Here is a 55,017-nt window from a genome sequence, read left to right as displayed (position 1 = left end):
TGGGCGATGTTCTGCCACTACTCGTCGTTTTTCTGGTTTCTGGCGCCGATGATCGGCAACGTGATTGGTCCGCTGATCGTCTGGCAGGTGAAGAAGGACATGGATCCCTTCGTCGATCAGCAGGGCAAGGAAGCGCTGAATTTCCAGCTTACCTTCAGCATCGTGATGATGATCTGCGGCTTGCTGGCCTGGATCCTCATCGGCTTTCCGCTAATGGTGCTGGTGAGCGTAGTGGCGCTGGTGCTGGTGGTGATCGCCGGCATCCGTGCCAACGAGGGCAAGCCCTACCGCTATCCGTTCTGCTGGCGGCTGGTCAAGTAGGGCAACCGCTGAGCCTCAGAGGCTCAGCGTCCAGTCGTAGTCAACGATCAGCGGCGCGTGCTGGGAGAAGCGTGGCTGCCGTGGCAGGCGAGCAGTGCGCACGAAGCGGCGTAGACCGGATGTCAGTATCTGGTAGTCGAAACGCCAGCCGAGGTTGAGCATTTCGGCCTGCTCGGTGTCCGGCCACCAACTGAACAGATCGCCTTCGCGATTGACTTCGCGCAGGGCGTCGATATAGCCCATATTGCCGAAAATCTCGTCCAGCCAGGCGCGCTCGGGCGCCAGAAACCCTGGGTCCTGCTGACAATCGCGCCAGTTCTTCACGTCCAACTTCTGGTGGGCGACATACAGTGAGCCACAATAGATGTACTCGCGGCGCTTGCGGCGCTGCTTGTCCAGGTAGTGGGCGAAGTCGTCCATGAACTTGAGTTTGTGGTTCAGGTTGGCATCGCCGCCGTGGCCGGACGGCACCAACAGGCTGGCGATGCTGACCTTGTCGAAATCCGCCTGCAGGTAACGCCCGTAGCGATCCGCCGTCTCGAAGCCCAGTCCGGTGATGACGGCCTTCGGCTGCAGCCTGGAATAGAGCGCCACGCCTCCCTGCTCCGGAATCTCGGCATCGCAGGCATAGAGAAAGTAACCGTCCAGCTGGTAGGCCGGATCGTCGAGTTCCAAGGCAGAGGCGCGGGTATCTTGCAGGCAGATGACATCGGCATTCTGCGCTTGCAGCCAGCTGAGCAATCCCCGCTGTGCCGCCGCTTGAATGCCATTCACGTTGACGCTGATGATCCGCATAAATGGCCCCTAAAAACACGTGCGTGTATGATAACCCAAGCTCTTCGCAATTAGCTAAAACAGTGGTTTTCCGGGAAATTTCTTCATGCAGGCGTACCAGCGCGAGTTCATTCGCTTCGCCATCGAACGTGGTGTTCTGCGTTTCGGTGAGTTCACTCTCAAGTCGGGACGCATCAGCCCCTATTTTTTCAATGCCGGGTTGTTCAACAGCGGCAGCGCGTTGGCACAGCTCGGGCGGTTCTACGCCTCGGCGGTGACCGAGAGTGGCCTGGATTTCGACGTCATCTTCGGCCCGGCCTACAAGGGCATCCCGCTCGGCGCAGCCACCGCCATCGCGCTGGCCGAGCAGCATCAGCGCGACCTGCCTTGGTGCTTCAACCGCAAGGAAGCCAAGGATCATGGCGAGGGTGGCACGCTGGTCGGTGCGCCGCTGGCGGGGCGTGTGCTGATCGTCGATGACGTGATCACCGCCGGCACCGCGATCCGCGAAGTCATGCAGATCATCCAGGCGCAGAAAGCCGAGGCCGCCGGCGTACTCATCGCCTTGAATCGACAGGAAAGAGGGCAGGGCGAGCTGTCGGCGATTCAAGAAGTTGAACGTGATTATCGAATGCCGGTAATCAGTATTGTGTCCCTGGAGCAAGTGCTGGAATATCTCGCCGACGACGCTCAGCTGAAACAGCACCTGCCCGCGGTACAGGCTTATCGCGAGCAGTACGGAATCTGACCCAGGGTAGGTAATGCGCCATGCGTAAATCGGTAGCCGCTCGTACGTTGCTCCTGCTGGGAGTCATATGTCCGGTATTGGCCTCGGCTGCCGAGCTGTATCGCTATGTGGACGACCGCGGCGTGGTCGTACTCGATCGCCATGGCGTGCCGCCGCAACACATTTCGCGTGGATATCAGGTGCTCAACGAGCAAGGGCGAGTGGTCCGCGAGGTGCCGCCGGCACCGACCGCGGAGGAATTTGCCCGGTTGCAGGCACAGAAGGCCCGTGCTGCATCGGATGCGCAGCTGCTGCGTCTGTATGCCAGTGTCGAGGATGTGGAGCGGGCCGGAACGCGCAAGCTTTCCGAGCTCGATAGCGTGATGGGCTTGGCCCGCGGCAACCTGCAGTCGATACGCAACCAGCATGCGAGCTTGCGCAAGCAGGCGGCGAACCATGAGCGCGCCGGTCGCAAGGTTCCGGGCAACCTGTTGGCGCAGATCGAGAACCTTGAAAAGGAAGAGCAGAGTCTGCAGCGCGACCTCAAGCGTTTCGAAAAGGCGCGCGCTGATGCGGAAGTCAGCTTTGCCAGTGATCGCCAGCGGATTGCCGAACTGCTAGGGCAAAAGCAGTAAAACGCTGATCCCCGTTCCCTTGTTTCAAAATACTTGGCGTGGCTATTTGCTATGCCAATAGCTCGATGAGTAGCTTGCTTGCTATCACAAAAGACCGCTCTAGCTCAATAGTTTCAAGGTCGTGATGAGTTGCTTGGGGGCAGTCTGTACCGTGGCGCAAATTTTTCGGTATGGCTGACTAGCATGAATGGTAGGGACCTACGCAGTTATCGGGAGCTTCACAAGCCGAAGGGAAATTTCGCGACTCGCTCTGAATACCTTGAGCACGAACTGGAGATCATGGCGCCGAAGCGCTGGGGAATAAACCTGCCGTTTCGTGACTACCGTTTCGAGTACGAAGATTGGGTGCCGGCCATGGCGGCGACCATCGGCAAGATCGTCATGGTGGCGGCTGTTGTTGCGGCTTTCGCCGGCCCGATGGGGCTTTCCAACGAGTTCGTGATCGAGAACGCGCGCTACGAGATGCTGATCGCAGCACTGCTGTTTGTCGTGGTGTTCTCCGGTTTCCTCAATCCCACGGCCAACCTGGCCGGGACCCATGGCCCGCTGATTCCGTTGATTCCCCTGATCGTCGCATCGGGCGGGCATCCTATGGCGCTGGGGATCATGGTGGGTGTGCTCGGTTTCACCCTGGGTGTCTTCAAGGGCGGCAGTCTGTTGGCGCGTCTGACTAGTGATGGTGTTTGTGGCGGATTGCTGCTGTATCTGGGTTTCATCGGCATTACCTCGCAGATCAAGAAGCTGTTCGGTTGGGCCGACAGCTTCGACATGGGCTACATCGCGTTTATCGTTGTGTTCGCCACCATTGTGATGTACGCCTATCTAGAACATATCCGCATGCGCTGGCTGGCGATTCCGCTGGGTTCGGCGCTGGCGGCCGTGATCGCATTTGCATTGGGCGCTCCGTTCGAGTTCACCACCGAGCCGGGTGTGCCCAACCTGAATCCGATGTACTGGTGGGGCGAAACTACCGGCTGGCAGATCGGTCTGCCCGAGCTGCATCACTTCATTGCTGTCGCGCCATTTGCCGTGCTGGCGGTAGCCATGTGGTCGCCGGACTTCCTTGGGCATCGTGTGTTCCAGCAGCTGAACTATCCGCCGAAGGCGAAGAAGGTGCTGATGAACATCGATGACACCATGTGCGTTGCGGCGGCACGACAGATCGTCGGGACGTCGCTGGGTGGCGGTAACCTGGCCTCATCCTGGGGCACCTTCATGGTGCCGGCCGCCATCGCCAAGCGCCCGATTCCCGCCGGTGCATTGCTCACCGGCCTGCTCTGTGTGGTTGCGGCGCTTTGGGGTTACCCGATGGATCTGGCGATCTGGCCGCCGGTACTGAGCGTGGCGCTGATGGTCGGCGTGTTCCTGCCGCTGCTGGAAGCCGGTATGCAGATGACCCGTGAAGGCAAGACCTCGCAGTCGGCGGCCATCGTGATCTTTTCCTCGGCGCTGGTTAATCCGGTGTTCGGCTGGTCGCTGACCGTGCTGCTCGACAATCTCGGGCTGATCGGTGACAAGGAGCGTGGTCAGTCCCTGAGCCACCTGCATCGTTGGGTCATCCCGACGATCGTCTTCATCGTGCTCTGCGCCGTGATGCTGGGTATCGGCATGTTCCCGGGCATCCCGGCGATGCTCGAGTCGTTCCGTATCGATCTCTGATCGGCCGGCGGCACGGCATGAAAAAAGGGAGCCTAGGCTCCCTTTTCTTTTGCGTCTGCTTCAACCCTGGCTGTTGGTGATCAGTGTGCCGACGCCGACATCGGTGAAGATCTCCAGCAACACCGCGTTGGGCACGCGACCGTCGATGATGTGGGCGCTGTTGACGCCACCTTGCACCGCTTCCAGCGCGCAACGGATCTTCGGCAGCATGCCGCCGTAGATGGTGCCGTCGGCGATCAGTGCGTCGACCTGGGCCGTGGACAGGCCGGTCAGCACGCTGCCCTGCTTGTCCATCAGGCCGGCAATGTTGGTCAGCAGCATGAGCTTCTCGGCCTTCAGCGCCTCGGCCACCTTACCGGCGACCAGGTCGGCGTTGATATTGTAGGACTCACCGTTCTCGCCCACGCCAATCGGCGCGATCACTGGGATGAAGTTGCCCTGCACCAGCATTTCCAGCAGCTCGGCATTGACGCCGGTGACTTCGCCGACATGGCCAATGTCGATGATTTCCGGCTTGGTCATCTCCGGTGTCTGGCGGGTCGCCTTGAGCTTCTTGGCGCGGATCAGGCCGGCGTCCTTGCCGGTCAGGCCAATGGCGCTGCCGCCATGCTGGTTGATCAGGCTGACGATGCTCTTGTTTACCTGCCCGCCGAGAACCATCTCCACCACGTCCATGGTCTGGCTGTCGGTGACCCGCATGCCGTCGATGAAGTGGCTTTCGATGTTCAGCCGCTTGAGCAGGTCGCCGATCTGCGGACCGCCACCGTGCACCACCACCGGATTGATGCCGACCGCCTTCATCAGCACGATGTCGCGCGCGAAGCCGGTTTTCAGCTCCTCGCTTTCCATCGCGTTGCCGCCGTACTTGATGACCAGCGTCTTGCCGACGAACCGGCGGATGTAGGGCAGCGCCTCGGAAAGTACCTTGGCGAATTGGGTGGCAGCTTCACGGCTGAGGGTCATGCAGGGCTCCGCAAATCAGAACGGCAGTTTGAGATCGGGTGCAACGTTGAGCAGCTGTGCGCGGAAAACGTCCTGAATGCGGCTGAGTTCTTCCTCGCTGTCGGCCTCGAAGCGCAGCACCAGAACCGGTGTGGTGTTCGAGGCGCGGATCAGGCCCCAGCCCTTGGGATAGTCGACCCGTACACCGTCGAGGGTGATCAGGTTGGCTTCGCCCCACTGAGCGTCACGTTGCAGGGCGTCCATGATGGTGAATTTGCTTTCCTCTGTCACCGTGATGTTGATCTCCGGTGTCGAGATATCGCAGGGGAACGCGGCGAACACCTGCTCGGCGTCACGCTTGTCCTGGCTGAGGATTTCCAGCAGGCGCGCGGCGCTGTAGATGCCGTCGTCGAAGCCGAACCAGCGTTCCTTGAAGAAGATGTGCCCGCTCATTTCGCCAGCGAGCAGCGCGCCGGACTCCTTCATCTTCTTCTTGATCAGCGAATGGCCGGTCTTCCACATCACCGGCCGGCCGCCGTAACCGCTGATCAGCGGAGTGAGGCGACGGGTGCATTTGACGTCGAAGATGATGTCGGCGCCGGGATTGCGCGATACCACATCCTTGGCGAACAGCATCAGCAGGCGGTCGGCATAGATCATGGTGCCGACATTGGTCACCACGCCGACGCGGTCGCCGTCGCCGTCGAAAGCCAGACCGAGATCGGCCTTCTCCGACTTCACCTTGGCGATCAGGTCGACCAGGTTCTCGGGCTTGCCCGGGTCCGGATGGTGGTTGGGGAAGTTGCCGTCGACCTCGCAGTACAGCGGGACTACGGTGCAGCCCAGCGCTTCGATCATGCGCGGGGCGATGACGCCGGCGACGCCGTTGCCGCAGTCGACCACCACCTTCATCGGCTTGGCCATGGCGATGTCATTGCGAATCTGCTCGAAGTAGCGTTCCAGTACATCGACCTGCTCGACCTTGCCCACGCCGCTGGACAGGTCGTTGGTCTCGATGCGCTTGCGCAGGGTCTGGATCTGTTCGTTGGCCAGGGTGTCGCCAGCGATGACGATCTTGAAGCCGTTGTAGTCCGGCGGATTGTGGCTGCCGGTGAGCATCACGCCGGACTTGCCGGCGAGAATGTTGGCGGCGTAATAGAGTACCGGCGTCGGCACCATGCCGATATCGCTGACGTCGCAGCCGCTGTCGAGCAGACCTTGAATGAGATGCTGGACCAGTTCGGGACCGGACAGGCGCCCGTCGCGGCCAACCGAAACGTTGGGTTCACCCTTGGCGAGGCTCTCGGACCCGATGGCGCGGCCGACCCAGTAGGCGGTCTCGGTAGTCAGGCTGTCGCCGACAACGCCACGGATGTCGTAGGCGCGGAAGATACTGGCGGGCAAATTCGGGGCTTTGGCACTGCTCATTGCGGGTTCTCGCTCCTTGGTGTCGAGGCCGAAGATGTCCTGGTCCTCGTCGAGAATATCGATGTCGAGAATATCGGTGTCCGGCAAGCGCGGATCGACGTACTCGGTAGGTTTGGCGGGCCGAACGGCTGGAGCCGCGGCGGGTGCCTGAGTCGGAGCCGGTCCAGCTTGGCGGACAGGCAGTCGGGCCATGTTCCTGGCCAGTGCGTCGAGGACCGGCAGGCTCAAGGCCGGTATTTGGATGGTCTTGCCGGTGGAGAGTTCCTGTAGCAGGCGGCTCATCTGCAACACGTCTTCGCGCAGCCTGCGCTGCTGGCCGCCGAGCACCAGCTGCAGACCGATCAGCATGCCGGCAATCGCCATCAGGGCGGCCGCGAGCAGGAGCAGCGGCATGAGGGTCAGCTGATCGATGGCACCGGGCAGGTAGGCCAGCTTCCAGTTGGCGTTGCCACTGGCGAGGGTCAGTGCCGAAGCATTGTCGGCCGCGGTGCCGCGCTGCAGCAGCACCTGTTCGGGGGCGCCGGAGAACTGCTGGGTCAGCCGCAGCTGGCCGGCTTCGTCGGGCAGCGCCGGGAGTGTCGCGAACAGGTGCTGGAGATCGCTGACAAGCAGCAGCGTGCCGCGAATCGCCTGCTCACCCTCGGCGCGCAGCGGAATCGCACTGTAGAGCAGCCAGCGGTTGTCGACCTTGTAGGCTTCCGGAGCGGCCGGCTGGCCTGCTTCGACCCGCTGTAGCAGATCAAGCGCAGCGAAGTTCAGCGGGCCCGGGCGGCTGGTGTCCGGCACCACCCGGCCGCGTGGATTGAGGTGCGCGTCGACCACGCCGGGCAACTCCAGCAGGCGCTGTTCGGCTTCGCGTCTGAGCTCGGTGTCAGCACGGACGACGTCCACCAGGCGTTGCTGCTCCACCGCTGTCTGGGTATCGGCACGCAGCCGCCGCAGCGCCTGCTGCAATGCGCTTGCCTGGCTCTGGCTCCAGGCCTCGGCGAGTTGTGTCTGTTGCTGCTGCTGAGCGCCCTGCTGACCGAGCCAGATCAGCGCGGCGGCGGCGCCGAGCCCGATCAGGCTGGCTGCGAGGCCACCGAGCAATGGCTTGAGGGTGAAACCGCCGCGCTTGCTGCGGGTGTCGGTCGGGTTCAGAACGCCTGAATCCTTGGCGGTGCGCTTGAAGAGTGCCATGAAGCTCCTCGAATCATCCTGAAAGGTAAGCGGTGCGCGGTGACTCAGTGGCTGCCGGAGTGCCCGAAGCCGCCAGCGCCGCGGTCGCTGCTGTCGAAACTGTCGACCAGTTCGAAGCGGGCCTGTACCACCGGTACCAGCATCAGCTGCGCAATACGCTCGCCGACGGCGATGGTGAAGGCGCTCTGGCCGCGGTTCCAGCAGGACACCATCAGCTCGCCCTGGTAGTCCGAGTCGATCAGCCCGACCAGGTTGCCGAGCACGATACCGTGCTTATGGCCCAGGCCCGAACGCGGCAGGATCAGCGCCGCAAGTCCCGGGTCGCCGATGTGGATGGCAATGCCAGTGGGAATCAGCAGCGTCTGGCCCGGCTCGAGCACCGTGTCGCTCTGCAGCATGGCGCGCAGGTCGAGGCCGGCAGAGCCCGGTGTCGCATATTCGGGAAGGGGGAAGTCCTGGCCGAGGCGAGGGTCGAGAATCTTGGCTTGGAGTGCGTGCATGTCAGGACTCTTTGTAGCGGTCGGCGATGAAGGCCACCAGCGCGCGGGCGATATGTCCCTTGCTGGCCTGGCCGAAACGGGTTTCGTGTTGCTGGCGGTCGATCACGCTGACGGCGTTGTCTTCGCTGTTGAAGCCGATGCTGGGGTTGGCCACGTCATTGGCGACGATCAGATCGAGATTTTTGTCGCGCAGCTTGCGAGTGGCGTACTCCAGCAGATTCTCGGTTTCTGCGGCGAAACCGACGCAGAACGGACGGTCAGTGCGGCTGGCCAGCGTGGCGAGGATGTCCGGGTTGCGCACCATCTGCAGCAGCAGGCCGTCGCCGGTCGTGGGGTCTTTCTTCAGTTTGTGTGGTGCCACCACTTCCGGGCGGTAGTCGGCTACCGCCGCAGCGGCAACAAGAATGTCGCAGGGCATCGCCGCTTCGCACGCGGCGAGCATGTCGCGGGCGCTGACCACGTCGATGCGCTGCACGCGATCGGGCGTCGGCAGGAACACCGGGCCGGTCACCAGCGTCACTCGCGCACCGGCCTCGGCGGCCGCCTCGGCCAAGGCGAAGCCCATCTTGCCGGAGCTGTGGTTGGTGATGTAGCGAACCGGGTCGATGTTTTCCTGGGTTGGACCTGCAGTGATCAGCAGGTGCTTGCCCGTCAGCAGGCCGGTCGCGAAGCAGTCCGCGGCGGCCTGGGCGAGTTCGTCGGCCTCGAGCATGCGGCCCATGCCGACGTCGCCGCAGGCCTGGCTGCCGGAACCGGGGCCGAACAGACGAATGCCGCGTTCGAGCAGCAGTTCGCGATTGGCCTGTGTGGCGGGGTCGGCCCACATGGCCTGGTTCATGGCTGGTGCCAGGGCGACCGGGGCATTGGTCGCCAGCACCACGGTGGTCAGCAGATCATTGGCGACGCCTTGCGCCAGGCGGGCCATGAGGTCGGCGGTGGCCGGCGCGATCAACACCAGGTCGGCCCAGCGCGCCAGTTCGATGTGACCCATCGCCGCTTCGGCGGCGGGGTCGAGCAGATCCAGATGAACCGGGTGGCCGGAGAGCGCCTGCAGGGTAAGAGGCGTGATGAACTCACGTCCGCCCTGGGTCATAACAACCCGGACTTCGGCACCGTGGTCGCGCAGGCGACGGACCAGTTCGGCGCTCTTGTAAGCGGCAATACCGCCGCCGACGCCCAGGACGATGCGTTTACGATACAGCCGCTGCATAGGCCTGCCTTGTAATCTCGTAGGGACTCTCCGGAGTGAGAACCAGGTCAGAACACGCCCGATACCCCGGAAAAATGACGGGCTAAGATAGCACAGCGCCCACAGCGGAAAAGTGGGCTTGCTCGACAGGGAGAAGACATGAGCATACGTGACTGGCCGGCGGCGGAGCGGCCGCGGGAAAAGCTACTCGAACAGGGCGCTGCCGCGCTTTCCGATGCCGAATTGCTGGCGATATTCCTGCGCACCGGGGTCGCCGGCAAAAGCGCGGTGGATCTGGCCCGACACCTGCTCGCCGAGTTCGGCAGCCTGCGCGCGCTGCTGGAGGCGGAGCTTGATCAGTTCAGCGCGCACCTGGGTCTGGGACCGGCGAAATTTGCCCAGCTGCAGGCTGTGCTGGAGATGGCCCGCCGGCATCTGGCCGAGCGGCTGCGCCGCGATTCGGCACTGGAGTCGCCGCAGGCGGTGCGAGACTTCCTCAAGGCGCGGCTGCGGCATGAGCCGCACGAACTGTTCGGCTGCCTGTTTCTCGACTCCAAGCATCGCGTGCTGGCCTTCGAGGTGTTGTTCCACGGCACCATCGATGGCGCCAGCGTCTACCCGCGGCAAGTGGTTAAACGTGCCCTTGCGCAGAATGCGGCGGCGGTCATCCTCACGCACAACCATCCATCGGGCGTGGCCGAGCCGAGCCAGGCGGATCGTCAGCTGACCCTGAGGCTGAAAGAAGCGCTGGCGCTGATCGATGTGCGGGTGCTCGATCACTTCATCGTCGGTGACGGCGAGCCCCTGTCGATGGCCGAATACGGCTGGATGTGAGCGCTACGCCAGCAGCGGCACCAGCAGCAGTGGGCCGAGCACCAACAGCACGAAACGGCCGTTCCAACCGAAGGCGATGCGCCACGGCGATAATTGCGCGTGGCGCGCCAGCATCAGTGCCGAGGGGCCATAGGGCGACAGCAGCATGGCCAGCGAAAAGCCGATCAGCAGCGCCACTGCCGGCTGCATGATCGCCACGCCGTGTCCGGCCAGCTGCGCGAGCAGTGCGGCGCACAGGCTCAGGGAGATGATTGGCGCGACACCGAGCAGGGCCAGGGCGATGATCGCCAGCATGCCGGCACTGCCAAGACCGAACAGCGCCAGCGGCGTGCTGCTGAAGTGGCTGGCGAGTCGTTCGACCGGGATCAGCACTGCCGTAAGTCCGCCAAGCAGTGCCGAGCAGGCGAAGATAAAGGTTTCGTTGCGCATGCCGGCCAGGGTGTCGCGTACTTCGGCATAGGCGGTTGTCGGCGATCCACCCTGATACAGCAGCAGCCCGACCACCGCGAGCGGCACCAGCAGCATGGCGGCCTGGGTCGCCGACAGTGGGGTCAGGCTGGCCAGCAGCGCGATCAGCAGGATGCCGAGCAAGCTGCCGTACAGCAGGTTGCGCAGCCCCTTTGCCGACCCGGTAGGGCTCGAGTCACTTGCCGGGGCAGCGGTCTCCCGCAACTGCCGCAGACGATGGTTTTCCATCGGCCAGCCCACCAAAAGCAGGATTGCCCCGCAGACCAAGCCGAATGGCAGCAGGGCGCTCCAGCTCAGTCCCGGCAACTCGCGGGTGAGGATCGCCACCGCCACGCTGGTCGGTGCCAGCAAGGGCACCAGGGCGAAGCCGCGCAGGGCTGTCACCATCACGCCCCTGGCGCCCTCGCGGCGCTGGCTCGGGCTATGCGACTGCCGATCCAGATAACGTTCCAGTGAACCGCAGACCAGATTGAGCATGCCGAAACTCAGCACCGAGCTGATCGCAAAGGTGCTGAACAGGTAGCTTGGATAGAGGCTGGTACGGGGTAGCCGCAGTAAGAGCCGATGCAGCTCGCCGAGCTGCGGCATCCGCTTGACCGCGCAATGGGCAAGCCCGAGCGCGCCGATGAACGCGCCGTAGTAGGCCGCGGCGCCGAGCATCCGCTGGGTCTGCTGCCAGTCGGGGTCACGGAACAGTGCCCAGTAGGCGAACAGCCCCAGCGTGACCAGCCCGAGCCGGCGCGGATAGGGCATCAGCGAGCGCCAGTGCCAGGCGAAGAAAAGCACCAGCAGCGCACCACTGATCACGCTCGGCAACCGCAGGCGCGTTACCAGCGCGAATAGCTCGCAGACGAGCGCCAGCGGGAGCAGGGCAAGCATCGCTCAGGGCAGCTCGCTGCGCAGCTTGCCGCGCTTGTATACGCCTTCGCCGAAGGCCAGCAAGTGGTCCTTTTCGTCCAGCAGGTCGCAGCTGGCCATGAACACCTTGTGCCCCGCGGAGCGGCAGACAGCGACAGCACGGATGCGGCTGCCGGCTGGTGCCGGTGCGCTGAAGTTGACGTTCATCGACAACGTGGTCGCCACGCGACGCTGTTCCGGCTGTTCGACCCAGGTTCCGCAGAGGCCCATCGCCACGTCCAGCAGGGTTGCCGTGACGCCGCCGTGCAGGTTGCTGGCGTTGTTCAGGTGACGCGGCAACAACAGCAGTTCGACCACCGCGCGCTCCGGGCCGTACTCCTTGAGCTGGCAACCGAGGTCCTGGAAGAACCCGGTCAACGAGCTTTCGACCTGTTGCAGTGTGGCGGCTGGATAGGGCTGATCGGACATGAGCGAGCGGGTTCGGCGGCTGACTTGCGCTGGAGATTGGCAGTCTTTACGCTCATGGTCAATTCGATGGAATCTTGTTCCGCACTGCGGAATATCGCATTGCTCGTTAGGAGGTTTGCATGTTTGAGCGTATCGGCATCGTCGGCGCGGGCGCCATGGGCCGCGGGATCGCGCAGTTGTTCGCCAGCGCCGGCAAGCAGGTCTGGTTGCACGATGCACGCAGCGCGTCGATCAGCGAGGCGCTGCGCTTCAACCGCGAGCTGCTAGGACGCGGCGTGGCCAAGGGGCGGCTGAGCGTCGCCGAACTGGACGCCACGCTGGCCCGAATGCAGGCGGCGCCTGCGCTGGCCGATCTGTCCGGCTGCGATCTGGTGATCGAGGCGATTGTCGAGAATCTCGAGGCCAAGCAGGCGTTGTTCATCGAGCTGGAGTCCTTGCTCGCCGAGGACACGGTGCTGGCGACCAACACCTCATCGCTTTCCGTCACACGCATCGCTGCTGCCTGCCAGCACCCAGCGCGGGTGGCGGGTTTTCACTTCTTCAATCCGGTGCCGTTGATGAAGCTGGTGGAAGTGGTGCGCGGTGAGCGCAGCGATCCGCAGGTCATCGAGCGGCTGGTCAAACTGGCCGAAGAGGCTGGGCATTTTCCGGCAATCACGCCGGATACTCCCGGCTTTCTGGTCAACCACGCCGGTCGCGCCTACAGCACCGAGGCGCAGCGCATCCTTGCCGAGGGTATCGCCGATGCCGAGCAGATCGACCGCATCCTGCGCGACGGCCCGGGCTTTCGCATGGGGCCGTTCGAGCTGTTCGATCTCACCGGGCTGGATATTTCCCATGCGGTGATGGAGTCGGTGTATCAGCAGTTCTATCAGGACCCGCGCTATACACCGTCCTACCAGGCGGCGCAGCGGGTCGCCGCGGGGTTGCTCGGACGCAAGACCGGACAGGGTTACTACCGCTACGAGAACGGCCAGCAGATCCGCACGCCGGAGCCGCAATGGCGGCCGATAGTCGCCGAGCGCCCGTTCTGGCTGGACAGTCAGGATGCCGAGCTGCGTGGCCGGCTGGCGGCGTTGTTGTGCGGGGCTGGTACCCAGCTGGAAACCGGTGAGGCGCCGTCTGAGCGCGCCATCTGCCTGATCACCCCGCTGGGCGAGGATGCCAGCACGATGATCGCCAGGCTTGATCTGCCCGCCACCCGCAGTATCGCCTTCGACCTGTTCGCCGACTTCGATCGGCGCCGGGTACTGATGCGCCAACCGGCGCTCGACCCCGCGCTCGAAGCACAGGCGCAACAGGCCCTGAGTCACGATGGCGTGCCGGTGGAGGTGATCAACGACTCGCCCGGTTTCGTCAGTCAGCGGGTGGTGGCGAGCATCGTCAATCTCGGTTGCGAGATCGCGCAGAAGGGCATTGCCGACCCGCAGATACTCGACCGCGCAATCACCCTGGCGCTGGGCTATCCGAAAGGGCCGCTGGGCTTTGCCGAGCATTACGGTGCGGGACGAATTCTCGCCATCCTTGAGGCGATGCAGGGTTGCTATGGCGGCGAGGCACGTTATCGCCCCAGTCCCTGGCTGCGCCGGCGCGTGCGGTTGTGCCTGCCGCTGACCGCGCCTGATCGTCCGGTCGCCGGCTGACGACCGACGGTTACTCGAGATGAGGTGGATCGCTTCAGTTTGTGCGGCGGCGGCCGTTAAGACTGGGGTGAGCCTCCGATGACGGCACGTTGCTACTAAGGCACTACTGTTCTTTATTGGAGGGTATGCGTACAACGTCGGATCGATCCGACAAGAACAAGAGGCCGACCATGAGCCCCGCCAACCGCCACCCCAAGGCCGCCGTGTTCCATGCCGTGCTGATCATCGGTCTGCTGCTTGTGCATTACTGGCTGACACCGCCCCTGCTTGTGACCGGTGCGCTGCTGATGGTGGCGGCGCTTTGGCCCTGGTTCACCTCGTGGGGTGTGGTGGCCGGCGGCGCCCCGCCTGCCGACGGGGCGCCGCAGAGCTTCGCCGAGCTGACCAAGAATCTCTCGCGCAGTACCTGCCACAACGCCCTGTCTGCTGCCCAGGTCGCCTTCAGCGCCGAGCAGCTGGCCATCCGCTTGAAGTCGCAGCTGCAGGCTGTCAGCGAAATTGCCAATGGTGCCCAGGCTATCGCCGCCACCGAGCAGGACAGCGCGGAGCGGGCCCGCCACACACTGGATGCCGCGCAAGCGGTGCGCGAGCGCAGCGATACCGGGCAAGCCGAACTGCAGCGCGCCATCGAACGCATGCAGCAACTGAGTGCTCAGACCCACGCCAGCCGCGAGCTGATTGACGGGCTTTCGGCGCGGACGGAGGAAATCCGCCGCATTACCGACGTGATCCAGTCCATCGCCAGCCAGACCAACCTGCTGGCTCTCAACGCAGCCATCGAGGCCGCCCGTGCCGGTGAGGCCGGTCGCGGCTTTGCCGTGGTCGCCGACGAAGTACGCAGTCTGGCGGCGCGCACCTCCAGCGCTACCGAGGAGGTCGGTCGCATGGTGGCCGACATCCGCGAGCAAAGCGAAGCAGTGGTCAGCTATATCCAGCGCCAGGGCAACGAGCTGGACGCCGCCGCCGAGCAGATCGCCACCACCGGTGAGCAGCTCAGCGGCATCGCCGAACTGGCCGGCAGCGTCGAAAGCCAGGTCGAGCAGATCACCACCGGCACCGCCGACAACCATCAGCGTCTGACCGGGCAGTTCGTCGCCCTCGATCAGCTGCGTACCGATGCCCTGGAGAGCGAGGAGCAGACCCGCCAGCTCGAGCTGGCGGCGGAACGCCTGGTGGCCCAGGCCGAAAGCGCCAGCGAGCAACTGGCCGAGGTCCAGCTCGACGATTATCACCAGACCATGTTCGACCTGGCGCGTCAGGGGGCTGCGGCCATCAGCGCGCGTTTCGAGGCTGATATCCAGGCCGGACGCGTCAGTCTCGATGACCTGTTCGACCGCAATTACCGGGCGCAGGCCAATACCGATCCGGTGAAGTATCAGACCCGCTTCGACCGCTATGCTGACGAGGTCTTGCCGGCGATTCAGGAGCCGGTGCTGCAGAAGCATGCCGCATTGGTCTACGCCATCGCCACGACGCCGGAGGGCTACGTGCCGACCCACAACCGCGCGTTCAGCCAGCCGCCGGTGGGCAACCCGGAGATCGATCGGGTCAAGAGCCGTAGCAAGCGCCTGTTCAACGACCGCACCGGCGGGCGCTGCGGCAGTCATCAGCGCCGCCTGCTGTTGCAGACCTACAGTCGCGATACCGGCGAGCTGATGCACGACCTGTCCGTGCCGATCATGGTCGGTGGGCGTCACTGGGGTGGTCTGCGGCTGGGCTATCGCCCCGAGCAATAGCCCGGCAACCACCGATGTTGGCGCGATCGCCCTGTGTCCGGCGGCGCTCCAGTCGCTGCGACCGACTAAGCTTGGTGAGACGCGACTTCCGGAGATGCCGCCAATGAAGACCCTCACCGATCATTTGGCACAGTACGCGGCCTATCATCGCGATCCACGCAACCTCCTGACCCATTTCATCGGCATTCCGCTGATCGTGCTGGCGGTGGCGATCCTCCTGTCGCGGCCGGGCATCGAATGGGCCGGGTTGTGGCTAAGCCCGGCGGTACTGGTGTCGCTCGCCGCTGCGGTTTTCTACCTTCGTCTGGATCTGCGTTACGGCTTGCTGATGAGCGCCGTGCTGCTGCTCTGCGTATGGCTGGGCGCAGTTCTGGCCGGCACAACGATGGCGCTGTGGCTGGGCGTTGGCGCGGGATTGTTCGTGCTCGGCTGGATCATCCAGTTCATCGGGCACTACTTCGAGGGTCGCAAGCCGGCGTTCGTCGACGATCTCACCGGGCTGATCATCGGGCCTTTGTTCGTCGCTGCCGAGCTTGGTTTCATGCTCGGTCTGCGCGAGCCGCTGCGCCTCGCCATCGAGGCGCGGGTCGGTCCTGTGCGTCTGCGCGACTCAGCCGCCCACGGCTGAGTCAGGGCTTCGCCGCCATCCACTGATCGCTGAGGCTGCGCGCATGGCGGTCGACCATGATTGGCGCGAACGGCCGGCCTGAGGCGGTGGTGAAGTTGTTGCTGCCGCTGTTCATGTCTTCCAGCGCCACCTTGAGGAAATCCCAGCGGGTCTTGAGTTTGGCCAGCGCGGGATCGCGCTTGCCATCCAGTTCGGCCAGCTGAGCGTCGATCGCCGGCACCAGATGGCGCTCGTCCTGCCCGAGATAGGTGTCCGGCTGTTCGCGAGCGATCTCGAACGAGCCGATGTAGGCACGGCTGAGGTATTGAACGGCCAGGTATTCAACCTTGGCTGGCAGTTCGGCCTGAGCGTCCGCCCCTTGCTGAGCGCGAACGGCGGTGAGGAAGTCGCGCAGTGCCTTGCTCATCTCCAGCGGCCAGCCCCAGGGCATGTCGTCCTCTTCGTAGCCGAAGCCGGCGCCTTCGCGCAGCCGAGCCTGAAGCGCCTGGTGACTTTCGCGCAGGGCGCTGGTGGGATTGGCGACATTGAACAGGGCTGCATTCAGCGCGCGGATGTCGTCTTCCAGACGCAACAGGTGCGCCTTCTGAAAGCCTTCGCCGCGGTAGAGCAGCAGGCTGCTGGTCGCGCGATTGGCGTGGATCTGCAAGTTCTGCAGCGCAGAGCTGGTTTCGGGCGGGGCCGCCTCGGTAAAGCCGGGCAGCATTACGAGTATCAGTAATAGCCAGAAGCGAGTTAAACGGTCCATTGTCGTGCTCCTTTTTATTTTTATAGAAGCTATGCGTGCATGGCAGCAGCACGCTGGAGCCTAACGGACTGCTGGCCGAGTGGTATCACCCCAAAGAATGATTTGTGACGGCTTGTAGCCAAACGGACGACATCGTGCGGCAGCTTGTTGCGAACCTAGTGGCCTGTGCGGTGAGTTGGTTGAGGCAAGTTCGGCTGAACATGGCTCCGGGACAAGGCGCTGCGGCGGGTCATAGCGGGCCTATGGCAAGGAGCAGTAACGCGGTATTGGGCCATGGGTGCCGAAATGACCAACCGAACTTACCAAACAGGCCACTAAAGCATCTTCTCCAGGCCGATGACGTCGGCGAACCAGGCGTTGAAGCGTCGCCAGAGCCCGCCTGGCTCCTTTTCGATGGTGCGCAGACGGCCGCCATCCTCGGCGATCCACGTGAGCTGCTTGCGGCCGTCGCGCTCCACCAGGCGAACTTCGTAGCTCAGTGCCGGCGACATACCCTCCAGCGTGAGGCGGTGGACCTCGCGGGCCAGTTCGTGGCTTTCCACCAGAATCCCCACCTCGGTGTTCCACAGCACCGAGCGCGGATCGAGATTCAGCGAGCCGATGAAAACCTTCTGCTGGTCGAATACCGCTGCCTTGCTATGCAGGCTGGATTCCGACTCGCCGAGAAAACTGTAAGAGCCTTCCTGCTCCGGCTGCCGGCGCAGTTCGAACAGGCGCACGCCGAGTTCCAGCATGGCCTCGCGGTAGGGCGCATAGCCGCCATGCACGGCCGGCACGTCAGTGGCCTCCAGTGAGTTGGTGAGGATGCGCACGGTCACGCCCGCGCCGGTGCGATCCGCCAGGTAGTCAACGCCGCTATCGGTCGGCACGAAGTAGGCCGAAACCAGTGTCAGTTCGCTGCTCACGGCCTGCATGGTCGGTGCAAGTTGCGTGGTCAGCAGCAGCGATGCCGCCGGTACGCCTTCGGCGAGCAGTTTTTCCGGCGCGTCCCACATCGCCCTGCCCGGTGCCCAGACCAGTTCGTCCAGCCACTGCTGCAATTGCGGGCGCTGCTTGTACTGCATCAGGCGCTGGTACTGCTCGCTGTTTTCCTGTTTGGCCTGCTGCAGATAGTCGCTCAGCTGCTGGCGCGCCTTGTCCAGCTGGCGCGGTTTCGGTTGCCACCAGAGAAAATGCTGGATAGGCACGCTCAGCTGGTTGTTCCAGTAGCGGTCGAAACTCTTGCCGAGCTGCTCGGCGACCGGGCCGGCGCCAAGCAGATCAATGTCGGTGAAGTTCATCGCCTGGTCGGCCTCGAAGTACTCGTCGCCGAGGTTGCGTCCGCCGACGACGGCCAGGCTGCCATCGACCAGCATCAGCTTGTTGTGCATGCGTCGATGCTGCAGCGAAAGGTGCAATAGGCGTCCCATGGATCGGGTGATGGCGTTGCTGCGACCGAGGTGAAGCGGGTTGAAGACGCGGATCTGAATGTTGGGGTGCGCGGCCAGAGTACCGATGCGATAGTCCTCGCCATGGCTGGTGGTGTCATCCAGCAGCAGCCGCACGCGCACGCCGCGGTCGGCGGCTTGCAGCACTTCGTCGATCAGCGCACGTGTGGTGAGGCCGTCATGGACGATGTAGTACTGGATATCGAGGCTGACCTGCGCCGCGCGGATCATCTCGGTGCGTGCGGCGAAGGCTTCGGTGCTCTCCGGTAGCAGGCGAAAACCCGAGTGGCCGTACGCGTGCTCGGTGGCGAGCTGCTGGATGCGCCGGCCAAGCGGCGACGCGTCCGGTGCCACGGAATAGGACTCGGTTGGCGTGGGGTGGCTGGCACAACCGGCCAGCAGCAGTAGCAGCAGGAGCGTCAGGTAAGTGCGCAAGGTTTCTCCGGGTATGCATCCTTTCATTCATGCTTGGACGTTGCGCTTCGTCCGAAAATTCAGAATCGGTCCTTCAGTCGATACCAGAGCATGCCCAACGCCAGCAGTGGCGAGCGCAGTGCCGGTCCGCCGGGGAAGGTCGGATGCGGCACTTTGGCGAACAGATCGAAGCCGCTGCTTTGCTGGCCGGCAATGGCTTCGGCAAGCAGGCGACCGGCCAGGTGCGTGGCATTCAGCCCGTGGCCGGAATAGGCCTGGGCGTAGAACACGTTGGGATGTTCGGCCAGGCGACCGATCTGCGGCAGCCGGTTGGCGCCGATGCCGATCATCCCGCCCCACTGATAGTCGATGCCGATGCCGACCAGCTGCGGAAATACCTCGAGCATCTTCGGCTGCATATAGGCGGCGATGTCCTGTGGGTCACGGCCGGAATAGTGACAGGCGCCGCCGAACAGCAGACGGCCATCGGCGCTGAGACGGAAGTAATCGAGCGCCACGCGCTGATCGCAGACCGCCATGTTCTGCGGCAACAGCTCGCGGCAGAGCGGCTCAGGCAGGCGCTCGGTGGCGATGATGTAGCTGCCGGCCGGCAGCACCTTGCCGGCGAGCTTCGGTTGCAGGCCGTTGAGGTAGGCATTGCAGGCCAGCACCAGGTTGTCCGCGTGCACCACGCCCTGAGCCGTATGCACCTTGACCTGCGGGTCGTACTCGATGCGCTCGACTGCCGACTGCTCGAACAGCCGCACGCCCAGCGACTGCGCCGCCGCCGCCTCGCCGAGTGCCAGATTCAGCGGGTGCAGGTGGCCCGAGCCCATGTCCAGCAGGCCGCCGAGGTAACGCTGCGAGCCCACCACCGTGACCAGGTTGGGACGTGACACGCGCTGCAGTGGGTGCGGATAGCCGAGGCGCAGCAGGTCGGAATACTCCTCGTCGAAGCCTTTCAGATGCCGTGGCTTGGTCGCCAGGTCGCAATAGCCCCAGGTCAGGTCGCAGTCGATGGCGTAGCGCTCGATGCGCTGGCGGACGATATCGACGGCTTCGAAGCCCATGCGCTTGAGTTCATCGACGCCTTCTGCGCCAATGATCTTGCTGAACTGCTCGACGTCATGGCCGACGCCGCGGATCAATTGCCCGCCGTTGCGCCCGCTGGCGCCCCAGCCGATTTGGTGCGCTTCCAGCAGGATGACGCTGAGGCCCCGCTCGGCCAGTTCGATGGCTGTGTTGAGGCCGGAGAACCCACCGCCGACAACGCAGACGTCGGCCCGCTGTTCGCCCTGCAGCGGCTCGAAGGCCAGTTCGCGATTGACGCTTGCGGCATAGTAGGAGGGTGCATGTACGGCGCCGTTCGGCGCGGATGCGCGGTGATTCATCAAGGTGTCATGAGAGGTCTGCATGCGCCTAGGGTAGACCGGAGCGAGGCCGCGGAGCAAAGCCAGGCATGACCAGCGGTGCCTCGCAGGCTGCCCGACGAGGCCGCAGAACTGGCCGTCATCGGCTCTAGTCCGGGACTGGCAGGTCGAGGGATTCCTTGATCTCTTCCATCACGATATAGCTCTTCGATTCGCGCACGTGGGGCAGCTTCAGCAGGATGTCGCCGAGCAATTTTCGGTAGGAGGCCATCTCCGAAATCCGCGCCTTGACCAGGTAATCGAAGTCGCCGGACACCAGGTGGCATTCGAGCACGTGGGGCAGCTTGAGCACGGCGCGGCGGAACTCCTCGAAGATGTCGCCGGACTTGTACGCCAGGCTGATCTCGACGAATACCAGTAGCCCCGCCTTCAGATGCTGTGGGTTCAGCCGCGCCGAGTAGCCCATGATGATGCCTTCGCGCTCCAGGCGCCGGACGCGCTCGGTGCAGGGCGTGGTCGACAGGCCGACGCGCTCGCCCAGCTCGGTGAAGGGCAGGCGCCCTTCGGCTTGGAGGATGCGCAGGATGTGGCGGTCGATCTTGTCCAGTTCGCGACGTGTCTGGTGCCGGGTTCTCAAGGGATATACCCTCCAAATAAAGCGCCGATGGCGTGAATAATGGCCAAAGATAGCTTTTTATATGGTGAATAACACTGCTTGAGCATTTTTATACTCCGTTTCAATAGTGATCCGGAAAAGCCCGTTCGAGCGGGTGGGAGGCTGCAATGCGTGTACTGGTATTGGGTAGCGGCGTGGTCGGCACTGCCAGCGCCTATTATCTGGCGCGGGCCGGTTTCGAAGTGGTGGTGGTCGACCGGCAGCCGGCGGTGGCGATGGAGACCAGCTTCGCCAATGCCGGGCAGGTCTCGCCCGGCTATGCCTCGCCGTGGGCGGCACCTGGCGTCCCGCTGAAGGCGATGAAGTGGCTGTTGCAGCGCCATGCGCCGCTGGCGATCAAGCTTACCGGTGACGTCGACCAGTACCTGTGGATGTCGCAGATGCTGCGCAACTGCACGGCGGCCCGCTACGCGGTAAACAAGGAGCGCATGGTGCGCCTGTCCGAGTACAGCCGTGACTGCCTCGATGAGCTGCGCGCGGAAACCGGGATCGCCTATGAAGGTCGTCAGCTCGGCACCACGCAGCTGTTCCGCACCCAGGCGCAGCTTGATGCCGCCGCCAAGGACATCGCTGTGCTGCAGCGCTCCGGGGTGCCCTACGAGCTGCTCGATCGCGCCGGCATTGCACGGGTAGAGCCGGCTCTGGCGAAGGTTTCGCACAAGCTCAGCGGTGCGCTGCGGCTGCCCAATGACCAGACCGGCGACTGCCAGATGTTCACCTCGCGCCTGGCGGAAATGGCCGTGGCGCTGGGTGTCGAGTTCCGCTTCGAACAGAATATTCAACGCCTCGACTACGCCGGCGACCGGCTGGCCGGTGTGTGGATCGACGGCAAGCTGGAGACGGCCGATCGCTACGTGCTGGCGCTCGGCAGCTACAGCCCGCAGATGCTCAAACCGCTGGGGATTCGTGCACCGGTCTACCCGCTCAAGGGCTATTCGCTGACCGTACCGATCAGCGATCCGACGATGGCACCGCAGTCGACCGTGCTCGATGAAACCTACAAGGTCGCCATCACCCGCTTCGATCAGCGCATCCGTGTCGGTGGCATGGCGGAGATCGCCGGGCACGATCTGTCGCTCAACCCGCGCCGGCGGGAAACCCTGGAAATGGTGGTGGGCGACCTCTATCCGCAGGGCGGCGATCCGTCTGACGCGGTATTCTGGACCGGCCTGCGACCGGCCACGCCAGATGGAACACCGATCATCGGCGCGACACCCTATCGCAACCTGTTCCTCAATACCGGCCATGGCACCCTTGGTTGGACCATGGCGTGCGGCTCCGGCCGTGTGCTCGCTGACCTGCTGGCGTCCAAGCGTCCGCAGATCAGCACCGAGGGGCTGGATATCTTCCGTTACGGCAAGCACAAGGAGACCCGTAAACATGCCCATCCGGCGGCTGCACACTGAAACCCGCTATAGCGAAGCGGTGATCCACAACGGCGCGGTGTATCTCTCCGGGCAACTGGCCGATGACCTGACCGGTGATATCCGCGAGCAGACCCGCGAAACGCTGTCGAGCATCGAGCGCTTGCTGGACGAGGCGGGTACCAGCAAGACGCGCCTGCTTTCGGCAACCATTCACCTGAAGGACATCGCCGCCGATTACACCGGTATGAACGAGGTGTGGGATGCATGGATCACACCGGGCACGGCGCCGGCACGGACCACTGTTCAGGCCCTGATGTATTCGCCGGATGTGCGGGTCGAGATCACCGTCGTCGCTGCCATGCCGGATCTCGCCGGCCCGGTCCTCTGACTGTTTGGGAGAGCCGCGCGTGCCGGGCGACGGCTCGTCCAGAGCCAGTGTTGTAAATTCTGAACGCCATTGCCATGATAGCCCCCTCTTCGCATCGCTCTTGAAAGGGGGCTCCCGTATTGGACGTTGGCGTTCGACTGCAAACCATCCGCAAGCTCAAGGGTCTGTCCCAGCGTGAACTCGCCAAGCGTGCCGGCGTTACCAACAGCACCATTTCCATGATCGAAAAGAACAGCGTCAGCCCCTCGATCAGTTCGCTGAAGAAGGTGCTGAGTGGGATTCCCATGTCGCTGGTGGAGTTCTTTTCCCCCGACTTCGAGCAGGACAGCGACACCCAGGTGGTCTACAAGGCCGGCGAGTTGATCGATATATCCGACGGCGCGGTGAGCATGAAACTGGTGGGCAAGGCGCATCCGGGACGAGCCATCGCCTTTCTCGACGAGACCTATCCGCCGGGCTCCGACACCGGAATGGACATGCTCTCGCACCAGGGCGAGGAGGCGGGGATGCTGGTCGAAGGCCGTCTGGAGCTGACGGTGAACGGTCAGGTGTACGTGCTGGAGAGCGGCGATAGCTACTACTTCGAGAGCAGCAAGCCGCATCGTTTCCGTAATCCGTACGACGCGCCGGCACGGTTGATCAGCGCGACGACGCCGGCGAACTTTTAACCGCATCGGTCTTGATTCATCCGAAAGTTGCGATGCGACAAAGCGTCGCGGAGAAACGCCGGGCCTTTCGTATTGTTTCAGCCGGCATGGCTTGCCGTTATACTGACCGCCGCTCGCGATACCGTGGCCGCGGGCGTGTCTAGCCACAATGAGGGTGTAAGGTGAACCTGATTAAGAAGATCCTGGTAGCACAGACTGCCGTATTGGCCCTGTGGGCAATGAGCGCTCAGGCTGCGACCGACGAAGCAATCGCCGAGCGCCTCAAGCCGGTGGGCGAAGTATGTATTCAAGGTGAAGAGTGCGCAGCCGCTGGTGCCGGCGCTGCCGCAGCCGCCGGTGGTGCCGCCCGTAGCGGTTCCGACGTGTACGGCAAGTTCTGCACTGCCTGCCACGGCTCCGGCCTGCTGAATGCGCCGAAGACCGGTGACAGTGCAGCCTGGACGGCCCGTGCCGATGCTGCCGGTGGTCTGGACGGCCTGCTCAAGCACGCCATCAGCGGTATCAATGCCATGCCGCCGAAGGGCACCTGTGGCGACTGCTCCGATGACGAGCTGAAGGCCGCCATCCAGCACATGTCCGGCCTCTGATCGAGCGCCAGGCGTCACCAGCAAAGCCGCCTCCGGGCGGCTTTGTCGTTTCTGCGGTGAGCAAAGCAGGCAGCTCTCGAGTCGAATTCGATACGGCCTACCGGTCGGATTCCCGTGACGACAGAGGAGCCCCGCATGCCCAGTTCCGCACCACAACCCGAACAGCTGCACCTGGCCAGTGACGGGCGCACGCCCAACAGCCCGCATCCGGTGCTGATCTACCGCCAGCTGCCATTGGCCGGGACAAGCCCCGCGGAAGCCTTCGAGCGACTGTTCGACAGCCATCTGTGGCCGTCTGCCTGGCGTGGGACGGTTTACGACTACCATCACTACCATTCCACCGCCCACGAAGCGCTCGGCGTGGCCAGCGGCTGGGCGCGGGTCATGTTGGGTGGCGATAACGGTCAGGAGGTCGAGCTGAAGGCGGGCGACGCGCTGGTGCTACCGGCCGGGACGGGGCATTGCGCGCTCGAGGCCAGCACAGATTTTCAGGTGGTGGCGGGTTATCCGGTCGGCCAGCAGTACGACATGCAGCGGCCTGACGCGGCCACCCATGATCAGGCGCGTGAGCGAATTGCCCAAGTCGGCGTGCCCATCAGCGATCCGCTGGCAGGCACGCAGGGTGCGCTGGTGGCGCTATGGCGCGCAGAGGCGCCGCCGGCCGGTTGAGCCGGGTTCAGCTTTTGAGCTGCGCCCGGACTATGAACTGCACTCAGTCAATGAACTGAACCTGGCCATCAGCCAGCGAGGCGACACGGGCCAGGGACTCGACGCGGTAACCGGCTTCTTCCAGCTCCTGACGACCGGCCTGGAAGGCCTTTTCGATGACGATGCCAAGGCCGGCGATGCTCGCGCCGGCCTGGTTGATGATCGAGATCAGGCCCTTGGCGGCTTTGCCGTTGGCGAGGAAGTCGTCGATGATCAGCACGCGGTCGTTCGAGGACAGGTGCTGGGTGGACACGGCGATGGTGCTTTCCACCTGCTTGGTGAACGAATAGACCGTGGCGGTTAGCAGGTTGTCCTGCAGCGTCAGCGACTGGTGCTTGCGGGCGAAGATCACCGGCACGCCCAGCTCCAGGCCGGCCATGACGGCCGGCGCAATGCCGGAGGCTTCGATGGTGACGATCTTGGTGACGCCGGCATCGCGGAACAGACGGGCGAATTCCTGCCCGATGGCCTGCATCAGCACGGGATCGATCTGGTGGTTGAGGAACGCGTCGACCTTGAGTACCCGGTCGGAAAGCACGATGCCCTGACTGCGAATCTTATCTTTCAGCTGTTCCACGAACGCTACCTCAAGCGTGGGCGGCCGCGGCTTGCCTGACGCTTGGCGCCGGAGCGCTTCTGCCGTCACTGCGTTTCGCAGCCTGGAAAAGCCGCGCATTCTCGCTCAATTCGGCGTGCCGATCCAAGGCCGACGTTCAGCCCAGCGCTTCGATCGACAGGCGGCGAAAGCGCACCGCCTCGCCGTGGTGCTGCAGGACGATATGCCCGGCTGGCGCCTTGGCGAACAGCGGCTTGTCGGCGAATTTGCTGGACTCGATCAGCGTGTGCAGGGCCGGGTCGTCCAGGCGATAACTCAGCACCATACGATTGCCCAGCCAGTGCTCGACCGTGCCCTGGCGCACGACAAGCGCTGCGTGCATGAAGCTGCCGGGTTCGATCCGGGTTTCCTGTTCGGGCGCGAGCAGGCCATACAGGGCACCGTTGCGGGTGGTTGGTTCTTCGCCGTCGGGGTGAACGGCATCATCCAGCAGCTGCATTTCCGGCCCGCTGTGCCAGGCGAGGCCGGCGCTTTCGTCGACGCGGTAGAAGACCCCGGAATTGCCGCCCACCGGTAGGGCGAACTCGAACTGCAGGATGAAATCGCCATAGCGCTCGCGCGAGACCAGGTCGACCCGGGGGGCGCCGACAATGGCACACAGCTGTTCATCGTCGTCGCGGTACCAGCTTTCGTCGGGAAAGGTTGCGCCATGCCAGGCGTGCCATTGTGCTGCGTCGAGATTCATCAGCCGCTCCTCATCCGAACAGTTGCTGCTTGCGCCGCAACCAGCGATAGCCGTAGGGCCCGAGGCGAATCCTCAGCGGCGAACCTTCCGGCTGCCCGTAATCGCAGTCGGCGAGCACATCGACCATGTCCTGAAGGTCGTCCGCGGTGATCTCGACGGTGGTTTCCTTGTCGGCAAGATTGACCAGCATCAGCACCGTCGAGCCGTTGTCGTGGCGGATGGCAAAGACGGCGGGGTCGTTCACCTCGACCGTTGTGCGCTTGCCGATGCCGATCTCGCGCAGGCCTATGCGCGTGCGGATCATGTTGCCGGTGCGCGCCATCAGCGAGTCGCTGCGCAGGGTTTGTGCGAACACGTTGATCTTCTCGTACGAGAACGGGCCTTCGTCGATCACCGGTGCGGCCAGTTCACCTTTGGTGCAGGAAAAGCCGGCGTTGGGTTCGTTGGACCACTGCATGGGCGTGCGTACGGCCAGTCGCTCGGGGCGGTCGAGGTCATCGCCCATGCCGATTTCCTCGCCGTAGCGGATGATCGGCGTGCCGGGCAGCGAGAACAGCAACGCATGAGTGGCCGCGATGCGTCGCTCGTCGCCGTCGAGCATCGGCGCGAGCCGCCGGCGAATGCCGCGATCGTAGGCGCGCATGTTCTCGTCAGGGGCGAAGGTGTCCATCACTTCCTTGCGCTCATCCTCTTCCAGCCGGTCGAGGCTCAGCTCGTCGTGGTTGCGGATCCATAGCGCGTATTGCGAATGGCTGGGCGGCAGCGGCTGGCTGTTCAGTGCGCGCACCAGCGGCTCGGCCTGCTGCCGTGCCAGGGCCAGGAACAGGTGGTTGTTGGTCCAGAAATCCAGCAGCAGGGTGACGCGGTCCGCTTCGTCGCCGAAGTATTCGACGTATTTTTCCGGATCAGTGTCGATCTCGCCGAGCAGTACAGTCTCGGGCCGGCGCATGGTGACGAAGTCGCGCATGTGCTCGAGCAGCCAGTAGCCCTTCTCCAGTTCACCGCCGCCGGCCTGGCGCACCATGTGTACCGCGGCGTCGATGCGGAAACCGGAAACACCCAGACGCAGCCAGAACGACATGATCCGCTCGATCTCGTGGATGACCTTCGGGTTGGTCAGGTCAAGATCCGGCTCGTGCTTGTAGAACAGATGGCGGTAGTACTGGCCGGCTTCCTCGTCCCAGGTCCAGATGCTGTCCTCGACCGTCGGGAAGATCGGCTCCATGAAATCGTCCGGCTCGTCGGCCCAAATGTAGTAGTCGCGATAGGGCGACTCGCGGTCACGGCGCGCCTCCTGAAACCACTTGTGCTGGATGGACGTGTGCTGCACTACCAGCTCGATGATGACGTGCAGGCCCAGCTCTTCGGCCTTTTCCAGCAGCGCCACGATGTCGGCCAGATCACCGAAGCGTTTGTCCACCTGCAGATGGTCAGTGATGTCGTAGCCAGCGTCGTCGAATGGCGATTGATAGAACGGCATCAGCCATACGGCCGTGCAGCCGAGGCCGCGAATGTAGTCGAGGCGCTCGGTGATGCCGCGCAGATCGCCGCAGCCGTCTCCATTACTGTCACGAAACAGGGTGGGATCGATCTGATAGATCGCCGCGTTGCGGTACCAGAGTGGACGCATGCTCAGTTCTCCGTTGGGCGCAGCACGACGGCCTGCCCTGGGTTAAGGGTGCCGTTGTAGGGAGCGCCTTCACCGACGCCGTCACTGGCGATCTCGACCTGCCATTCTCCGGCCTGCGGGTGTGCGTGGGGCTGGTCGGAGAAGTTGATGCAGACCAGACGGCAGTTATCGCCGTGCTGCCTGCGATAGGCCAGTACCTCGGGGTGCGAGGCCAACTCTTCGAAATCGCCGTGGTGCAGCGCCGGGCTGGCTTTGCGCGCGGCGAGCAGGCGCTGGTAGAGCGCGAATATCGAATTCGCTGCGCCGGTCTGCCGTTCCGCAGCCAGTTCAGCGGCATCAGGCGGGAAGGGTAGCCAGGGTGTCGCGCCGTCCCAGCCATGGGGCGGCTCGGCCCGCCAGGGAATCGGGGCCCGGCAACCGTCACGGCCGCCCGGATCGGTTCGGGTTTCGGCGGTAATAACCGCGTCTTCCAGCCCCAATTCCTCACCCTGATAGATGAAAGGCGTACCGCGCAGCGTCAGCAGCATTACCGCAGCCGCCCGTGAGGCGCGCTCGGAGCCCTGATAACGGCTGCGCTGGCGCACGTTGTCGTGATTGGACAACACCCACGTCGGCCAGGCACCGGCCGGCTGCAGCCAGTGCTCGACCTCGCGGATGCAGGTACGAAATAGCACCGGGTCCCAGGGCGCATCCAGCGGGTTGAAGTTGAAGGCAAGATGCAACTCGTCGCCGGCGCCGTAGTACTGCAGCACCCGTTCGGTGGAGCGGATGTTCACCTCACCCACCAGCATGCGGTCGCCAGGATAGCTGTCGACCAGCTTGCGTAGGCCGCGCAGCACTTCGTGGCTGTAAGGCTGATCGTTGAAGTCGGACAGCGGTTGGCCAGCCTGGCAGCGCGGGTCGTCGGCAAAGCTCGGGTCCTTGCCGGTGCAGTGGATGACGTCGATGCGAAAGCCGTCCACGCCGCGGTCGAGCCAGAAGCGCAGCACGTCGTGCATCGCCTCGACCACCTCGGGGTTGCGCCAGTTGAGGTCCGGCTGCTTGGCCAGGAACAGGTGCAGGTAGTATTGCTGGGTGTGCTCGTCCCAGGTCCAGGCGCTGCCGGCGCCCAGCGCGGCGCGCCAGTTGTTCGGCTGGTCGCGCCAGACATACCAGTCGCGCTTGGGGTTGTCTCGCGAACTGCGCGACTCGACGAACCAGGGATGCTCATCCGAGGTGTGATTGGGCACGAAATCCAGCAGCACGCGGATATTGCGGGCATGGGCTTCGGCGATCAGCCGGTCGATATCGGCCAGCGAGCCGAACAGCGGATCGATATCGCAATAGTCGCTGATGTCGTAGCCGGCATCGGCCATGGGTGAGCGGAAGATCGGCGACAACCACAGCGCATCGACGCCCAGCTGTTGCAGATGATCGAGATGGCGCAGCACGCCATTGAGGTCACCGATGCCGTCTCCGTTGCCGTCGGCAAAGGATCGCGGGTAGATCTGATAAACGGTCGCGCCCTTCCACCACGGTGTCTGGGTTGTCTCGCTCATGCCTCACACCCCCTGATTCGTCTCAGGTCGCGGCCGATCCCGCACGGCCGCTCTGTCAGGTTTACGACTGGCCAACGGCACATGGGTTCGCCGGTTAATTGATCCTGGTCGGTCCGCGATGAACGCAAGGGTGGATACTCCGCCTAAGCTAACGACAGACTTTCAACCCCTCCGAGGAGATTTGCATGCTACGTATTGCCATCAACGGGTATGGACGTATCGGCCGCGCCGTCGTACGAGCGCTGTTCGAGCGTGGATTGCAGGATCGGGTACAGGTGGTCGCGATCAACGATCTCAGCGACCACAAGACGCTGGTGCATCTGACCCGATTCGATTCGACCTTCGGTCGTTTCCCCGAGCCGGTAGAGCTGCAAGGCGAATCGATGGTGGTGCGTGGCCAGGCGATCCGCCTGCTGGCCGAGCGGGATGCGACCAAGCTGCCGTGGAAGGAATTGGGCGTCGATGTGGTGCTCGAGTGCACCGGCAAGTTCAAGAAGCGCGCGCTGATCGAGCAGCACCTGCAGGCCGGGGCCGGTCGCGTATTCGCCTCGCACCCGCTCGATGGCGGCGACCTGACCGTGGTCTACGGCGTGAATCACCAGCTGCTGGGCGATCAGCGCGTCGTCTCCAATGCCTCCTGCACCACCAATTGCCTGGCGCCGCTGGCCAAGGTGCTGCACGAGGCGGTCGGCATCCGCCAGGGCCTGCTCAACACCGTGCACTCCTACACCAACGACCAGAACCTGCTGGACAAGGCGCACAGCGATCTCTACCGCGCGCGTGCCGCGGCGTTGTCGATGATTCCGTCCACCACCGGTGCGGCCAAGGCCATCGGCCTGGTGCTGCCTGAACTGGCCGGGCGTCTGGACGGCCTCTCGGTGCGGGTGCCGACGCCGAACGTCTCGCTGGTCGACCTGACCTTTATCGCCGAGAACGCGCCGGAAAGCGTCGAGGCAATCAACGACATCCTGCGTGCCGGGGCGCAGAAGCTGCCGGCCGGCGTCATGGAGTGCAATGAGGAAGCGCTGGTCTCCTGCGACTTCAACGGCTACCCGGCGTCCTGCGTTGCCGACCTCAGCCAGACCCGCGTGCAGGGCGAGCTGGTCAAGGTGATGGCCTGGTACGACAACGAGTGGGGCTTCTCCAACCGCATGCTCGATGTGCTACTGCATTGGGACGGCGCCAAGTCGGCCTGATGGGCGAAGCCTACCGGCCGGGCGCGGGGCTGGGGCTCTGGCAGCTGAGCCTCGCGCAGTTTCGCCATTCCGTGGCCGAGCGTGCGTTGCCCGGCTGCGGTGCGGTTACCGCAGTCACGGCTGACTTGGCCGTGGCGCTGATCGTCAAGGCGCTGCGGGTCAGCGCCGCGCACGACGATGCCTCCTGTAACGCGCTGCTGGTCGATGCCCGCTCGCTGCTGGGTCGTCCTGGCGCCTTTGCCGACGACGACGTGGCGGTCTTCTCCGAATATCTGAAGGAAGACGAGGGTCGAGCGCCCGAATTGTCGCGGCAGGCATGCGCGGTGCCGCTGGCGACGGCACACGCCTGCGTCGAGGCGCTGGGCATCGCCGAGCGTGCCTTGCCGATGGTCGAGCCGTGGCTGCGCTGTGATGTCGAGGCGGCGGTTTTGTTGCTGAGCGCCTGCGTCGATGCCGTGCTGCTCAATGTCGAGGCTGATATGGACGAGCTGGATGCCCAGGCGCGGGCCGATGTGCAGTCCGCCTGTGAGCGCCTTCGCCAGCAATCGACTCAGCTTCGCGATCGTCTGAACGCACGTTGATCCTGTTTTCCAATAAGCACATCCCTGACCCTGAGACGAAAGGTCTCGTTTCGGGTTGACGGCGGCTGCCTGCTCTACCTACTCTCCAGTGCATAGTGAGACATTGAGTCTCAAAATAAGAAGCTGCCAGCTCGTTAGGCAGTCCATTTTCGGAGAGTGCCCATGAGTCATCGCATCGTTCTGCCGCGCCTGATGGAAGTCGGCGCTGGCGCCAGCCAGCAACTCGCCCGCGTGTTGAAGGAGCTGGGCTGCAATCGCCCGCTGATCGTCACCGACCGCATGATGGTCGAGCTCGGCTACGTCGCGCGCATCGCCGGTCAGTTGGAAGAAGCCGGCATCGCCAGCCAGTGCTTCGCCGATACCCTGCCCGAACCGACCGCTGCTTCGATTCGAGCGGGCGTGGAAATGGTCCGTCAGGGCGACTTCGACTCCATCGTCGCCCTCGGTGGCGGCAGCCCGATCGATTCGGCCAAGGCCATCGGCATACTCGGCAAGTTTGGCGGCGAGATGCGCGACTACCGCTTCCCGCGTGACGTCAGCGAAGCCGGCCTGCCGCTGATCGCCATCCCCACCACTGCCGGCACCGGCTCGGAGGCGACGCGCTTCACCATCATCACCGACGAGACCAGCGACGAGAAAATGCTCTGCGCGGGCCTCGGCTTCATGCCCATCGCCGCGCTGATCGACTACGAGCTGACCCTCTCGCTGCCGCCGCGGGTCACCGCCGACACCGGCATCGACGCGTTGACCCACGCCATCGAGGCCTATGTCAGCCGCAAGGCCAGCCTCTACAGCGATGCCCAGGCGCTTGAAGCCATGCGTCTGCTGGCGCCGAACCTGCGCGCGGTCTTCAATGAGCCGGGCAACCGTGCCGCCCGCGAGGCGATGATGCTCGGCGCGACCCTGGCCGGGATCGCTTTCTCCAACGCCTCGGTGGCGCTGGTGCACGGCATGAGCCGGCCGATCGGTGCCTTCTTCCATGTGCCGCATGGGTTGTCCAACGCCATGCTGCTGCCGGCTATCACCGCCTTCTCGATTCCCGCCGCGCCGGAGCGCTACGCCGATTGCGCGCGGGCGATGGGCGTCGCCGCGCAGACCGACAGCGTCGAGGTGGCGAACGACAAGCTGCTCGCCGAGCTGCGCGCAATCAATCAGGAACTGAAAGTGCCGAGCCCGGAACAGTTCGGCATCGCCCGCGAACGCTTCTTCGAACTGCGCGAGACCATGGCGCGCCAGGCGCTGGCCTCCGGCTCGCCCGGCAACAACCCGCGCGTACCCACGGAAGCGGAAATCATCGACCTCTACGAAACCGTCTGGAACCAGGAGTGAGCCCCATGCAGACCCTCGGCAATCTGATCAACAACGAGGCCGTCGCCGGCCGCTCCGAGCGCCACGCCACCGTCTACAACCCGGCCACCGGCGAGCCGCGCCTGTACGTTTCGCTGTCCTCGGCAGACGAAACCCGCGAAGCGATTGCCGCCGCCCAGGCCGCCTTCGACGGCTGGTCGAAGACGCCGCCGCTGGTGCGCGCGCGGGTCATGTTTCGCTTCAAGGAACTGCTCGAAAAACGTCGTGACGACGTCGCCCGGCTGATCACCAGCGAGCACGGCAAGGTGTTTTCCGACGCCCAGGGCGAAGTCACCCGCGGGCTGGAAGTGGTCGAGTTTGCCTGTGGCATCCCGCATCTGCTCAAGGGCGAGTTCTCCTCCAATGTCGGTCGCGACATTGATTCCAACTCGCTGATGCAGCCGCTCGGGGTCTGCGCCGGGATCACCCCGTTCAACTTCCCGGCGATGGTGCCGCTGTGGATGCTGCCGGTGGCCATCGCCTGCGGTAACACCTTCGTGCTCAAGCCCTCGGAAAAGGACCCAAGCGCGACCATGTTGCTCGGCGAGCTGCTGGCCGAAGCCGGGCTGCCGGCCGGCGTGCTGAACATCGTCAACGGCGACAAGGAAGCCGTGGACGTGCTGCTCACCGACGAGCGCGTGCAGTCGGTCAGCTTCGTCGGCTCGACGCCGATCGCCGAATACATCTATGCCACCGCCTCGGCCCACGGCAAGCGCTGCCAGGCCCTGGGCGGAGCGAAGAACCACATGGTGGTGATGCCCGACGCCGATCCGCAGCAGGTGGTCAGCTCGCTGATCGGCGCTGCCTACGGCTCGGCCGGCGAGCGCTGCATGGCGATCTCCGTGGCGGTGTGCGTCGGTGACGAGGTGGCGGACAAGCTGGTCGGCATGCTGCAAGACGAGATCGGCCAGATGCGCACCGGCCCGGGCCTGGGCATCGAGCCCGAGCCGCACATGGGCCCGCTGGTGACCCGCGAGCACCAGCAGAAGGTCAGCGGCTATATCGATCTGGGCGTGGAAGAGGGCGCGGCGCTGGTCTGCGACGGTCGCGGCATCAAGGTCGAGGGCCATGAGAACGGCTTCTATGTCGGCCCGACGCTGTTCGACCGTGTCACGCCGAGCATGCGCATCTACCGTGAGGAAATCTTCGGTCCGGTGCTGGCTGTGGTGCGGGTGAAGAGCTTCGACGAGGCGCTGCAACTGATCAACGACCATGAATACGGCAATGGCACCTCGATCTTCACCCGCGACGGCGACACCGCGCGGCAGTTCGAGGAAAACGTCAAGGTCGGCATGGTCGGCGTCAACGTGCCGATCCCGGTGCCGATGGCCTTCCACTGCTTCGGCGGCTGGAAGCGCTCGGTGTTCGGCCCGCTGAACATGCACGGCCCGGATGGGGTGCGCTTCTTCACCCGCATGAAGACCGTGACCCGCCGCTGGCCCACCGGTATCCGCGCCGGTGCCGAGTTCGCCATGCCGACCATGAAGTAACCCGCGCGGCACCGTTGCACCGACGGTGCCGGTCGCTACACTCGTGCGCGCCCTGCGGGGCGCTCATCTCATTGAACGACAAGGCAGACGATGCGCAGCATTCCCCGCGAGAAAGGCTCCTCCATCACCCGCGTGCTGGAAATCATCGAGGCGGTTGCTGCGGCGAAGGAGCCGCTCAGCCCGACGGCCCTGGCCGAACGGCTGGACATTCCCAAGGCCAGCGCGCACCGGCTGGTGCAGACGCTGGAAAAGGAAGGCTTCCTGCAGTTCGGCCTGCGCGGTGGGCTGTTGCCGGGCGAGCGCCTGCACGTTGCGGCGCTGAACATCCTGCGCAGCAGCCGGCACAAGGCGCTGCGCCAGGCGATCCTGCGCCAGCTCTCCGAGGCCATCGGCGAGACCTGCGGGCTGGCGATCCCGGACGGGCTGGACATGCTCTATTTCGACCGGGTGCAGACCAACTGGCCGCTGCAGATCAACCTGCCGATCGGCAGCCACACGCCGCTCTGGTGCACCGCCAGCGGCAAGCTCTATCTGGCCTCGCTGCCGCCGGAGCAACTGGAGCGGGTGCTGCCGCGCCTGCCGCTACAACGGATGGCGCGCAACACCCTGACCGACCTCAGCGCGCTGCGTGACGATCTGGCGCGGGTGCGGGAAGAGCAGTTGGGCACCGACTGCGAGGAATTCATCGACGGCATGGTCGCCTGTGCGGTGCCGGTGCGTGATGCCGACGGCGAGCTGCTGGCCTGCCTGTTCAGCCACGCGCCGGTGATCCGCTGTTCGATGGCGCAGCTGCTGGCGTTCGTGCCGCGGCTGCGCGCGGCGGCGAGAGAGCTGGAAGCGGTGCTCGGCAGCGCGGCGGCGCTGGAGCCGCGCTGAGTCAGATCACGTAGAACAAAATGGCGATGAAGTGCAGCAGGCTGCCAACCATCACGAAGATGTGCCAGATGCCATGCCAGTGGCGGAAACGGTCGTCGAAGACGAAGAACACGATGCCCACCGTGTAGCAGATGCCGCCGGCCAGCAGCCAGGCGAAGCCGGCACCGCCGAGCGCCGCCAGCAGCGGCTTGACCGCCACCAGCACGATCCAGCCCATCACCGCGTAGATCACCAGTGACAGCACCCGCGCCTCGGAGCGCGGCTTGATCTCCTGCAGCATGCCGATCACCGCCAGGCCCCAGACGATGCCGAACAGCGTCCAGCCCCAGGGGCCGGCCAGAGTGACCAGACAGAATGGCGTGTAGCTGCCGGCGATCAGCAGATAGATCGACAGGTGATCGAGCTTGCGCATGACCACCTTCGCCCGCCCGCGCAGGCTGTGGTACAGCGTCGAGATGCTGTAGAGCAGGATCAGGCTGAGGCCGTAGATCGCTGCACTGACGATCTTCGCCAGCTCGCCGTCGAGCGCCGCCAGCACCAGCAGCCAGATGGCGCCCAGGCAGGCCAGCAGGGCGCCGACCAGGTGCGTCCAGGCATTGAAGCGTTCACCGTGGTACATCGAATCCCTCCAGAAACCGCGATCGGCCAAGCATGCCGCGGTTGGGTTACGGGATACAAACCGGCGTTGAACGCTCCTCGAACCCAGGCGCTGCGATCAGCGCTTGAGCATCGCCCGCATCGCCGCCAGGGCGTCGTTGCCGCGCGCGGCCTTGACCTCCACCGGCGCGTCTTCCTGGCCTTCCCAGACCAGGTCCTCCGGCGGTAGCTCGTCGAGGAAGCGGCTCGGCGTGCAGTCGATCACCTCGCCGTACTGCTTGCGCTTGGCGGCAAAGGTCAGCGCCAGGTTGCGCTTGGCACGGGTGATGCCGACATAGGCCAGGCGCCGCTCTTCCTCGATGGTGTCGGCCTCGATGCTGGAACGGTGCGGCAGGATTTCTTCCTCGAAGCCGATGATGTACACCGAGGGAAATTCCAGGCCCTTGGAGGCGTGCATGGTCATCATCTGCACTCCTTCGGCACCTTCTTCCTCTTCCTGCTGACGCTCGAGCATGTCGCGCAGCACCAGCTTGCCGATGGCGTCCTCGATGGTCATGTCGCCGTCTTCGTCCTTGTCCAGCGTGCTCTTCAGCGCGTCGACGAGGAACCAGACGTTGCCCATGCGCGCGTCGGCCACCTTGTCGCTGGAGGCGTTCTGCCTGAGCCAGTTCTCGTAGTCGATGTCCATCACCATGCTGCGGATGGCGGCGATCGGGTCGTTCTGCGCGCACTGCTGGCGCACGTTGTCCATCCAGTGCTTGAAGCGCGACAGACGCTCGGCGTAGCGGCTGTCCAGATGGGTGCCGAGGCCGATCTCGTCAGCGGCGGCGTACATGCTGATGCCGCGCTCGCTGGCGTAGTTGCCGAGCTTCTCCAGGGTGGTAGAGCCGATCTCGCGGCGCGGCACGTTGATCACCCGCAGGAAGGCGTTGTCGTCGTCCGGGTTGACCAGCAGGCGGAAGTAGCTCATCAGGTCCTTCACCTCCTGGCGGGCGAAGAAGCTGGTGCCGCCGGACAGGCGATAGGGAATCTGGTGGTGCTGCAGCTTCAGCTCCATCAGCTTGGCCTGGTAGTTGCCGCGGTAGAGGATGGCGAAGTCGCTGTAGGGGCGCTGAGTACGCAGGTGTTCGGTGAGGATTTCAAGCGCCACGCGCTCGCACTCGGCGTCCTCGTTGCGCGTGCGGATCACACGGATCTCGTCGCCGTGGCCCATCTCCGACCACAGCTGCTTCTCGAACACGTGCGGGTTGTTGGCGATGAGGATGTTGGCGCACTTGAGGATGCGGCTGGTGGAGCGGTAGTTCTGCTCCAGCATCACCACTTTCAGTGAGGGGTAGTCCTCCTTCAGCAGCATCAGGTTTTCCGGACGCGCGCCGCGCCAGGCGTAGATCGACTGGTCGTCGTCACCGACCACGGTGAACTGGTTGCGCATGCCGACCAGCAATTTGACCAGCAGGTACTGGCTGGCGTTGGTGTCCTGGTATTCGTCCACCAGCAGGTAGCGGATGCGGTTCTGCCATTTCTCCAGGATGTCGGCGTGCTCCTGGAAGAGTTTCACCGGCAGCAGGATCAGGTCGTTGAAGTCCACCGCGTTGTACGCCTTGAGCGTGCGCTGGTAGTGCAGATAGACGATGGCGGCGGTCTGCTCCTTCGGGTTGCGAGCGTTGGCCAGGGCCTCGTCGGGCAGGATCAGGTCGTTCTTCCAGCTGTCGATGTAATTCTTGATCTCATCAGCGCCGTCATCGCCGGAATACTCCTTCTGCATGATGTCGGTGAGCAGCGCCTTGATGTCGCCGTCATCGAAGATCGAGAAGCCGGGCTTGTAGCCCATCCGTGCGTATTCTTTGCGGATGATGTTCATGCCCAGGTTGTGGAAGGTGGACACGGTCAGGCCGCGTGCCTCGGCGCCCTTGAGCAGGCTGCCGACACGCTCCTTCATCTCGCGCGCGGCCTTGTTGGTGAAGGTCATGGCGACGATGTGGCGGGCCTGGATGCCGCAATGCTGCACCAGATAGGCGATCTTGCGGGTGATCACGCTGGTCTTGCCGGAGCCGGCACCGGCGAGCACCAGAAGTGGGCCGCCGACGTAGTTCACGGCTTCCTGCTGCCGAGGGTTGAGTCGGGACATGGTGTTCAGGTCATTCGAAGCGGGGGCGGGAGTTTAACAGGCTGCCGCGCCGATGCTGGCCCGTTGCAGGTTCAATAAATCACCGATCGTCGCAGTTGGGGCTTGGCTGATCGAAATAATGGATTAGTCTTGTGCGCGCTGCAGGAGGCAGGGCGTTTGCATAGGGCTGTGCGGGAAATCGGGGGTGTAGCGCCCGTCTTGCAAATCACCGAGTCCGGAGGCCGCTTGCCAGCGCCCGCTCAATCCATGCCGCTGTTGCTATTGGCTGATCGACCCGAATGGGCCGAGCGCCTGCGCGCCTGCCTGCAGGGCTCGCATAGCAAGGAACGGCTGATCATTGCGGCGGATTGGGACACGGCCAGTGCGTATCTGGAAACGCCCTGCCTGCTGCTGGCGACACCGGAATGCCAGGCGCTCGCCGAACGCTTCCCCTGGCCGCTGATCCTGCTGCTCGACGACGAACCGACGCAGATGCCGGAAGGCGCGGTCGACTGGCTGGTGGGCGACCAGCTCAGTGCCGAGGTGTTGCGCCGCTGCCTGCGCTATGTGCGCGAGCGCTGCAACCTGCAGGGAACCTTGCAAAGGCTGGCCGAGCAGGACCCGCATACCGGCATCGTCAACCGCCAGGGCTTCCAGGCGCTGCTGTTCGATGCCCTGGCCGAACATCAGGAACAGGACCTGGTGCTTGGCTATCTCGATCTCGACAACTTCCGCCACGTCAACGATGCCCTCGGCCACCAGGCCGGGGATCGCCTGATCCTGCAGGTGGTGGCGCGGCTCAAGGCGCAGCTGGAGGTCGGCGACATGCTGGCGCGGCTGGGCGGCGACGAATTCGCCCTGCTGCTCGATACCCGCGACGATCCGGAGCGCGCCGTGGCGGTCGCCGATCGCATCGTCGAAGCACTGGCGGAGCCTTACTGGGTGGAGGGCGAGAGCCTGATGCTGGGCTGCAGCGTCGGGCTGGCGCGTGCCAGCGAGGGGATCGACGCCGATCCGCTGCTCTGGCACGCGCAGATCGCCATGCGCCAGGCCAAGGCGGCCCAGGGCTGCACCTGGTGTTTCTACGATGAACAGGTCAGCCGCAGCGCGCGCAGCCTCGCCGATCAGGAAGGCGAGCTGCGTCGTGCGTTGCGGCGCGGTGAGCTGGAGCTGCACTACCAGCCGCGGCTGTGCCTGGAAAGCGGGCGCATCGTCGGACTGGAGGCACTGGTGCGCTGGCTGCACCCGGAAAGAGGGCTGCTGGGGCCGGATGCCTTCATTCCCATGGCTGAGGAGAGCGGCCTGATCGTGCCGCTCGGCTACTGGGTGATCGCCCGCGCGCTGCGCGATCTGCAAAGCCTGCATGAGGGCGGCGCGGATTCACTGCACATGGCGATCAACCTGTCGTTCCGCCAGTTTCAGGACAGTCAGTTGCTGCCGACCCTCAACCGGCTGATCGATGAGCGCGGCATCGACCCGCACTGGCTGGAATTCGAACTCACCGAAACCGCGGTGATGCGCCGCAGCGAGCAGGTGCAGAGCGCCATGCATGCGCTGGGCGAGCTCGGCGTGCGCTTTTCGCTGGACGATTTCGGCACCGGCTTCTCGTCGTTCGTGCACCTGTCCAGCCTGCCGATCACCCTGCTGAAGATCGACAAGAGCTTTGTCGCCGGCATGGCCGTGCGGCCCGGGAAGTCGCAGCTGGTGCAGGCGATGGTCGGCCTGGCGCACAACCTCGATCTGGATGTGGTGGCCGAGGGTGTCGAGACCACCGAGCAGCTCGAGCTGCTGCGCCAGTTCGGCGCGCAGCAGGTGCAGGGCTATCTGGTCAGCCAGCCGTTGCCGCTGGCCGAGCTGCTGCATTTCATGAGCGCCGAGCGACTGGCAGCCGGCCTGGCGCATTGATCGACCGCGTCCTGGCCGGCGCCAGGACGCAGCACGGGCTTCAGCGAACCATGTGCAGGAAGTGCATGTGCTTCTCGTACTGGCCGAGGATGTCACTGATGACGTCCTCGCGGCTCCAGCCCATCACGTCATAATCCTGGCCGCCTTCCTTGAGATGCACCTCGGCGCGGAAGTACTTGCGCTCCTCGCGCTCGTCGTCCTCGCTGGTGGCGACGAAACTCGGCATGGCGTAGGCCCGCGGGCGCACTTCGTAGATGAAGTCTGGCTCGCCTTCGTGGGTGATCTCGAAGCGCAAGCGACGATCATCACCTTCGCTGATGTCCACCGCATAGCCCTGCTTGCGCATTTCCTCGGCGATGTCCTCGTAGGCCGGACGCACCACTTCGGTGATGAAGCGCACCACATGGGCGCGTCGCGGGAACAGCATCAGCGTACGCAGGCGACGTTGCCAGCCACCGGCACTGCGCGGTGCGCTGGGCGAGGTGCTCAGGGCCTGGTAGCGCAGCCCCTGCTTCGTGGCATCCAGGCGCAGCGCCTTGAGCAGACCCCACATCGAACAGAGCAACGCGATGGTGAAGGGCAGGGCGCTGGCGATGGTCGCCGTCTGCAACGCGGTCAGGCCATCGGCGAGCAGCAGCGCGATGGCCACCCCGCCCATGGATGCGGCCCAGAAGATGCGCTGCCAGACCGGAGTGCCCTGCTGGCCGCCGGAGGCGAGCATGTCCACCACCAACGCGCCGGAGTCCGCCGAGGTGACGAAGAACACCACCACCATGATGATCGCGATCAGCGAGATGAAGCCCGAGAAGGGGAAGTGCTCGAGGAAGGCGAACAGGGCCAGCGAACTGTCCTGCTCGATGGCTTCACCAAGGCTGGAGACGTGTTCCCAGAGGATCATGTGGATCGCGGTGTCGCCGAACACGGTCATCCACAGCAGGGTGAATGCGGTCGGCACCAGCAGCACGCCGGTGACGAACTCGCGAATTGTCCGGCCCCGCGAGATGCGCGCGATGAACAGGCCGACGAAGGGCGACCAGGCCAGCCACCAGCCCCAGTAGAACAGCGTCCAGCCGCCGATCCAGTCGTTCGGCTCGTAGGCATAGAGATTGAAGGTCTTGTTGACGATGTCCGACAGGTAGCTACCGGTGTTCTGCACGAAAGTCTGCAGGATGAACACCGTCGGCCCCGCGATCAGCACCATCAGCAACAGCAGCGCCGCCAGCGTCAGGTTCAGCTCCGACAGCCGGCGCACGCCCTTGTCCAGGCCGGTGACCACCGAAATCGTCGCCAGCAGCGTGGTGGCGATGATCAGGCCGATCTGCACCGGCACGGATACCGGCAGGCCGTACAGGTGATTCAGCCCGGTGTTGATCTGGGTGACGCCGAGGCCCAGTGAGGTGGCGACCCCGAGCACCGTGCCGATGATGGCGAAGATGTCCACGGCATGCCCGATCGGCCCATAAATGCGCTCGCCGATCAGCGGGTAGAGCGCCGAACGCAGGGTGAGCGGCAGGCCGTGGCGGTAGGCGAAGTAGGCCAGGATCATCGCCACGATGGCGTAGATCGCCCAGGCATGCAGGCCCCAGTGGAAGAAGGTGATCTTCATCGCCTCATAGGCGGCCGCGCTGGTGCCGCCTTCGCCCACCGGAGGTGAGAGGAAGTGCATCACCGGCTCGGCGACGCCGAAGAACATCAGGCCGATGCCCATGCCGGCGGAGAACAGCATGGCGAACCAGGTCAGGGCGCTGTAATCCGGTTCGCTGTGATCCGGCCCGAGCTTGATGTCGCCGTAACGACTGAACGCCAGCAGCACCACCATGAGCAGGATGAGTGCAACGGCGAGGATGTAGAGCCAGCTGACGTTGGCGATGATCCAGGCCTGGGTATCGCCAAACAGCGTTTGCGCATGGCTCTGGAAAGCGACGCTGTAGATCACCAGCGCCAGGATGATGACCGCCGAGCCGTAGAAGACCGGGGCGTTGAGGTGGGACGACGAGGGCTGTTTTGCCTCCATGCTGCGCTCCTTCGGGTTGTTTCTGGGGAGTGGCCGCCTGTGGCGAAAGCCATCCAACTTAACACAGACCGCAAAGGATGCCCGTTGTCCGCCGCTGATCGATGCGCACCGAAGCCCGTGCTAGAGCAGGCTCAGCCTTGACTACCGGGCCGGTACTGCAGGGCTTCGGCGAGGTGCTGGCGGCTGATTCGCCCGGCCTGTTCCAGATCGGCGAGGGTGCGCGCCACCTTGAGCAGGCGGTGCGCGGCGCGCAGCGACAGCGCCAGGCGTTCGCAGGCGCGCTCCAGCCAGGCCTGATCCTCGGTGCCGAGCTGGCAATGGCTGCGCAATCCGGCGAGGTCGAGAAAGGCATTGGCGCAGCCCTGACGGGCGAGTTGCAGCTGCCGCGCCTGGGCTACCTGGGCGGCGAGCACGGCACTGCTCTGGCCCGTCTGCAGCGGCGCGTTGAGGGCCGTCGCCTCGCGCGCCACGGTCAAATGCAGGTCGATGCGGTCGAGCAGCGGGCCGGAGAGCTTGTTGCGATAGCGCTGGATCTGGTCCGGCGTGCAGCGGCAGCGCCCGTTGGGATCACCGAGGTAGCCACAGGGGCAGGGATTCATCGCCGCCACCAGCTGGAAACGCGCCGGAAAACGCACCTTGTCGCGGGCCCGAGCGATGACGATATGCCCCGACTCCAGTGGCTCACGCAAGACCTCGAGCACCTTGCGGTCGAATTCCGGCAGCTCGTCGAGAAACAGCACGCCCTGATGCGCCAGGGTGATCTCCCCCGGCTGCGGGCGACTGCCGCCACCGACCAGCGCCGGGCCGGATGCACTGTGATGGGGCTGCCGAAAGGGCCGTTGTGGCCAATGCTCAAGGGGGCTGTGACTGGCCACCGAATGGATGGCGGCGACTTCCAGGGCTTCCTGTTCGTCCAGCGGCGGCAAGAGACCGGGCAGGCGGCTGGCCAGCAGCGTCTTGCCGGTGCCCGGCGGGCCGGAAAACAGCAGGTTGTGCGCGCCCGCCGCGGCGATCAGCAACCCGCGCTTGGCGGCCTGCTGGCCTTGCACGTCGGCTAGGTCGGGGTAAGGCTGAATCTGTCGTAGCAGGCCCTGGGCCACATAGGGTTCGAGCGGCGTGATGCCGTTGAAGTGCGCAGCGACCTCGAGCAAGTGCTCGGCGGCATAGACGGTGAGCCCCGAGGCCAGGCTGGCTTCCTCGGCGTTGGCCCGTGGCACCAGCAGCGCGCGCCCTGCCGCTCGAGCGGCGAGGGCAGCCGGCAGGACTCCCTGGACCGGGCGCAAGGCGCCGGACAGTGCCAGTTCGCCGAGGCATTCCAGGTTGTCGAGCCGCTCGGCCGGCAGCTGACCGCTGGCGGCGAGGATGCCCAGGGCAATGGACAGGTCGAAGCGGCCGCCGTCCTTTGGCAGGTCGGCGGGGGCGAGGTTGAGGGTGATGCGTCGAGCGGGAAAATCGAAGCCGGAGGTGAGAATGGCGCTGCGCACGCGATCCTTGCTTTCCTTGACCGCGGTTTCCGGCAGGCCGACCAGGGTCAGTGCCGGCAGGCCGTTGGCCAGATGAGCTTCGACGGTCACCGACGGCGCTTCGACGCCAATCTGCGCGCGGCTATGAACTATGGCCAGGGACATCCGATCACTCCTTTGATCGTGTCGCGGCCCGGTCTGTCAGGACGCGGGCGGCGTGAGCTTTTCTTCCAGTTCGGCAACCTTGGCTTCGAGCGCCTCCAGGCGCGCGCGGGTGCGGGCGAGCACCACCATCTGGCTGTCGAATTCGTCGCGGCTGACCACGTCGAGCTTGTTCAGTGCGCCCTGGACCACACCCTTGAGCTGGGCTTCGAACTCGCCACGCGGCAGCGGCGTCTCGCCGTTGAACAGGCGCGAGGCCTGGGAGCCGATGGCATCTAGGAAAGCTTTTGGCGGCAACATTGAAAACACCTGTGGTTGAACCGGGCGCAGTGTAGCACGGGCTTTTTCTGGTCTTTCTCAGGTGGCGTGCACAAAAAATGAGCAGCTGCTGGTGCGTGCGCGCACCAATATTGTGCGTGTTCTGGCCGCTACCGTCCGTCGGGCATCCATTCCATCCGTGCGCACCCCGTAAAACCGGGCATTGCGTAAAGCTGGCACTGATTCTGCTTTGTCCCCAGCGACGCATGCACCAACGGGTTGCGGTGCATCGGTGATTCGCGACGCTTTGTCGGAGAGGTTGGTGGTGTCGGACTGCGGACCGGCTACAGCCGGAGCGTTACAAGAGCCAGACACTGAGCTTAGACTTGAGCCGGGTTCGTACTTCTGGGGCAAGTCCACCTAAAACGGGAGAAGTTTTCATGAAACTAGTCACTGCCATCATCAAGCCGTTCAAGCTGGACGACGTGCGCGAGTCGCTGTCGGAAATTGGCGTACAGGGCATCACCGTAACCGAAGTCAAAGGCTTCGGTCGTCAGAAGGGCCACACCGAGCTGTATCGCGGTGCCGAATACGTCGTCGACTTCCTGCCGAAGGTAAAGATCGACGTGGCCATCGCTGACGATCAGCTCGATCGCGTAATCGAGGCCATCACCAAGGCGGCCAACACCGGCAAGATCGGCGACGGCAAGATCTTCGTGGTCAACCTGGAACAGGCCATCCGCATCCGTACCGGCGAAACCGATACCGACGCGATTTAAGCAGCACCTCCGAACCCCCACGCCCCAGGAGTAAAACCATGACTCTGCGAAAATTCGCAGGGCTAGGAGCCCTTTTGTCTCTGATAAGTCCAGGCCTGGCCCTGGCGCAGGAGGCAACGCTGGATTCAGGCGACACGGCATGGATGCTGACGGCCACTGCGCTGGTGCTGTTCATGACCATCCCTGGGCTGGCGCTGTTCTACGGCGGCATGGTCCGCTCGAAGAACATTCTCTCGGTGATGATGCAGTGCTTTGCTGTCACCGGCCTGATGAGCATCCTCTGGATGGTCTACGGCTACAGCCTCGCGTTCGACACCACCGGTATGGAAGCTGGGGTCACCAACTTCAATTCCTTCGTCGGTGGCCTGGACCGTGCCTTCCTCAGCGGTCTGACGCCCGACAGCCTGGTCGGCGCCTTCCCTGAAAGCGTCTTCATCACCTTCCAGATGACCTTCGCCATCATCACCCCGGCGCTCATCGTCGGCGCCTTCGCCGAACGCATGAAGTTCTCCGCGATGCTGGTGTTCATGGGCGTCTGGTTCACCCTGGTCTACGCGCCGATCGCGCACATGGTCTGGGGCGGCGACGGCGGCCTGATGTGGGATTGGGGCGTGCTCGATTTCGCTGGCGGCACCGTGGTGCACATCAACGCCGGTATCGCCGGCCTGGTGGCCTGCCTGGTGCTGGGCAAGCGCAAGGGCTATCCGACCACGCCGATGGCGCCGCACAACCTGGGCCTGACCCTGGTCGGTGCCGCAATGCTCTGGGTCGGCTGGTTCGGCTTCAATGCGGGCTCGGCCATCGCCGCCAACGGTACGGCCGGCATGGCCATGCTGGTCACGCAGATCGCAACTGCCGCTGCGGCGCTGAGCTGGATGTTCGCCGAGTGGATCGGCCACGGCAAACCCAGCGCGCTGGGCATCGCCTCCGGCGTGGTTGCCGGTCTGGTCGCCATCACACCGGCTGCCGGTACCGTCGGCCCGATGGGCGCTCTGGTCATCGGCCTGGTATCCGGAGTGGTCTGCTTCTTCTGCGCCACCAGCCTGAAACGCAAGCTCGGCTACGACGATTCGCTGGACGCCTTCGGTGTGCACGGCATCGGCGGCATCGTCGGTGCGCTGCTCACCGGCATCTTCGCGGCACCCATGCTGGGTGGCTTCGGCGAAGTGGAGAACATCGGCCTGCAGCTGTGGATTCAGTTCAAGGGCGTGCTGTTCACCGTGGTGTACACCGGCATCGTCACCTACCTGATCCTCAAGGCGATCGATTTGGTGATGGGCCTGCGGGTGAACGAGGAGCAGGAGACCATCGGCCTCGACCTCAGCCTGCATAACGAGCGTGGCTACAACCTGTAATCCATTCAGGGCACCCCGGAGCCAACCCCGGGGCCAATCCGAAAAGCGGCACAGGCCATCGACGCGGCATGCGATGGCCTGTGGACCGAACAGCGCACAAAGCGCGACAGCAAGAGGTGAAACATGGATAGCACTGCATTGATACCCGTCCAGTACGGACTCGATACCTTCTACTTCGTGATCTGCGGAGCGCTGGTGATGTGGATGGCGGCAGGTTTCGCCATGCTCGAAGCCGGTCTGGTCCGGGCGAAGAACACCGCCGAGATCCTCACCAAGAACATCGTGCTCTACGCGCTGGCGTCGATCATGTATCTGCTGGTCGGCTACTACATCATGTACTCCAGCCCGGACGGCGGCATCCTGCCGAGCCTGGGCTTCCTGATCGGCGACGAGAACGCCGTCGACGTGGTCGCCGCCGGTGGTGAGGACGCGCCTTACTACTCCGCGCGTGCCGACTTCTTCTTCCAGATCGTGTTCGCCGCGACCTGCATGTCGGTGGTTTCCGGTGCGGTGGCCGAACGCATGAAGCTGTGGGCGTTCATCGCCTTCGCCGTGGTGATGACCGGCTTCATCTACCCGGTTCAGGGCTTCTGGAAGTGGGGCGGTGGTTTCCTCGACGCGGCGGGTTTCCTCGACTTCGCCGGCTCGGGCATCGTACACATGGCCGGTGCGGCGGCTGCTCTGGCGGGTGTGCTGCTGCTCGGTCCGCGTAAGGGCAAGTACGGTGCGAACGGTCAGATCAACGCCATCCCCGGTGCCAACATGCCGCTGGCGACCCTCGGTGCCTTCATCCTGTGGATGGGCTGGTTCGGCTTCAACGGTGGCTCGCAGCTGAAGATGAGCACCATCGAAGACGCCAATGCCGTCGCTCAGGTCTTCGTCAACACCAACATGGGCGCTGCAGGCGGCCTGATCGCCGCGCTGATCACCGCGCGTCTGCTGTTCGGCAAGTCCGACCTGACCATGGTGCTCAACGGCGCGCTGGCCGGCCTGGTGGCGATCACTGCCGAACCGCTGACCCCGAGCGCTCTGCAGGCGACCCTGATCGGCGGCGTGGGTGGTGTGCTGGTGGTGTTCAGCATCCTTGGCCTGGACAAGCTCAAGCTCGATGACCCGGTCGGTGCCATCTCCGTGCACGGTGTTGCCGGCATGTGGGGCCTGCTGGCCGTGCCTCTGACCAACGCCGATGCCACCTTCGGTGCCCAGCTGCTGGGTCTGGTGTCGATCTTCCTCTGGGTGTTCATCGCCAGCCTGATCGTCTGGGGCATCATCAAGGCGGTGATGGGCCTGCGTGTCAGCGAGGAAGAGGAATACGAGGGCGTGGACGTCGTCGAGTGCGGTCTGGAAGCCTATCCGGAGTTCACTCGCCAGTAACGATTCGCTGGTTCATGACAAGGGCGCCTTTTGGCGCCCTTTGTTTTTTTTGGCGCCACGCTAGAATGCGCGCGACCAGCCGTTGAACATGAGTCTTTGAACATGTGGCAACAGACCCTGATCACCTTGCGCGCGCAGCCACGCGGCTTTCATCTCGTCACTGATGAGCTGCTCGACGCACTGCCGGAACTGCGGCAATGCCGGGTCGGTCTGTTACACCTGTGGCTGCGGCATACCTCGGCCTCGCTGACGATCAACGAGAATGCCGATGCAGCGGTTCGACGAGATTTCGAGCGCTTCTTCAATTGCCTGGTGCCGCAGGGTGAGGGAGGCTACGAGCACGACTACGAAGGGCCGGACGATCTGCCGGCGCATTTCAAGGCCAGCCTGCTCGGCTGCCAGTTGAGCCTGCCGGTCAGCGATGGGGGGCTGGCACTCGGTACCTGGCAGGGCATCTATCTCGGAGAGCACCGCGACCAGGGTGGCGCGCGGCAGATTGTGGCAACGCTGCACGGGACGGCAAGTTGAATTTTTTTTGGCGGTGTCGGTCTTTCCGCATCGCTGGGCTATAACTTACTCCGCTTTGGCAAGGCCATGAGGTTGAACATGAGCGACGAAGAACTAGAACAAGACGATCTGGACGTTAGCGACGAGGAGGAAGGGGAGGAGCTGAACGCTGCCGATGATGGCGACGACAGTCTCGACGACGAAGGGACCGACAGCGAGCGCGCTACGCCGGCCAAGAAGGCCAAGGCGAAGGCCGTGGAACCGGACGAACTGCCGAGCCTGGAAGCCAAGCAGAAAGAGCGCGATGCACTGGCGCGGGCCATGGAAGAATTTCTCGCGCGTGGCGGCCAAGTGCAGGAAGTCGAGCCCAATGTGGTCGCCGACCCGCCGAAGAAGCCGGATAGCAAGTACGGCAGTCGCCCTATCTGAGCACCAAAAAGAATTGCGCAAAAGCCCGCCTCCCAAGGCGGGCTTTTGCGCATCTGGCGTCTGGCTTCTCGCTCAGTCGCCGCGCCAGCCGAGCAGCAGCTTGGGCAATTCGGCCAGGCTCTGGATTTGCGCATCGGGATGGTAATCGTGCGGCCAGGCGGCGCGCTTGGGGTTGAACCAGATCGCCCGCATGCCCGCCTGTTGCGCTCCGGCGATGTCATCCAGCGCGTGGTCGCCGACGTGCACGGCCTGTTCCGGGCGCGCATCGCCCAGGCGCAGGGCTTGCTGGAACGGATGCGGGTCGGGCTTGCCGACGCCCAGCTCCTCGGCGCACAGGGTGAACTGGAAATAGTCGGCCAGGCCCAGGCGGCGCACGTCGGCATTGCCGTTGGTGATCACGCCGAGGGTGTAGTGATTGGCGAGAAATTCCAGGGTGGGCTGCACGTCCGGGAAAATCTGCACCTGGTGGCGCGCATCGAGAAACACCTGGAAGGCCTGTTCGGCCAACTCGTCCGCTTCGTCGGCGGGATAGCCGGCATCGTGCAGCGCGTGCTGCAGGATGCGCCGGCGCAGCTCGCTGATACGGTGGCGCAGCGCCGAGTCCTGCTCCACCAGCATGCGGCGGATCGCGCCGAGGGCTTCGACGGGAAATTCGCCCAGGCGCGGTGCATGCACGCCGAGCCAGTCGCGCAGGGCGGTCTCGGCGCTCTGGATGGCCGGCGTGGTTTCCCAGAAGGTATCGTCCAGGTCGAAGGTGATCAGGCGAATGCTCATGTGTCGGTGTCCTGCTTGCGCTTGGCGCGCGGATGCGCCTGATCGTAGACCTTGGCCAGGTGCTGAAAGTCCAGATGGGTGTAGATCTGCGTGGTGCCGATGTCGGCGTGGCCGAGCAGCTCCTGCACCGAGCGCAGGTCCTGCGACGACTCCAGCAGATGGCTGGCGAAGCTGTGGCGCAACATGTGTGGATGCAGGTGCTGGCCAAGCTCGCGCACGCCGGCCTGGCGCACTCGCACTTGCACGGCCCGCGCGCCGAGACGGCGACCCTGCTGGCCGATGAATACCGCGCCATCGGCCGGGTTGGCGAGCGCACGTACAGGCAACCAGGCTTGCAAGGCCTCGCGCGCCTTGCGCCCTACCGGCAGCTCGCGCACCTTGTTGCCCTTGCCGAGCACTCGCACCATGCCTGCCGGCAGGTCGAGCTGGTCGAGGTTCAGGCTGACCAGTTCCGAAAGCCGCAGGCCGGATGAATAGAACAGCTCGAGCATCGCCTGATCGCGCAGGCCGATGAAATCGTCCTCGACGCCACCATCGAGCAGCTGCATGGCGCGATCGGTATCCAGCAGCTTCGGAAGACGTCGTTCACCTTTCGGCGCGGACAGGCCGGTAGCCGGATCGTGCTGGCAGAGGCCTTCCTGATTCAGGTAGCGGTAGAGGCCGCGCACCGATGAGAGCAGGCGCGCCACGCTGCGGCTGGACTGGCCCTGGCGATGCAGCTCGCCGACCAGCTGGCGCAGGTGTCGGCCTTGCAATGCATTCCACTCGGCGATGTTTTCGCGCTCGCAGTAAGTCAGCAGCTTGTTCAGGTCGCGGCGGTAGCCGTCCAGCGAGTGGCCCGACAGCTGCCGGGCGCTGCGCAGGTGTTCGAAGTAGGCGTCGAGTTCGTTCTGCATGAACAGGCTCCAGCCTCAGGCCGCGAGCAGGCGCGTGTGGTGCGTGGCGTTGGTCGGCAATTGCGCTCAGCGTACCGAGCGCAGCGGCGTACCGAAGCGCGGCAGCACGCGGGTCAGCACTTCGGCGATATAACCGAGGAACAGCGTGCCCAGCGAGCTCTTGTAGTGCTGTGGATCCGGGCTGCCGATCGCCAGTACGCCCAGCTGATTGTTCAGGCTGACTACCGCCGCGGAGCCCACGCTGCTGCTGTCTTCGGCGCCGAACAGAAAGCTCAGCTCGTGCGGGCGGAGCACGCCGCAGATGGTCTTGCCGCCGTCGAGCAGTCCGCCGATGCTCTGCTGCGCCTCGCCGGTGCTGACGCAGCGGCCCACCGGCAGTGTCGCGTCGCTGAACAGGATCAGGCTGACGTAGGGCACCTGGAACTCGTGGCGCAGGCTGTCTTCCACCGCGCTGACCACTTCTTCCAGGCTGCTGGCGTCGAGCAGGTCGAGCACCAGCCGGCGGGTCTTGTCGAACAGACGGTCGTTGTCGCGCGCCACGTCCATCAGTTGCGACAGGCGATGGCGCATCTCGATGTTGCGCTCACGCAGCAGCTTGACCTGACGCTCCACCAGCGACACCGCGGTGCCCGGCTGATGGGGAATGCGCAGCTCAGGGATCAGCTCGTCGTGGTCGACGAAGAATTCCGGGTGGGCGCGCAGGTAGGCGGCGACTGCTTCGGCGTCGGGTAGCGGGGTGCTGCCCTGAGTCTGGTCGGTCATAGGCGAACCTGTCCTTCAAATACACGAACGGCGGGGCCGGTCATCATAACCGGCTGCCCGGGACCTGCCCATTCGATGGACAGGCGGCCACCCGGCAGCTCGATCTGTACCGGCGAATCCATCCAGCCCTGGCGTATTGCCGCGACCGCAGCCGCGCAGGCGCCGGTACCGCAGGCCTGGGTTTCCCCGGCGCCGCGTTCCCACACGCGCAGCCGCGCATGGCAGCGATCGACGACCTGCAGGAAGCCGACATTGACCCGCTGCGGAAAGCGCGGGTGATGTTCGATCTTCGGTCCGAGTTCATGCACAGGTGCCTGCTCGACGCTGTCGACGCGCAGCACCGCATGGGGGTTGCCCATGGACACGGCGGCCAACTCGACGCGCTGGCCATCGACTTCGAGCGGATAGCTCAGGGCTTCCTGGTCGGCCTGGAACGGAATCTCGGACGGCACCAGTCGCGGCGGACCCATGTCGACGCGGATCTGCCCATCGGGACGGATATCCAGCTCGATGATGCCGCCCTTGGTTTCGACCTTGATCTTGCGTTTCACGGTCAGGCGCTTGTCGACCACGAAGCGGGCGAAGCAGCGCGCGCCGTTGCCGCACTGCTCCACTTCCGAACCGTCGGAATTGAAGATGCGGTAGCGGAAATCCACGTCCGGGTTCTGCGGCGGCTCGACGATCAGCAGCTGATCGAAACCGACTCCGGTGTGGCGATCGCCCCACTGCTTGGCGTGCTTGGGCTGGATGTGCGCGTGCTGGCTGACCAGGTCGATGACCATGAAGTCGTTGCCCAGACCGTGCATCTTGGTAAAGCGCAGAAGCATGATCTTGGCCTCAAGTGGGCAGCAGGCTTTCGCCGGCGTATAGCTCCTGAACGCTCTCGCGACGGCGCACTTCGAAGGCCTGGTCACCGTCCACCAGCACCTCGGCGGCGCGGCCGCGGGTGTTGTAGTTGGAGCTCATGACGAAGCCGTAGGCACCGGCCGAACACACCGCCAGCAGGTCGCCCTCGACCAGCGCCAGCTCACGATCCTTGGCGAGGAAGTCGCCGGTTTCGCAGATCGGTCCGACGATGTCGTAGCGACGCGTATCGCCTTCGTGCGGCTGCACCGCGATGACGTTCATCCACGCCTGGTACAGCGCCGGACGGATCAGGTCGTTCATCGCCGCATCGACGATGGCGAAATCCTTGTGCGCGGTGTGCTTGAGGTATTCCACGCGGGTCAGCAGCACGCCGGCGTTGGCGACGATGGAGCGGCCTGGCTCGAACACCAGCGCCAGCCCGCGGCCTTCGATGCGCTGGCGCACGGCCTGGATGTAGTCACCGGCCAAAGGTGGCTGCTCGTCGCGGTAACGCACGCCGAGGCCGCCACCGAGGTCAAGGTGACGAATCTGGATGCCGCGTGCGGCGAGGCGCTCGGTCAGTGCGAGCAGGCGGTCGAGGGCATCGAGGAAAGGCGGCAGGCTGGTCAGCTGCGAACCGATATGGCAGTCGACACCGACCACTTCCAGGTTCGGCAGCTCGGCGGCACGGGCGTAGACCGCCTCGGCATTGTCGATATCGATGCCGAACTTGTTCTCTTTGAGACCTGTGGAAATGTACGGGTGGGTGCCGGCATCGACGTCCGGATTGACCCGTAGCGACACCGGCGCCTTTTTGCCAAGCTCGGCGGCGACCTGCTGCAGGCGCTCCAGTTCATCGGTGGATTCCACGTTGAAGCAGTGCACGCCGACTTCCAGCGCTCGGCGCATGTCGTCACGGGTCTTGCCGACGCCAGAGAAGACGATACGGTCCGGCTGTCCGCCGGCGGCCAGTACGCGCTCCAGCTCACCGCGCGAGACGATGTCGAAACCGGCGCCGAGACGTGCCAGGACGTTCAGCACGCCCAGGTTCGAATTGGCTTTGACGGCGAAGCAGACCAGATGCGGCATGCCATCCAGCGCATCGGCATAGGCCCGGTATTGGGCTTCGATGTGCGCGCGGGAATAGACGTAGGTCGGGGTGCCGAAGCGTTGCGCAAGTGCGGGCAGTGCCACGCCTTCCGCGAAGAGTTGACCGTCGCGGTACGAGAAGGCCTCCATGAACAGCCTCCTTTAGAGTTCGAAACGGTCTTTGGAACGTTCTTTGACGGTTTTCTCGTCATCCGGCAGGTACAGCGGACCTTTCTGGCCACAACCGCTGAGCGCGGCGGCGAAGACGGCGAGTGCGATGAAGGGAAGCAGAAGGCGCTTCATGGGGACTGGAATCCTTGAAAAATCTAATCGCCGGAGTATACCCAGCACCCGGCGGATTGCCTATGCGAGCAGCACGTCACACGGCGGCCGTGCTGGCGGGCGGCTCGCTTGATCCGGCTGCGCCCTGCTAAGCTCGCCGCCATCGCATGCGGCCCGCGTCGCGTGCAGAACAATTCGAGGAAGTGTTGCATGAGCCTGAGCGAAGCCCGTTATCACGATCTGGTCGATGCTGTGCAGGAGAGCGTCGAGGACGTATTCGATGACACCAGTCTGGACGTCGACCTGGAGAACTCCGGTGGTGTGCTGACCGTGCGCTTCGATAACGGCAGTCAGCTGATCCTCAGCCGCCAGCCCGCGTTGCGCCAGCTGTGGGTCGCGGCGCGCTCCGGCGGCTTTCATTTCGACTACGACGAAGGCAGCCAGCTGTGGCTGTGCGATGCAAGCGGCGAGCGCCTCGGAGAGCTGCTCTCGCGGGTGACGCTGGAGCAGGGCGGCGAAGCGCTGGAATTCGAGGATATCTGACGCAATCTGCGTGCAGCCCCCGCGGGCCGGGCGCTGCCGGTGGGGCCCTTGCTTATTCGGGCTGCTGTGATAGTGTCTTCGCAGGTCAACAAAACCCCGCCTTCGGGCGGGGTTTTGCTTTTTTCGTGTTTTATTTTTTCGCAGGAGCTTGCCAGAACCCATGACCAGTGCACCGCCGATCATCCTTACCCAACTCGATCTGCAGCGCCTTGAGCGGCTGCTCGACAGTCTGGACGACTACGGTCCGGCCGCCGAAGCGCTCGAGCAGGAACTGTCGCGGGCGCAGATCGTGGAACGCAGCGAGATGCCTGCGGGCGTCGTGACCATGAATTCGCGCGTGCACTGCCGCGACGAAGGCACGGGCAAGGACTACCACCTGACGCTGGTCTATCCCCACGACGCTGGCAAGGAAGGCACCGTGTCCGTCCTCGCACCGGTCGGTACGGCGCTGCTGGGCATGAGTGTCGGCCAGCACATCGACTGGCCGACTCCATCCGGCAAGATGATCAAGCTCACCCTGCTCGCGATCGAATACCAGCCCGAAGCGGCAGGCGATCCGTTCTGACGGGCGACGCTTGCGAGATGATCAGCCTGGCCGCCGCTGCGATCGGGCTGGTAGCAGCTTTCCGCAGCTCTGCCTTTGTTGGCGCGAAAAGCGTTGGATAGCCACTGCGCAATGCAGCTGGTTCGTCAGGCCGGAACCTCGTCGAGACGCTGGCTGAAGCCCCGTCAGCGCCCTCTTATGACTCCATTGCCGCGTTCAGCGCCGCCTCCAGGCGCGCCTTGTAGCGCAGGTACTGGACCGTCTGGCTGCGTCCGCTGCCGTGCAGGCCGGTGAGGTCGAGGTCGGTGATGTAGCAGGGGTAGCGTTCGCCGTCGCGGCGTCGGGAAATGATCGTGCGTGTCACGGCGGCGAACAGCTCGGCCCCATATTCCAGGCCGGAAAACTCCTGATGGTTACAGTACAGGGTGACCTGCGAGCGACCGTTTTCGCCCGCTTCGACAATCGCCTGCACGTCGTAGAACGGATCGTTGACCTCGCCCTGGGGCGCCGGTCTTCGTTCCAGTTGTGCCGGTCGCGCGTCTTGTCCGGGTTGAATGCGGTAGAAGAGGATCGCCGGGTCGACCAGCTCCTGGCTTTGGCCGGGCTGCTGCGCGTTACGCCGATACAGCATCGACTCGAGAAAGCGCATCAGCGGGCGCAGCAGGGTGCGCTCGTCGCGATAGGGCAGCTGCTGGCGCCAGAGGGCATTGCATTCATCGAGCACGCTGAGTTCGGCGATTTCCCCGGCCGTGCGGTAGAACACCTGCAGGCATCCCGGGCGGCCTTGCGCAAGAATCAGCGCCAGATCGTCACCGTCCAGCGCCGCACGATCGAGACGGAGCGGGCTGTAGGCGTGGTGAGCCTCGCCAAGGTGTTCGAGCAGTGCGGCGCGATCGCTCAGGTGGGTGAGACGCAGCGCGTCAGCGTCGCGCTGCAGCATGTGGAAATGCTGGCGAACCTGAAGCAGGTAGCGTCCATGAGCGACGCTGGCAAGGCTCTGGCGGGCATCCTCGAATATCTGCTCGACCCGCCGCGCGATGGCCTGTCCGCGATTGCGGGCGAAGCAGAAGACCTGCAGTTGCGGTGCCTGCACGACCCGCTCGAGGCTATCCAGATAATCGCGCAGGCACAGCGGCAGCGCCTTCGGCCCTTCGTAGCGGGTCACCAGCATCTCGTTCCAGCTGTTGAGCGTGACCTGGTCCACGCTCAGCACCAGGCTTTCTGGCGCCGCGTTCAGCATCGACTGCTCGCCGATGGCAGATGCTGTTGGGGCTTGCTGGGTGGGGTCCAGGCCGATGTTGATCAGCAGCAGCACCCGGCTTGGTTTGCTCGCGGCCAGTAGCGCTTCTTCGTCCACCGGGCATAGCGGCATCGGCAGCGCACGGCGCAGGTCGCTGAACAGGGCGAACAGTTCCGCTTCGCTAAGGCCGCTGTCGCCAGGGAACAGGGACAGGTGGGTGCTGACATCCACCACGCCGTTGCGGTGACACCAGGCCAGCAGCGCGACCAGCTCGCGAGAGCGCTTCAATGGGGCGAAATTGCTCAGTTCCGGCGCGGTGAGCTGGCCCTGATAGAGCGACCAGCGCACATCGCCCGCAGCGTCGTAATCGTGCACCAGGGTCAGGCTGTGTTCAGCCATATCCGGCGAGATACCAAGATTGACCACCTCGACCTTGCCGGCCTTGCGTTCGATCGCGGCGTACAGGCGACGACCCAGTACGCCGAGGTCGCGACTGGTGAGCGGACTGGTGGCCTGAAGGCGTCGGGTGAAGTCGCTGAGAAAGCGATAGCCGTAGGTCAGTTCGTTGACCAGCACGCGACGTTCCTGGCTGACCTGACGCACTTTCCAGTGGCCACGGTTGTCGAGCAGTGCGAACTGCCGCTCGTCCCAATGCCAGTCGTGGGTCAGCTGCTCAAGCAGGCTGCGCTGCCAGCTCTTGTTGCGGTTGACCGGCGGCCGGCTCAGCGGTCGATTGATCTTCAGGTACAGGCAGCGCCGCGCCAGCTCCAGGCGCTCGTGGTCGCCGCGCGCG

53 protein-coding genes (2 of these 53 running past the window's edge) are annotated in these 55,017 nt (G+C 64.4%); 26 read left to right on the top strand and 27 right to left on the bottom strand.

The features are described from left to right. Positions 1-321: the 3' portion of a DUF4870 domain-containing protein gene (locus LLJ08_RS18305; protein WP_228207628.1), read on the top strand. 48 nt of this gene lie to the left of the window's left edge; 321 of the gene's 369 nt are visible here — the last part of the coding sequence; its start codon lies beyond the left edge, outside the window; its stop codon occupies positions 319-321. Positions 322-336: 15 nt separating this feature from the next. On the opposite strand, the gene LLJ08_RS18300 is transcribed toward LLJ08_RS18305, so the two are convergent. Continuing rightward, positions 337-1,116, bottom strand: a complete 780-nt coding sequence (locus LLJ08_RS18300; protein WP_014821803.1) for an exodeoxyribonuclease III — start codon at positions 1,114-1,116, stop codon at positions 337-339. An 85-nt stretch (positions 1,117-1,201) separates the two neighbouring features. On the opposite strand from LLJ08_RS18300, the gene pyrE reads away from it, so the two are divergent. The 3 genes from pyrE to LLJ08_RS18285 all read left to right on the top strand — a co-directional run bounded on the left by pyrE (position 1,202) and on the right by LLJ08_RS18285 (position 4,116). Next, positions 1,202-1,843 carry an orotate phosphoribosyltransferase gene (pyrE, locus tag LLJ08_RS18295; protein ID WP_125861182.1) on the top strand — a complete coding sequence of 214 codons (642 nt, stop codon included), beginning with the start codon at positions 1,202-1,204 and terminating at the stop codon, positions 1,841-1,843. A 20-nt stretch (positions 1,844-1,863) separates the two neighbouring features. Beyond that, positions 1,864-2,457 (top strand): DUF4124 domain-containing protein, encoded by a 594-nt coding sequence (locus tag LLJ08_RS18290; protein ID WP_228207627.1) that lies wholly within the window; start codon positions 1,864-1,866, stop codon positions 2,455-2,457. A gap of 183 nt (positions 2,458-2,640) precedes the next feature. Beyond that, the gene (locus LLJ08_RS18285) at positions 2,641-4,116 is read left to right on the top strand and encodes a DUF3360 family protein (RefSeq protein ID WP_080902081.1); all 1,476 of its coding nucleotides are present in this window, start codon (positions 2,641-2,643) and stop codon (positions 4,114-4,116) included. Positions 4,117-4,176: 60 nt separating this feature from the next. Here LLJ08_RS18285 and argB read toward each other — a convergent pair whose 3' ends face one another. Genes argB through coaBC form a run of 4 tightly spaced genes read right to left on the bottom strand, consistent with a single transcriptional unit; the run spans position 4,177 to position 9,375 of the window. Next, positions 4,177-5,079: an acetylglutamate kinase gene (argB, locus tag LLJ08_RS18280; RefSeq protein WP_003295449.1), complete on the bottom strand. Its 903-nt coding sequence runs from the start codon at positions 5,077-5,079 to the stop codon at positions 4,177-4,179. A gap of 15 nt (positions 5,080-5,094) precedes the next feature. Next, on the bottom strand, positions 5,095-7,665 hold the full coding sequence (locus LLJ08_RS21045; RefSeq protein ID WP_336512818.1) for a phosphomannomutase/phosphoglucomutase: 2,571 nt from the start codon (positions 7,663-7,665) through the stop codon (positions 5,095-5,097). Between the two features lie 44 nt (positions 7,666-7,709). After that, entirely contained in the window at positions 7,710-8,165 is a 456-nt protein-coding gene (gene dut / locus LLJ08_RS18270) for a dUTP diphosphatase (RefSeq protein WP_003283360.1), read from the bottom strand. Between the two features lies 1 nt (position 8,166). Then, a complete protein-coding gene (gene coaBC / locus LLJ08_RS18265) occupies positions 8,167-9,375 on the bottom strand; it encodes a bifunctional phosphopantothenoylcysteine decarboxylase/phosphopantothenate--cysteine ligase CoaBC (protein ID WP_042921752.1) in 1,209 nt (402 codons plus the stop codon). Positions 9,376-9,513: 138 nt separating this feature from the next. Between coaBC and radC the strand changes: the two genes are divergently transcribed. Further along, a complete protein-coding gene (gene radC, locus LLJ08_RS18260; RefSeq protein ID WP_228207626.1) occupies positions 9,514-10,188 on the top strand; it encodes a RadC family protein in 675 nt (224 codons plus the stop codon). A gap of 3 nt (positions 10,189-10,191) precedes the next feature. Here radC and LLJ08_RS18255 read toward each other — a convergent pair whose 3' ends face one another. Next, on the bottom strand, positions 10,192-11,535 hold the full coding sequence (locus LLJ08_RS18255) for a hypothetical protein (protein WP_228207625.1): 1,344 nt from the start codon (positions 11,533-11,535) through the stop codon (positions 10,192-10,194). 3 nt (positions 11,536-11,538) lie between these two features. Then, entirely contained in the window at positions 11,539-11,982 is a 444-nt protein-coding gene (locus tag LLJ08_RS18250; RefSeq protein ID WP_228207624.1) for a PaaI family thioesterase, read from the bottom strand. 119 nt (positions 11,983-12,101) lie between these two features. On the opposite strand from LLJ08_RS18250, the gene LLJ08_RS18245 reads away from it, so the two are divergent. The 3 genes from LLJ08_RS18245 to LLJ08_RS18235 all read left to right on the top strand — a co-directional run bounded on the left by LLJ08_RS18245 (position 12,102) and on the right by LLJ08_RS18235 (position 15,989). Next, positions 12,102-13,625 (top strand): 3-hydroxyacyl-CoA dehydrogenase, encoded by a 1,524-nt coding sequence (locus tag LLJ08_RS18245; protein ID WP_228207623.1) that lies wholly within the window; start codon positions 12,102-12,104, stop codon positions 13,623-13,625. 170 nt (positions 13,626-13,795) lie between these two features. Beyond that, complete coding sequence (locus tag LLJ08_RS18240; protein WP_228207622.1) at positions 13,796-15,361, top strand: methyl-accepting chemotaxis protein; 1,566 nt, start codon at positions 13,796-13,798, stop codon at positions 15,359-15,361. Positions 15,362-15,464: 103 nt separating this feature from the next. Next, on the top strand, positions 15,465-15,989 hold the full coding sequence (locus LLJ08_RS18235) for an Mpo1 family 2-hydroxy fatty acid dioxygenase (RefSeq protein ID WP_228207621.1): 525 nt from the start codon (positions 15,465-15,467) through the stop codon (positions 15,987-15,989). Position 15,990: 1 nt separating this feature from the next. Here LLJ08_RS18235 and LLJ08_RS18230 read toward each other — a convergent pair whose 3' ends face one another. The 4 genes from LLJ08_RS18230 to LLJ08_RS18215 form a co-directional block, all read right to left on the bottom strand. Further along, complete coding sequence (locus LLJ08_RS18230) at positions 15,991-16,734, bottom strand: hypothetical protein (RefSeq protein ID WP_228207620.1); 744 nt, start codon at positions 16,732-16,734, stop codon at positions 15,991-15,993. Positions 16,735-17,048: 314 nt separating this feature from the next. Then, positions 17,049-18,596, bottom strand: coding sequence for a phospholipase D family protein (locus tag LLJ08_RS18225; protein ID WP_228207619.1), 1,548 nt, complete (start codon positions 18,594-18,596; stop codon positions 17,049-17,051). 59 nt (positions 18,597-18,655) lie between these two features. Further along, the gene (locus LLJ08_RS18220) at positions 18,656-19,966 is read right to left on the bottom strand and encodes an NAD(P)/FAD-dependent oxidoreductase (RefSeq protein ID WP_228207618.1); all 1,311 of its coding nucleotides are present in this window, start codon (positions 19,964-19,966) and stop codon (positions 18,656-18,658) included. Between the two features lie 127 nt (positions 19,967-20,093). Beyond that, positions 20,094-20,582 (bottom strand): Lrp/AsnC ligand binding domain-containing protein, encoded by a 489-nt coding sequence (locus tag LLJ08_RS18215; protein ID WP_003295466.1) that lies wholly within the window; start codon positions 20,580-20,582, stop codon positions 20,094-20,096. Between the two features lie 146 nt (positions 20,583-20,728). Between LLJ08_RS18215 and dadA the strand changes: the two genes are divergently transcribed. From dadA to LLJ08_RS18190, 5 genes are all read left to right on the top strand, one after another. Next, positions 20,729-22,027 (top strand): D-amino acid dehydrogenase, encoded by a 1,299-nt coding sequence (gene dadA / locus LLJ08_RS18210; protein ID WP_042927484.1) that lies wholly within the window; start codon positions 20,729-20,731, stop codon positions 22,025-22,027. Next, positions 22,002-22,376 (top strand): RidA family protein, encoded by a 375-nt coding sequence (locus tag LLJ08_RS18205; RefSeq protein WP_014821786.1) that lies wholly within the window; start codon positions 22,002-22,004, stop codon positions 22,374-22,376. The genes dadA and LLJ08_RS18205 overlap by 26 nt, the downstream gene beginning before the upstream one ends. Positions 22,377-22,495: 119 nt before the next feature. Then, positions 22,496-23,044, top strand: coding sequence for a cupin domain-containing protein (locus LLJ08_RS18200; protein WP_003297842.1), 549 nt, complete (start codon positions 22,496-22,498; stop codon positions 23,042-23,044). Between the two features lie 161 nt (positions 23,045-23,205). After that, positions 23,206-23,631, top strand: coding sequence for a c-type cytochrome (locus tag LLJ08_RS18195; RefSeq protein ID WP_014821785.1), 426 nt, complete (start codon positions 23,206-23,208; stop codon positions 23,629-23,631). Positions 23,632-23,766: 135 nt separating this feature from the next. Continuing rightward, positions 23,767-24,300 (top strand): cupin domain-containing protein, encoded by a 534-nt coding sequence (locus LLJ08_RS18190; RefSeq protein ID WP_003297839.1) that lies wholly within the window; start codon positions 23,767-23,769, stop codon positions 24,298-24,300. A 43-nt stretch (positions 24,301-24,343) separates the two neighbouring features. On the opposite strand, the gene LLJ08_RS18185 is transcribed toward LLJ08_RS18190, so the two are convergent. The 4 genes from LLJ08_RS18185 to LLJ08_RS18170 all read right to left on the bottom strand — a co-directional run bounded on the left by LLJ08_RS18185 (position 24,344) and on the right by LLJ08_RS18170 (position 28,808). Further along, entirely contained in the window at positions 24,344-24,916 is a 573-nt protein-coding gene (locus LLJ08_RS18185; RefSeq protein WP_003297838.1) for a xanthine phosphoribosyltransferase, read from the bottom strand. A gap of 136 nt (positions 24,917-25,052) precedes the next feature. Then, positions 25,053-25,640, bottom strand: a complete 588-nt coding sequence (locus LLJ08_RS18180; RefSeq protein WP_003297837.1) for a 3-keto-disaccharide hydrolase — start codon at positions 25,638-25,640, stop codon at positions 25,053-25,055. A gap of 10 nt (positions 25,641-25,650) precedes the next feature. Beyond that, positions 25,651-27,270, bottom strand: a complete 1,620-nt coding sequence (locus LLJ08_RS18175; RefSeq protein WP_228207617.1) for an alpha-amylase family protein — start codon at positions 27,268-27,270, stop codon at positions 25,651-25,653. 2 nt (positions 27,271-27,272) lie between these two features. Next, positions 27,273-28,808 (bottom strand): alpha-amylase family glycosyl hydrolase, encoded by a 1,536-nt coding sequence (locus LLJ08_RS18170; protein ID WP_228207616.1) that lies wholly within the window; start codon positions 28,806-28,808, stop codon positions 27,273-27,275. Positions 28,809-28,993: 185 nt separating this feature from the next. On the opposite strand from LLJ08_RS18170, the gene gap reads away from it, so the two are divergent. From gap to LLJ08_RS18145, 5 genes are all read left to right on the top strand, one after another. After that, complete coding sequence (gap, locus tag LLJ08_RS18165) at positions 28,994-30,004, top strand: type I glyceraldehyde-3-phosphate dehydrogenase (RefSeq protein ID WP_046618372.1); 1,011 nt, start codon at positions 28,994-28,996, stop codon at positions 30,002-30,004. After that, positions 30,004-30,585 carry a cyclodeaminase/cyclohydrolase family protein gene (locus LLJ08_RS18160; protein ID WP_228207615.1) on the top strand — a complete coding sequence of 194 codons (582 nt, stop codon included), beginning with the start codon at positions 30,004-30,006 and terminating at the stop codon, positions 30,583-30,585. Before gap ends, LLJ08_RS18160 begins: the two co-directional genes overlap by 1 nt. Positions 30,586-30,747: 162 nt before the next feature. Beyond that, on the top strand, positions 30,748-31,914 hold the full coding sequence (locus LLJ08_RS18155) for an iron-containing alcohol dehydrogenase (RefSeq protein WP_228207614.1): 1,167 nt from the start codon (positions 30,748-30,750) through the stop codon (positions 31,912-31,914). Between the two features lie 5 nt (positions 31,915-31,919). Further along, positions 31,920-33,422 carry a CoA-acylating methylmalonate-semialdehyde dehydrogenase gene (locus LLJ08_RS18150; RefSeq protein WP_228207613.1) on the top strand — a complete coding sequence of 501 codons (1,503 nt, stop codon included), beginning with the start codon at positions 31,920-31,922 and terminating at the stop codon, positions 33,420-33,422. Positions 33,423-33,512: 90 nt separating this feature from the next. Continuing rightward, positions 33,513-34,298, top strand: coding sequence for an IclR family transcriptional regulator (locus tag LLJ08_RS18145; protein ID WP_228207612.1), 786 nt, complete (start codon positions 33,513-33,515; stop codon positions 34,296-34,298). Position 34,299: 1 nt separating this feature from the next. Here the strand turns inward: LLJ08_RS18145 and trhA are convergent, their stop codons facing one another. Then, the gene (gene trhA, locus LLJ08_RS18140) at positions 34,300-34,917 is read right to left on the bottom strand and encodes a PAQR family membrane homeostasis protein TrhA (RefSeq protein ID WP_228207611.1); all 618 of its coding nucleotides are present in this window, start codon (positions 34,915-34,917) and stop codon (positions 34,300-34,302) included. A gap of 96 nt (positions 34,918-35,013) precedes the next feature. Beyond that, positions 35,014-37,023 carry a DNA helicase Rep gene (gene rep / locus LLJ08_RS18135; RefSeq protein WP_228207610.1) on the bottom strand — a complete coding sequence of 670 codons (2,010 nt, stop codon included), beginning with the start codon at positions 37,021-37,023 and terminating at the stop codon, positions 35,014-35,016. Positions 37,024-37,269: 246 nt separating this feature from the next. On the opposite strand from rep, the gene LLJ08_RS18130 reads away from it, so the two are divergent. Beyond that, complete coding sequence (locus tag LLJ08_RS18130) at positions 37,270-38,907, top strand: putative bifunctional diguanylate cyclase/phosphodiesterase (RefSeq protein ID WP_228208960.1); 1,638 nt, start codon at positions 37,270-37,272, stop codon at positions 38,905-38,907. Positions 38,908-38,947: 40 nt separating this feature from the next. Here LLJ08_RS18130 and LLJ08_RS18125 read toward each other — a convergent pair whose 3' ends face one another. The 3 genes from LLJ08_RS18125 to LLJ08_RS18115 form a co-directional block, all read right to left on the bottom strand. Next, a complete protein-coding gene (locus LLJ08_RS18125; protein WP_014821771.1) occupies positions 38,948-40,921 on the bottom strand; it encodes a BCCT family transporter in 1,974 nt (657 codons plus the stop codon). Between the two features lie 131 nt (positions 40,922-41,052). Next, on the bottom strand, positions 41,053-42,549 hold the full coding sequence (locus LLJ08_RS18120) for a YifB family Mg chelatase-like AAA ATPase (protein ID WP_228207609.1): 1,497 nt from the start codon (positions 42,547-42,549) through the stop codon (positions 41,053-41,055). A 36-nt stretch (positions 42,550-42,585) separates the two neighbouring features. Beyond that, positions 42,586-42,846 (bottom strand): accessory factor UbiK family protein, encoded by a 261-nt coding sequence (locus tag LLJ08_RS18115; protein ID WP_013981620.1) that lies wholly within the window; start codon positions 42,844-42,846, stop codon positions 42,586-42,588. 398 nt (positions 42,847-43,244) lie between these two features. Here LLJ08_RS18115 and glnK point away from each other — a divergent pair, with 398 nt between their 5' ends. The 5 genes from glnK to sutA all read left to right on the top strand — a co-directional run bounded on the left by glnK (position 43,245) and on the right by sutA (position 47,248). After that, positions 43,245-43,583 carry a P-II family nitrogen regulator gene (gene glnK / locus LLJ08_RS18110; RefSeq protein WP_003096476.1) on the top strand — a complete coding sequence of 113 codons (339 nt, stop codon included), beginning with the start codon at positions 43,245-43,247 and terminating at the stop codon, positions 43,581-43,583. 38 nt (positions 43,584-43,621) lie between these two features. After that, positions 43,622-44,938, top strand: coding sequence for an ammonium transporter (locus tag LLJ08_RS18105; protein WP_044316047.1), 1,317 nt, complete (start codon positions 43,622-43,624; stop codon positions 44,936-44,938). A 123-nt stretch (positions 44,939-45,061) separates the two neighbouring features. Continuing rightward, positions 45,062-46,312, top strand: coding sequence for an ammonium transporter (locus LLJ08_RS18100; RefSeq protein WP_014821768.1), 1,251 nt, complete (start codon positions 45,062-45,064; stop codon positions 46,310-46,312). Positions 46,313-46,414: 102 nt separating this feature from the next. Continuing rightward, the gene (locus LLJ08_RS18095; protein ID WP_228207608.1) at positions 46,415-46,840 is read left to right on the top strand and encodes a secondary thiamine-phosphate synthase enzyme YjbQ; all 426 of its coding nucleotides are present in this window, start codon (positions 46,415-46,417) and stop codon (positions 46,838-46,840) included. Between the two features lie 78 nt (positions 46,841-46,918). Continuing rightward, positions 46,919-47,248 carry a transcriptional regulator SutA gene (sutA, locus tag LLJ08_RS18090; RefSeq protein ID WP_003283413.1) on the top strand — a complete coding sequence of 110 codons (330 nt, stop codon included), beginning with the start codon at positions 46,919-46,921 and terminating at the stop codon, positions 47,246-47,248. Between the two features lie 72 nt (positions 47,249-47,320). Here the strand turns inward: sutA and LLJ08_RS18085 are convergent, their stop codons facing one another. From LLJ08_RS18085 to lptM, 6 genes are all read right to left on the bottom strand, one after another. Continuing rightward, positions 47,321-48,022 carry an HAD family hydrolase gene (locus tag LLJ08_RS18085; RefSeq protein WP_228207607.1) on the bottom strand — a complete coding sequence of 234 codons (702 nt, stop codon included), beginning with the start codon at positions 48,020-48,022 and terminating at the stop codon, positions 47,321-47,323. Then, positions 48,019-48,918, bottom strand: coding sequence for a tyrosine recombinase XerC (gene xerC / locus LLJ08_RS18080; RefSeq protein ID WP_014821765.1), 900 nt, complete (start codon positions 48,916-48,918; stop codon positions 48,019-48,021). The genes LLJ08_RS18085 and xerC overlap by 4 nt, the downstream gene beginning before the upstream one ends. 66 nt (positions 48,919-48,984) lie before the next feature. Next, positions 48,985-49,680 (bottom strand): DUF484 family protein, encoded by a 696-nt coding sequence (locus LLJ08_RS18075; RefSeq protein WP_014821764.1) that lies wholly within the window; start codon positions 49,678-49,680, stop codon positions 48,985-48,987. Further along, on the bottom strand, positions 49,677-50,507 hold the full coding sequence (gene dapF / locus LLJ08_RS18070) for a diaminopimelate epimerase (protein ID WP_042927465.1): 831 nt from the start codon (positions 50,505-50,507) through the stop codon (positions 49,677-49,679). Before dapF ends, LLJ08_RS18075 begins: the two co-directional genes overlap by 4 nt. 10 nt (positions 50,508-50,517) lie before the next feature. Beyond that, positions 50,518-51,765, bottom strand: a complete 1,248-nt coding sequence (lysA, locus tag LLJ08_RS18065) for a diaminopimelate decarboxylase (protein WP_041015176.1) — start codon at positions 51,763-51,765, stop codon at positions 50,518-50,520. A 12-nt stretch (positions 51,766-51,777) separates the two neighbouring features. After that, complete coding sequence (gene lptM / locus LLJ08_RS18060) at positions 51,778-51,918, bottom strand: LPS translocon maturation chaperone LptM (protein WP_014821761.1); 141 nt, start codon at positions 51,916-51,918, stop codon at positions 51,778-51,780. Between the two features lie 189 nt (positions 51,919-52,107). Between lptM and cyaY the strand changes: the two genes are divergently transcribed. Next, positions 52,108-52,440 (top strand): iron donor protein CyaY, encoded by a 333-nt coding sequence (gene cyaY / locus LLJ08_RS18055; RefSeq protein ID WP_003301128.1) that lies wholly within the window; start codon positions 52,108-52,110, stop codon positions 52,438-52,440. Positions 52,441-52,600: 160 nt separating this feature from the next. Beyond that, entirely contained in the window at positions 52,601-53,005 is a 405-nt protein-coding gene (gene rnk, locus LLJ08_RS18050) for a nucleoside diphosphate kinase regulator (RefSeq protein WP_014821760.1), read from the top strand. Positions 53,006-53,180: 175 nt separating this feature from the next. Here the strand turns inward: rnk and LLJ08_RS18045 are convergent, their stop codons facing one another. After that, positions 53,181-55,017, bottom strand: the 3' portion of a protein-coding gene (locus LLJ08_RS18045; RefSeq protein WP_228207606.1) for a class I adenylate cyclase. The gene runs 986 nt beyond the window's last position; only the last 1,837 of its 2,823 coding nucleotides appear in the window; its start codon lies beyond the right edge, outside the window; its stop codon occupies positions 53,181-53,183.

Source organism: Stutzerimonas chloritidismutans (assembly GCF_020783375.1).
In the GTDB taxonomy this organism is placed as follows: Bacteria; Pseudomonadota; Gammaproteobacteria; order Pseudomonadales; family Pseudomonadaceae; genus Stutzerimonas; species Stutzerimonas kunmingensis.
This window is presented reverse-complemented; position numbering and strand designations above follow the sequence as displayed.

Excerpts from the sequence above, each read along its gene's own strand:
- LLJ08_RS18300 (WP_014821803.1), bottom strand. The coding sequence starts at position 1,116 with ATGCGGATCATCAGCGTCAACGTGAATGGCATTCAAGCGGCGGCACAG.
- pyrE (WP_125861182.1), top strand. The coding sequence starts at position 1,202 with ATGCAGGCGTACCAGCGCGAGTTCATTCGCTTCGCCATCGAACGTGGT.
- LLJ08_RS18290 (WP_228207627.1), top strand. The coding sequence starts at position 1,864 with ATGCGTAAATCGGTAGCCGCTCGTACGTTGCTCCTGCTGGGAGTCATA.
- LLJ08_RS18285 (WP_080902081.1), top strand. The coding sequence starts at position 2,641 with ATGAATGGTAGGGACCTACGCAGTTATCGGGAGCTTCACAAGCCGAAG.
- argB (WP_003295449.1), bottom strand. The coding sequence starts at position 5,079 with ATGACCCTCAGCCGTGAAGCTGCCACCCAATTCGCCAAGGTACTTTCC.
- LLJ08_RS21045 (WP_336512818.1), bottom strand. The coding sequence starts at position 7,665 with ATGGCACTCTTCAAGCGCACCGCCAAGGATTCAGGCGTTCTGAACCCG.
- dut (WP_003283360.1), bottom strand. The coding sequence starts at position 8,165 with ATGCACGCACTCCAAGCCAAGATTCTCGACCCTCGCCTCGGCCAGGAC.
- coaBC (WP_042921752.1), bottom strand. The coding sequence starts at position 9,375 with ATGCAGCGGCTGTATCGTAAACGCATCGTCCTGGGCGTCGGCGGCGGT.
- radC (WP_228207626.1), top strand. The coding sequence starts at position 9,514 with ATGAGCATACGTGACTGGCCGGCGGCGGAGCGGCCGCGGGAAAAGCTA.
- LLJ08_RS18255 (WP_228207625.1), bottom strand. The coding sequence starts at position 11,535 with ATGCTTGCCCTGCTCCCGCTGGCGCTCGTCTGCGAGCTATTCGCGCTG.
- LLJ08_RS18250 (WP_228207624.1), bottom strand. The coding sequence starts at position 11,982 with ATGTCCGATCAGCCCTATCCAGCCGCCACACTGCAACAGGTCGAAAGC.
- LLJ08_RS18245 (WP_228207623.1), top strand. The coding sequence starts at position 12,102 with ATGTTTGAGCGTATCGGCATCGTCGGCGCGGGCGCCATGGGCCGCGGG.
- LLJ08_RS18240 (WP_228207622.1), top strand. The coding sequence starts at position 13,796 with ATGAGCCCCGCCAACCGCCACCCCAAGGCCGCCGTGTTCCATGCCGTG.
- LLJ08_RS18235 (WP_228207621.1), top strand. The coding sequence starts at position 15,465 with ATGAAGACCCTCACCGATCATTTGGCACAGTACGCGGCCTATCATCGC.
- LLJ08_RS18230 (WP_228207620.1), bottom strand. The coding sequence starts at position 16,734 with ATGGACCGTTTAACTCGCTTCTGGCTATTACTGATACTCGTAATGCTG.
- LLJ08_RS18220 (WP_228207618.1), bottom strand. The coding sequence starts at position 19,966 with ATGAATCACCGCGCATCCGCGCCGAACGGCGCCGTACATGCACCCTCC.
- dadA (WP_042927484.1), top strand. The coding sequence starts at position 20,729 with ATGCGTGTACTGGTATTGGGTAGCGGCGTGGTCGGCACTGCCAGCGCC.
- LLJ08_RS18205 (WP_014821786.1), top strand. The coding sequence starts at position 22,002 with ATGCCCATCCGGCGGCTGCACACTGAAACCCGCTATAGCGAAGCGGTG.
- LLJ08_RS18190 (WP_003297839.1), top strand. The coding sequence starts at position 23,767 with ATGCCCAGTTCCGCACCACAACCCGAACAGCTGCACCTGGCCAGTGAC.
- LLJ08_RS18180 (WP_003297837.1), bottom strand. The coding sequence starts at position 25,640 with ATGAATCTCGACGCAGCACAATGGCACGCCTGGCATGGCGCAACCTTT.
- LLJ08_RS18175 (WP_228207617.1), bottom strand. The coding sequence starts at position 27,270 with ATGCGTCCACTCTGGTACCGCAACGCGGCGATCTATCAGATCGATCCC.
- LLJ08_RS18170 (WP_228207616.1), bottom strand. The coding sequence starts at position 28,808 with ATGAGCGAGACAACCCAGACACCGTGGTGGAAGGGCGCGACCGTTTAT.
- gap (WP_046618372.1), top strand. The coding sequence starts at position 28,994 with ATGCTACGTATTGCCATCAACGGGTATGGACGTATCGGCCGCGCCGTC.
- LLJ08_RS18160 (WP_228207615.1), top strand. The coding sequence starts at position 30,004 with ATGGGCGAAGCCTACCGGCCGGGCGCGGGGCTGGGGCTCTGGCAGCTG.
- LLJ08_RS18155 (WP_228207614.1), top strand. The coding sequence starts at position 30,748 with ATGAGTCATCGCATCGTTCTGCCGCGCCTGATGGAAGTCGGCGCTGGC.
- LLJ08_RS18150 (WP_228207613.1), top strand. The coding sequence starts at position 31,920 with ATGCAGACCCTCGGCAATCTGATCAACAACGAGGCCGTCGCCGGCCGC.
- LLJ08_RS18145 (WP_228207612.1), top strand. The coding sequence starts at position 33,513 with ATGCGCAGCATTCCCCGCGAGAAAGGCTCCTCCATCACCCGCGTGCTG.
- trhA (WP_228207611.1), bottom strand. The coding sequence starts at position 34,917 with ATGTACCACGGTGAACGCTTCAATGCCTGGACGCACCTGGTCGGCGCC.
- rep (WP_228207610.1), bottom strand. The coding sequence starts at position 37,023 with ATGTCCCGACTCAACCCTCGGCAGCAGGAAGCCGTGAACTACGTCGGC.
- LLJ08_RS18130 (WP_228208960.1), top strand. The coding sequence starts at position 37,270 with ATGCCGCTGTTGCTATTGGCTGATCGACCCGAATGGGCCGAGCGCCTG.
- LLJ08_RS18125 (WP_014821771.1), bottom strand. The coding sequence starts at position 40,921 with ATGGAGGCAAAACAGCCCTCGTCGTCCCACCTCAACGCCCCGGTCTTC.
- LLJ08_RS18120 (WP_228207609.1), bottom strand. The coding sequence starts at position 42,549 with ATGTCCCTGGCCATAGTTCATAGCCGCGCGCAGATTGGCGTCGAAGCG.
- LLJ08_RS18115 (WP_013981620.1), bottom strand. The coding sequence starts at position 42,846 with ATGTTGCCGCCAAAAGCTTTCCTAGATGCCATCGGCTCCCAGGCCTCG.
- glnK (WP_003096476.1), top strand. The coding sequence starts at position 43,245 with ATGAAACTAGTCACTGCCATCATCAAGCCGTTCAAGCTGGACGACGTG.
- LLJ08_RS18105 (WP_044316047.1), top strand. The coding sequence starts at position 43,622 with ATGACTCTGCGAAAATTCGCAGGGCTAGGAGCCCTTTTGTCTCTGATA.
- LLJ08_RS18100 (WP_014821768.1), top strand. The coding sequence starts at position 45,062 with ATGGATAGCACTGCATTGATACCCGTCCAGTACGGACTCGATACCTTC.
- LLJ08_RS18095 (WP_228207608.1), top strand. The coding sequence starts at position 46,415 with ATGTGGCAACAGACCCTGATCACCTTGCGCGCGCAGCCACGCGGCTTT.
- sutA (WP_003283413.1), top strand. The coding sequence starts at position 46,919 with ATGAGCGACGAAGAACTAGAACAAGACGATCTGGACGTTAGCGACGAG.
- LLJ08_RS18085 (WP_228207607.1), bottom strand. The coding sequence starts at position 48,022 with ATGAGCATTCGCCTGATCACCTTCGACCTGGACGATACCTTCTGGGAA.
- xerC (WP_014821765.1), bottom strand. The coding sequence starts at position 48,918 with ATGCAGAACGAACTCGACGCCTACTTCGAACACCTGCGCAGCGCCCGG.
- LLJ08_RS18075 (WP_014821764.1), bottom strand. The coding sequence starts at position 49,680 with ATGACCGACCAGACTCAGGGCAGCACCCCGCTACCCGACGCCGAAGCA.
- dapF (WP_042927465.1), bottom strand. The coding sequence starts at position 50,507 with ATGCTTCTGCGCTTTACCAAGATGCACGGTCTGGGCAACGACTTCATG.
- lysA (WP_041015176.1), bottom strand. The coding sequence starts at position 51,765 with ATGGAGGCCTTCTCGTACCGCGACGGTCAACTCTTCGCGGAAGGCGTG.
- lptM (WP_014821761.1), bottom strand. The coding sequence starts at position 51,918 with ATGAAGCGCCTTCTGCTTCCCTTCATCGCACTCGCCGTCTTCGCCGCC.
- cyaY (WP_003301128.1), top strand. The coding sequence starts at position 52,108 with ATGAGCCTGAGCGAAGCCCGTTATCACGATCTGGTCGATGCTGTGCAG.
- rnk (WP_014821760.1), top strand. The coding sequence starts at position 52,601 with ATGACCAGTGCACCGCCGATCATCCTTACCCAACTCGATCTGCAGCGC.